The organism is Bacillus paralicheniformis, assembly GCF_001042485.2.
GTDB classification, from domain to species: domain Bacteria; phylum Bacillota; class Bacilli; order Bacillales; family Bacillaceae; genus Bacillus; species Bacillus paralicheniformis.
Genome location: NZ_LBMN02000008.1, coordinates 115344 through 170618, shown reverse-complemented (window position 1 = coordinate 170618; position 55275 = coordinate 115344). Strand labels below are relative to the sequence as shown.

Here is a 55275-nt window from a genome sequence, read left to right as displayed (position 1 = left end):
GGCTTTGTCGACAAGCTGAAGCTCCCTTTTGATAGGGAGCTTTTTATGTCCTTTTTTTCTTGCGGAAGTTCGCCGAGGCTTCGAGAAAAATGATAAACAAAAATAAAAGGATCATGATCCACTCGCCTACCTCTAAGATGGCAAACGTCAGGGAGTTTATTACGGCTCTTTGCAAGGTCATGCCTTGAAATACATCAAGCATGACAGCAAAAGTCTCTAAGGAAACAAATAATAAAAGCCCGATTCCGATCAGTTTCAACTTTTCACCACTCTCCGTTCCCCGTTATTTTTTCTCTTTTCATAAAGCACTATTCCCCCGGGAATAGTATAAATGTGCTTTTGCAAGGAAAAATATGAAAAACGAAAAGGGGATTCTGACAGCCATGCCATTCTTTTTTAAAGGTCGTCATCAAAAGGATAACAAACAAGAATCTCTTATGAGCGGAGATAAAAACCCGGAAACCGTAAATGTATCCGGGTTTGTGCGTCCCTTGCTTGCCGAAAACCTGAGCGTGATTAAAGAAATAACCGGAAACAGCGCAGATGTCGTCATCCGCAAATTAAAAACGGGCGCTGACGAGAAAATCGAATTGGCCGTCGTTTATGTCGGCGGCATTACAGATGAGAAAGCCATCCATGACTTTTTGCTGGAATCGATCATGAGCTCTGAAGAATTAGCGAAAAAGGAGTACGGACGGGATGTTCTTGAGACGATTGCAGGTGATGCCGTTGCGCTGGGCGGTGTCGAAAAAGAAAAGCGATTGAACAAGATGCTTGAATCGTTGATGGCAGGGGATACGATCATTTTGGCCGAGGGAACGGAAACAGCGGTTATTACGACCACGAAAGGCGGGGAAAAGCGTTCGATCAAGGAGCCTGAAAATCAGCAGGCATTCCGCGGTTCACGTGAGGGATTTATCGAATCTCTCGACACGAATATTTCTTTGGTGCGCCGAATCATTAAAAACCCAAATCTTTGGGTTGAAAAAATGACGATGGGAAGCGTCACAAAAACCGATGTGGCGATCATGTATATCAACGGGGTGTGCGACCCAAAAACGGTGAAAGAAGTCAAAAAAAGGATGGCTGGCATTGAGATCGACAGCATCCTTGAATCGGGGTATATTGAACAGTTTATTGAAGACGCTGTGTTTACGACCTTTCCAACGATATATCATACCGAAAGGCCGGACATGGTCGCAGGGAATCTGCTTGAAGGAAGAATCGCCATCTTTGTTGACGGTACACCGTTTGTCCTGCTTGTCCCTGCCGTTTTTATTCAATTTTTTCAATCTGTTGAGGATCACTATTCACGCTTTGACATTGCGACGTTCATCCGCTTTTTACGCGTGTTGATCTTTTTTATTTCGCTTATTGCACCTGCCGTCTACGTCGGTGCGACGACGTTTCACCAGGAAATGATCCCGACAGAGCTTTTGATCGTAATTGCCGCGCAGCGTGAAATCGTGCCGTTCCCGGCTGTGGTGGAAGCGCTGATCATGGAAATTTCGTTTGAAATTTTGCGAGAGGCGGGCATCCGGCTTCCGAAAGCGATAGGTTCTGCCGTTTCGATTGTGGGAGCCATTGTCATTGGACAGGCGGCTGTTCAGGCGGGGATTGTGTCGCCGGCGATGGTCATCGTCGTAGCGATCACAGCGATTTCAAGTTTTGCCACACCTTCCTTCGCCATGGCGATATCCGCCCGGCTGGTTCGGTTTTTCTTCATATTAGCCGCGGCGACGACGGGTTTTTACGGCATTATTCTTGGACTGATCATCATGTTTGTCCATTTATGCAGCCTCCGTTCGTTCGGTGTTCCATATATGACTCCTTTTGCGCCGTTTATTCTGAAAAACTGGGGCGACTCCATCGTTCGTTTGCCTTGGTGGACACATGAGAAGCGGCCTGAACTGATCGGTAATGACAATAAGGTGCGTCAAGGAGAATACCAGAAACCCAATCCGCCGGAATCAGGCGATATGAAGACAAAACAAGAAGATGGTGATCCAAATGAAACGAAGCCTTAAGATTGTGCTCCTGCTGGCCGCCATTGTTCTTCTTCAAGGATGCTGGGATAAAAGAGAGCTGACAGATTTGCTGCTGATCACCGCCATCGGTATTGATAAAGGTAAAAATACAGATTACGAATTAAGCTATCAGATCGTCAATCCGATCAATGTGACAGGAGGCCTTCAAGGCGGACAGGGAGGAGACAGGCCGCCGGTTTCAAGCTATTCTGTGACGGGCAATAATCTGACGGAAATGAGCAGGCACGCGTCGGCGAAAATGTCGAGGGAAATTTATTACTCCCACACGAACCTCGTGGTTGTTGATGAAAAACTCGCCAAGGAAGAAGGCTTGATTAAAATTCTTGATGTTCTTGACCGGGACACCGATTTTCGTTCAACGGCGACGATTATTATTTCCCGCGGCCAAAAAGCGAAAACATTCATCCGGACGCTGACGCCGATCGATAAGATCCCGTCAAATAAAGTAAACAAAACACTGCAATTTACTGAAGAGCATTTGGGAGAACATATGAAGACGAGCGTGCAGGATGTCATCAAGTGCTTGACATCGAAGGCAAAGCACCCGATTATTACTTCTTTTAAAGTATCCGGAAACAAGGAGAAGGGTGAAAAGATGGAAAACGTGCAGTCTACATCTCCTGAGGCAATAGTCGAAGCGGACGGGCTGGCAGTCATGAAAGAGGGCAAGCTCGTCAACTGGCTTGAAGGCAAAACCGCGCGGGGCGTTTTATGGCTGCGCAATAAAATCAGCAGAACGTATTTGACAACTACATTGAATCACGAAAAAGACGCCGTCACATTTGATGTCATCCGCCAAAAAACAAAAATCAGATCACATCTTAAAAACGGCAAACCGGCGATTTCGGTTGAAGTAGACATGGAAGGGGACATCGGCGAAACCACTGTGCCGATTCACCTGGATGATCCAAAAGTGCTGAGCGACATCGAAAGGAAGGTGGCAAAGGAGCTGAAAAATGAATTGCAGAATACCATTGACGTTGTTAAGCGAAACAAGACGGATGTTCTGCAATTCGGTGACGTTGTGTATCGCAACCACCCAAAAGTGTGGGAAAAGATGGAGGGCGAATGGAGCAACCGGTATTTTCCTGATACAGATGTCGACATTACGGTTAACGCATATGTACGGAGAACAGGTTTAAGGAACAACCCGAACATTTTGAATCATCACGAAGGGCGTTCTTGAATGAAAGAGAGAGGAGGGCTTTAAATGGAGAAAGCAAAAATCAGTGCTGCACAGCTGTTCGTGTTGATTGTTCTGTTTGAACTCAGCAGCTCTCTGCTGATTTTTCCAGGACAATCTGCCGAACAGGACGCCTGGATCGCGATCTTGTTCGGAACAGTCGGGGGACTGGCTTTGTTTATGATGCACCACTTTTTCTACCAAGTGAATCCTGATGCCTCTCCATATGAAACGCTGATGAATATTTTTGGAAAACCGGTTGGCTGGGGCCTGACTTTTATCTACATTGTTTATTATTGTTATATTGCGGCAAGGGTTCTGCGCGATTTTGGCGAAATGCTGCTGACATCGGCTTATCCGAACATGCCGATTATCTTCGCGAATGGTTTGTTGATTGCAGTTTGTATTTTTACCGTTAGGAAAGGAATCGAGGTCCTGGCCCGTTCAGGCGAGCTGCTGTTTGGCATTATGTTTTGGCTTGCTGTCACGGGCCTCATCTTAATTGTTTCGTCAGGCTTGATTAAACCGAAAGAGCTTTTGCCCATTCTCGGAAACGGCCCCGGTCCGATGCTTAATGCCGTGTTCACGCAAACGCTGTATTTTCCGTTTGGCGAAATTATCGTTTTTACATTGATCCTGCCGTATTTAAAGGAAAAGAAACAGGCGAAAAAAGCGGGGCTGTTGGGAATCGCCATCAGCGGCATCATCCTTGCCTTTAATGTGGCATTGAACATCAGCGTGCTTGGCGTCGACCTCAATATGAGGTCGCGCTTCCCATTGCTGAGTACGATCCAGACGATTCAAGTAGCCGAATTTCTGGACAGGCTTGATGTATTTTTCATGCTCGTGTTGGTAATTGGCGGTTTTTTTAAGATGAGCATTTTCATGTATGCCGTAACCGATGGTGTGACCGTCTTATTCAAGCTTAAAAACCCCTCCAAAATCGTTCATGTCATCGGCATTATCATTTTGATTTTATCTGTCTCCATTGCCAGCAATATTTCGGAGCATGTCAAAGAAGGAATCGAGTTTGTTCCTTTATATGTCCATTTGCCGATGCAGGTGATCCTTCCCGCTTTTATTTGCCTAGTCGCTTATGTGAAAATGAAAAAAAATAAAAAAAAGGCCGTGTAATGGATTGACCCCGCCCTTAGGGCACCCTTTAACATGACAGACGAGGTGAAGTTTGATGCTCTATACGGTAAAAGAAGTGGCCGGGTTGGCGAACATCACGATCAAAACGCTATACCACTACCATAAAATCGGCCTTCTATGCCCCGCGGAGGTGACGGATGCCGGCTACCGCTTTTACGGGGTAAAAGAGCTGGAACGGCTGCAGCATATCTTGTTTTATCGGGAGCTCGAATTTCCGCTCAAGGAAATTAAGCAAATACTGGACGGCGAAGCTGATCGACTGACGATTTTGTCTGAGCAGAAACGTCTTTTTACTGCCCGTTTAGACAGGATAAAACAGCTGATTTCTACGATCGATCTCTCGATTCAGCAGGCCGGGAAAGGAGAAGCAATGGATCAATCAAAAATGTTTAAAGGGTTTTCAAGCAGCAGGGAATGGGAGGATGCACTCGCTGAACAGAATCGCTATTTGAAGGAGACATATGATGTCGACTTGCTGAAAGGAGAACCGGTCATCGCGGAAGAAATGAATGAAAAAGCTGAAGAGGCAGCCCGTTTTATGAATGGAATGGCCGAAGCGCTCAGAGATGGAGTTAAACACGACCATGAACAAGTAAAGACCGCTATTAAACGGCACCTCAAGTTTTTAGGGATCACACCCGGTGATTTTCAGACGCAGACACGCTTCTTTATCGAAGATGATTTTCATCGCGGGATGCTTGAAAATCAGCAAACCGGCCTCTCGTATTATTTGGCGGCTGCTGCAGAAGCTTTTGCTTCATAATAAAAGAAGGGGAACGGCTCATGCCGTTCCTCTTATCCTGCGGATCTGCGGTTTTTGACGGTAAAGCCGCCCCTTGAAAGCCGGATGTTGACATCGGATACTTTTGCGATCTGTTCATCATGGGTGACCATGATGACACATTTGTTTTCTTGGTGGGCAAGGTTTTGGAAGAGCCGGACGATGTCCTTTGATGTATTTTCATCCAAGTTGCCTGTCGGTTCATCGGCGACGATTAAGTCCGTGTCACAGCAGAACGCTCTGATGATGGAGACACGCTGCTGCTGGCCGCCGCTTAATGTCAGTACTTTCTGTCTGGCCTGCTTTTCGCCGATGCCGACTTTTTCGAGCATCTCCAAAGCGTATTGTTCTTTGTTTTTGACCTGAGATCCGGTAATTTCCATGGCCGATGTGATATTTTGGAGAGCCGTCATATACGGCAGCAGGTTATACGATTGAAAAACGATCGATACATTTTGATTGCGGAAGCTGGTCAGCCCGATTTTTGAAATGTTTTCTCCTTTATACAGGATGTCTCCCTCTTTTGGTACATCAAGTCCGCCTGCCAGCGATAAAAAGGTCGTTTTGCCGGAGCCGGAAGTCCCGACAATCGTATATAAGAGCCCTTGGCTGAATTGAATGCTGATCTTTTCGAAAAGAGGCTGATTCTGATTTTTATACCAATAGCCGACATTCTGAAATTCTAAAATAGTACCCATGATCTTCACTTCTTTCTATTCTTGTTTTGATAAAATCGTTTTCGGATGGAGCCTTAAAACAGATATTGACGGAAGGAGCGTCGCGAACAGCGCGATTAAAAGGCCGATGCCGCCGAGTGCCATCAAGTCCCCGAAGGATACTTGGATGTCGAGCTGATCAATGGCTGAGACTTGAGCGGTACTTTGTCCGAATAAGCCTCCGCCGCCTGGACCCATCATTCCGCCTGCAGACTGGCTAGCTGACGTTTGTTCGATTTGCTGGCTCAAGAGCTGATTCCCGATTTGCCCGGCAATCAAGCTGCCGGTTAATGCTGAGATGCCGATGGCAAGCACTGCGATCATTAAGATTTCGGTCAAAAACTGTCCGACGAGTTTCCAGCGTTTTTCACCGATCGCCATCAGAACGCCCATTTCGTATTTTCTCTCCCTGATTGACATCATGACGATCAGTCCGAGGATCACCGCTCCGGCGATTGTGACGAGATAGACGACATTTTTCGAGAAGGACGCGACATTTTCAATCGGGCCGACCATCTGCTGGTACAATTGGTCATTGGCGTCCAATGTAAATGTATCCAAATCAATGCCTGTTTTCTTGGCAGCCGCAATGAAAGTGTCGATGTTGGAGGCGTCGTCCATATTGTAGACCGCTTCATCAATCGCGTTTTTATAATCGTCACCTTTTAAGGCCGATGCCGCCGTATATGGTGTGTAGATTTTGTTATAAGGGTTTAAAAAGGCGAAGTTTTGCGCTTGATTGTCTCCGGATGAAGTCGTTTGATAGATTCCGACGATTTTCAAATTGATTGTTGTAGCTTCATCGCTGCTCGTTTTGACTTTGATCGTATCGCCGACTTTCAGAGCGTTTTCTTCGGCAAGCGTTTCTTCAATCACGGCGACTTTTTTATTCACATCATCCTTTGTTAAAGCACGGCCTTCCGTGATCTTGGACGTCCCGTTGGAAAATTCGTCGACAAGGGCTGTGCTTGTCACACCTTCGATTGATACGTCAGCCTGCATCATTTGCCGGCCGCCCTGTTCATTGCCGCCCGGTCCGGCCGGCTGTTCGCTGTTTGAGGCCGAAGAATCCTCGTCACCGCTTTCGATCGGATCGAAATTGTCCGCTAAAGCAGACGTAGAGGAGATGTAGTTATAGCTTTTGACATGGTCAAGGCCCGCAAGCTTCTCGGCTGATTTAACAGAAACGGGGGTCGATTCAAACCTTTTCCGTTCTCCTGATTCCTGCTGTTCTTTCATCATTTTTTCCCTGTCAACTTTGAGCGTGACGCTGCCTCCAAGCTGCTCCCTTGCCAGTTCGCTCGATTTCACGGCCGCCGACTGGATCGTAATTCCTGTCAGCACGAGCACGCAAATCATCGTGAAAACAAACAATTGTAAAAGTGTTTTTCCTTTTTTCGCTTTCATGCTCCAAAAGGCTCGTTTGAAAAAATTCATAACGCGTGATTCCTCCGTATCTATTTCATTTATTATGGCTGCGAAGTCAAACGGCAGCAGGACTTTTGCCTTATGCTTGATTTCATCTTAGCCGCTACTTATGAATAAATTATGACCAAACTGTTGCCAGTCCTTTAAATGTTCATAATGGAATTGAGAAATGGCTGAGCCCTGTGTAAAATGAATCTAACGTTTGTCTAGCGGAGGCATATTGACGATGAAAATATTAATGATTGAGGATAATTTAAGCGTATGTACAATGACAGAAATGTTTTTTGCAAAAGAAGGATTTGAAACAGAGTTCGTCCATGACGGACTTGAAGGATATAACCGTTTTAAATCGGATGATTGGGATTTGTTGATCATCGATATCATGCTGCCGTCCATGGACGGGGTCACGATCTGCAAAAAGGTCAGGGAAGAGAGCACGGTTCCGATTATTATGCTGACGGCAAAAGATACGGAATCAGACCAGGTGCTCGGTTTTGAGCTCGGAGCTGATGATTATGTGACAAAGCCGTTCAGCCCTTTGGCGCTTGTGGCGAGAATCAAAGCGGTGAGCCGGAGGTATCAAAGCGCCGGCCGGCAGGATTCCGCTGACAGCGACTCGCTTGAAACGGAACATTTTAAAATCAATAAAAAAACGAGAGAAGTGTTTTTGGACGGCGTTCAAATTCAAAATTTGACGCCTAAGGAGTTCGATTTATTGTATTACCTGGTGCAAAGTCCAAAACAGGTTTTCTCAAGGGAGCAGCTGCTTGAGCAGGTTTGGGGATATCAATTCTACGGAGACGAGCGGACGGTTGATGTTCATATTAAAAGGCTGAGAAAAAAGCTTGGCAGCGACTCGCGGCCGTTTCTTTATACCGTATGGGGAGTAGGGTACAAGTTCGATGAAGATTAAGTATCTCTATCAGCTGCTGGCCAGTCACATCACTATATTAATCATGGCTTTTCTCATTACCGGGGCGCTGTTTTCCCACTTTGTCAAAGACTTTGCATACGAGAGCAAAGTCGATGAGCTGTCTTCATACGGCTATCGCATCATGGGCGAAATGGAGATGCGGCCAAAAGGCGCACCGGCCATTATGAAGCCGTTTGAGGAAATTTTGCGAAGCAGGAAGATCAGCTTCTTTCTTTTTAATGAAAAGAAAGAGGTCTTGATGACGCCGGCCGATTTGCGGCCGCGAAAGCTGCTGCTCAGTGATGAAGAATGGAAAGAGCTTAAAGATGGAAAGGCCGTGGTCGTCAAAACCGATTTTAACCGTTTTAATGAGGAAGTATCGGTTGTGGCGCTGCCCAACATCGTCAACAATGAATTTCAGGGAGGCATTCTGCTGACCGCTCCGATCAGCGGGACCGAGGAAATGATCAGCGACATGAACCGCTTTATGCTCTTTACGGCGGCGGGTGTTATCTTAGTCGCTATTCTTCTAAGCTGGCTGACGTCCAAATTCCATGTCGCCCGCATTCAGAAGCTCCGCGATGCAACGAAAAAAGTCGCCGCCGGAGATTATGACATCCATATCGAAAACCGCAATAAGGATGAGATCGGTGATTTGGGCGACGATTTTAACATTATGGCCCGCAAGTTAAAAAGCTCAAGCGAAGAAATCGACCGGCTTGAAAAGCGAAGAAGGCAGTTTATCACTGACGTCTCACATGAGCTGAAGACGCCGCTGACGACGATCAGCGGTTTAGTGGAAGGGATGAACAGCCAGACGATACCCGAAGATCAGCAGGATAAATGTATGAAGCTGATTACGGAGGAGACAAAAAGGCTGATTCGCCTCGTCAACGAAAACCTTGATTATGAAAAAATCCGTTCCAATCAGATTACACTGCAAAAACTGCATTATCCGCTGATCGAAGTGTTTGAAATCATTAAAGAGCAGCTGGCGCTTCAGGCTGAGGAGAAACAGAATCAGCTGATCCTCGATGTGGAGGATCATGTGATGGTCAATGCCGATTACGACCGGCTCATCCAGATACTCGTCAATATTACGAAAAACAGTATTCAATTCACAACGAACGGAACCGTTTGGCTGAGAGGCCGGGAAGACTATAAGGAGACGGTGATCGAAATAGAGGATACCGGAATCGGCATTGATGAAAAGGATATTGAAAACATTTGGGATCGTTTTTATAAAGCAGATTTATCACGGACGAACACCCCTTACGGAGAATACGGGCTGGGGCTGTCGATCGTCAGACAGCTCGTCGCCCTGCACAACGGTACGGTAGAGATTGAAAGTGAGAAAAACAAAGGAACAAAATTTATCATCCGTCTGCCGCTGACAGCGAGAGATGATGATGAATAGAAACCCGCCAGACAGCGTCTGGCGGGTTTTGTTAATCTTTAATTTTGAATTTCTGGATCAGGTGCTGCAGCTCTTCGGCGTTTTGCGCGAGGATCTGTGATGCGGCGGCGATTTCTTCCATTGAAGCAAGCTGCTCCTGAGTTGCCGCACTAACCGTTTGCGTGCCTCCCGCTGCTGTTTCGGCTACTTCTTTGACGCCGGAAATGGCGGTTTCGATTTCGCTTGCGCCGGCTGTCAGGTTTTTCACCAAGTTTGTCACGTCATTGATCTGTGTGACGACCTCCGTAATCGAGTTTTCGATTTTTTGGAACGCGCCTCCCGCTTCATGAACGACGACAAGTCCTTCTTTGACTTCGCCGGTTGCCGAAATGACCGAGTTCATTGTCTGCTTCGTATCGTTTTGAATGATCGTAATCAATCTTGTAATCTGTTCTGCTGAGCGGGCCGATTGCTCGGCTAATTTCCTGACTTCATCCGCGACGACGGCAAAGCCTTTTCCTTGTTCTCCCGCCCGGGCTGCTTCAATGGCCGCGTTTAAAGCAAGCAGGTTTGTTTGTTCGGCGATGCTCGTAATCACTTCGGTAATATTTCCGATCTCATTGGAACGCTCTGTTAAATGTTTAAATGCTTCTGAGAGAGAGACGACCGTTTCATTAATAGACTTCATTTGAGTGCTCACTTTATCAATGGCTTTCGTGCCTTCAAGCGACATCTTCGCCGTCTGGTCAGCGGTGGCGGCCGCTTTTTCGGCATTTGAAGAAATTCTTCCGGCAAACTCGGTCATTCCCATAATAACGGTTCTGCTGTTTTCAACGCTTTCCACCTGCTGATCGGAGCCTACTGCAAGCTCCTGGATCGTTGTTGAGATGTATTCGCTCGCCTTTGTGCTTTCATCCGCACTGGCGCTCAGCTCTTGTGATGAAGAAGCAACTTGGTGCGACGTTTCGCCGACCGTTTCAATGATCGAACGGACGCCTCCTACCATTTTGTTAAATGATGATGTCAGCAATCCCAATTCATCTTTCGATTGATATGTTCCTTTGACAGTAAAATCGCCTTGCTCGGTTTCTGCGAACAGCGCCTGAATGTCTTTGATCGGCTTTGTGATCAGCCTTGTCATTAAGAGGCCGATCGAGATGGATAAAACAAGCGCTGCAGCAATGACAATGATGAGAAGCGTGATGATTGAACCGGCTTCTTTAGAATCCTGCTGATAGATTGTTTTGGCGTTATCAGCATTTAAGGTTTGAATGTCTTCAATGAGCTGGTTGACCGTTTCTCTTTGAGGCTCCATCTTTTTTAGATAGACATCATATGCTTTATCATTTTCGTTCTTCACCGCCAAGCTGAGCATCTCGCTGCTGATATCTTGCAATTTCTTGTATTCGGTTTTGAAATTTTCGTATTTTTTAGAGACGTTGTCCATTAATTTCAGCTGATCGATTTTTTCCATTAAGGTGCTGTTTTCTTCGTTTTTTTCCTTAATGTGTTTTTGCAATGTTTCATTTCGATCGTTGTCTTTCGTCACCATCAGCTCGAATTTGTACGTATCAATATCAAGGTTGTTCGCTTTTAATTTTGCAAACAACTGGTTGGGAACCAATTGATCTTGATAGATGATCTCTGAACCTTTGGAAAGCTTGTTCAGCCCGCCTATCCCCTGGATGCCGACAATCGACAAAGCCAGCGCTGAAATGATAATGATGACAAATAGTTTGCTTCTGATTTTTATATTTTTCAACAGATTCATAAGTGTTCTCCCATCAGTTTATTTACTTTACATATCGGCTTTCAAAACGGTTTTGTGAATGAATTTAAGGCAGGCAATTTTAGGGAAGGGTATATTTTCTGACAGCAAAAAAACCCCATAAAAAAAGGGGTTTTTTTAAACGAGAACTTTTGCGAAAAATTCCTGGTATAACGCGCGGACCGCTTGTTTTTCCTGAGCTTCCTTAACGCCGAACATCATGCTGACTTCCGAGGAGCCCTGGTTGATCATTTCGATGTTGACGCGCGCATCGGACAATGCTTTTGACGCTCTTGCCGTCGTTCCGACGTTATGGCGCATGGCTTCGCCGACGACCATAATCAGGGCAATATTGTGTTCAATCGTCACTTCATCGGCATCCAGTTCTTCCTTGATCCGTTTGATTATCCGTTTTTCTGCTGCTTGATCCATTTGATCCTGCCTTAAAATGATCGTAATATCATCAATGCCGGATGGAATGTGTTCATACGTCAGTCCGTCATCTTCAAGGATTTGCAGAACGCGGCGTCCGAAGCCGATTTCGCGGTTCATTAAATATTTGCTGATGTAAATGCTGCAAAATCCGCTGTCGCTGGCGATCCCGACGACAGGTCCGTTCGTATTGTCGCGTGTGGTGACAACTCTTGTCCCCTCCGCGTCCGGATTGTTTGTATTTTTGATCTGAACCGGTATGCGCGCCCGGAAAGCAGGGATCAATGCTTCATCATGAAAGACGGAAAAGCCTGCATACGACAACTCCCTCATTTCCCGGTATGTCAGCTCGCGGATTTCTTTCGGGTTGGATACGATCGCCGGGTTGACAGAATAAACGGCGTCAACGTCAGTGAAGTTTTCATACAACTCGGCTTTCAATCCATTCGCTAAAATGGAACCTGTAATGTCAGAGCCGCTCCGCGAAAACGTCATGACTTCGCCTTCCCGGCTGAATCCGAAGAAGCCGGGAAAGATGATGATGCCCTTTTGCTGTCTCAGCTGAAACAGATTGTCATACGACTCGGGCAGGACTTGTGCGTTGCCTGGCTCGCTCGTCACAAACAGCCCGGCGTCTTTTGGACTGACATAGTGCGCTTCAACTCCCTGGTGCCTGAAGTAAGCCGCTACCAATTTGGCATTGTTATCTTCGCCGCTTGCTTTGACCGCATCGATAAACCGTTCCGGATTTGTTTTATCACCTTCGAGCAGCTGAAGCAGGTCGGCCCGGATCCGGTCGATCACGACATCGTCAAGTCCGAGCTCAAGCGCGATATCGGCATATCGTCCGACAATCGCCTCAACCAGATCGGGCGCTTTTTTTGATGATAAGTACTGTTCGGCGCATTCGATTAAAAGGTCCGTTACTTTCGTATCCTCGGGGTGCCGTTTTCCGGGTGCTGATACAACGACGGCCTTCCTTTCCGGATCAGAAGTGACAATTTGAAATACTTTCTCTAGCTGAGCCCCTGAAGCGAGCGAGCTGCCCCCAAATTTAACGACTTTCATTTGTTACATCTCCCAAAGTTTAAATTTTCGAAATAAATTTAATCTTAATTATTGCGCTTTTTACAAGAAGAATCAAGGTTTTTCTTTCAGGAATGAACAAATGTATTTTTGAGGAGGACTAAAGATGGGGAAATCGCATGGTTTCAACCTTTGTATCTATTAATCTTATTGACTATGTCAGAAAAAATGGTAAGATATATGAAGACTCTTATTGATAATGATAATCATTAACGTCGGCGGAGGGGTTTGCTTTGTTGTGCAAGGAGGCTACTGCAGCATGAAATTACGATACTTATTGCTAATGCTCATCATTCTTTCAATCAGCTCGATATTCATCGGCGTTAAGGAGCTTTCGCCTCTTGATCTTTTCCGCTTTAACGAGGACGAAATTCAAACGCTTTACATAAGCAGAATTCCGCGCTTGATTAGCATCGTGCTTGCGGGAATGAGCTTGAGCATTTGCGGGCTGATCATGCAGCAGCTAACGCGCAATAAATTTGTTTCACCGACCACCGCTGGAACGATGGATTGGGCGAGGCTCGGTGTGATCATTGCGATCGTGCTTTTTTCGTCTGCAGGAATTGTGGTTAAAATACTGTTTGCCTTTGTTTTTGCACTGTTTGGCAGTTTTTTGTTCGTCAAAATTTTGGACAGAATCAAGTTCAAAGATGCGATCTTCATCCCTCTCGTCGGTATGATGCTCGGAAGTGTTGTCAGCGCCATCTCCACTTTCATGGCTTATCAGTACAATATCATTCAAAACGTCAATGCATGGTTTGAAGGGAATTTTTCGCTGGTCATGAAGGGGAGGTATGAGCTCTTATTTCTGAGTATACCGCTCGTTATCATTGCCTATCTGTTCGCCAATAAATTTACGTTGGCCGGGATGGGGGAGTCTTTTTCCATCAATCTTGGATTGAATTATAAGCGGGTGGTCAATATCGGATTGATCATCGTATCTATTATTTCGTCCGTCGTCATCCTGACGGTCGGCACGCTTCCCTTTTTGGGATTGATCATCCCGAACATCGTGTCCATCTACAGGGGAGATCATTTGAAAAACAGCCTGCCTCATACGGCGGTTCTCGGAGCCGTTTTCGTCTTGTTTTGCGATATAGCGGGACGTCTCGTCATTTACCCGTACGAAATTTCGGTTGGTTTGATGGTCGGCATCATCGGGAGCGGCGTTTTTCTTTACTTGCTTTTAAGGAGAAAAGCCTATGCGTCATAAACAGAAAATGCTTATACTCATCGTGATAGCGGCAGCCTGCATCGGCTTGTTTCTGTTCTACGGATTGCCGTCTGTATGGGAATATGCGCTTCCGCGGAGGTTTGCCAAAGTTTTTGCGATCATCGTTGTCGGTACAGCCATTGCGTATTCGTCGATGATTTTCCAAACGATCACAAACAACAGAATTTTGACGCCGAGCATTCTCGGACTCGATTCTCTCTATGTTCTGCTGCAAACCGGGATTATTTACTTTTTCGGTGCAGCCAAACTTGCCGATCTTGGTAAAAACGGCAATTTTTTATTGTCAACCGGTTTGATGGTCTGTTTTTCATTTGTGTTGTTTTTCCTGATGTTTCGCCGCGGGGGAAGGCACATCTTCTTGCTGCTGTTAGTTGGAATCGTATGCGGCACATTGTTCAGAAGCCTGTCATCCTTTATGCAAATGCTGATCGATCCGAACGAGTTTCAAGTTGTTCAAAACAAGATGTTTGCCAGCTTCAACAATTTGAACACGGACATTTTAATGCTTGCTTCGCTCATCATTCTGGCGATTCTCGTTTACGCTTGGCGGTATAATCCGTACTTTGATGTCATTTCGCTCGGCAGGGATCAAGCCGTCAACCTCGGAATCGATTACGACCGGACGGTGAAGAAAATGCTGATCGTCGTCGCCGTTCTCGTCTCCGTGACTGCACTTGTAGGGCCGATCACATTTTTGGGGCTGCTCGTCGTCAATGTGGCGCGGGAAGTATTTAAAACGTATAAGCACAGCGTCCTGATTCCCGGAGCGGTTTTGTTCAGCATCATTGCGCTTGTCGGGGGCCAGTTCATTGTTGAAAAACTGTTTGGTTTAACGGTGACGCTTGTTGTGATCATTGATTTTATCGGCGGGATTTATTTTATTTACCTGTTGCTGAAGGAGCGTAAATGATGATAGAAGTACGAGATATCATGAAACAATTCGGAGAGCAGACCGTTGTTCATCCCACGACTTTAACGATAAAAAAAGGAATGATCACGTCCTTCATCGGACCGAACGGAGCGGGGAAAAGCACGCTTTTGTCCATCATCAGCAGGCTGATCGGAATGGACGCCGGAAAAGTGCTGATTGACGGCAAGGAAATTAGCGCTTACAAAAGCAATGATTTAGCCAAAAAAATCAGCATTTTAAAGCAGTCCAACCAGATCAACATCAGGCTGACTGTCAGGGAGCTCGTCAGTTTCGGCAGATTTCCTTATTCACAGGGAAGGCTCTCGAAAGAGGACTGGGCATATGTCGACGAAGCGATTGATTATATGAAGCTGAGAGAGATTGAGCATAAACACCTCGATCAGTTGAGCGGCGGCCAATGCCAGCGCGCTTTTATCGCAATGGTCATCGCTCAGGATACCGACTATATATTGCTTGATGAACCATTAAATAACCTCGATATGAAACATTCAGTAGAGATAATGAAGCTCTTGAAAGACCTTGTCGAAAATCGCGGTAAAACGATCGTCATTGTCATTCATGACATTAATTTTGCCTCGGTTTATTCAGACAGAATCGCAGCCCTGAAAAACGGGCGGATTGTAAAAGAGGGGCCGGCGGAAGACATTATCCAAACGCCGGTGCTGAAAGACATCTATGATATGGACATTCCGATCCAACAAATCGGAGATCAAAAAATCTGTGTATATTTTAAATGATGAGGTGACTTGAATTGAAAAAACTATCTTTATTGATTATGGCATTGATAACCGTTCTTGTCGTAGCCGCCTGCGGAAACAAAGCTGCTGATACAGATGCAAAATCTTCCTCTAAAAAAGAAACCGTCACAATTAAACATAACAGCGGTACAACAGATGTACCGAAAAACCCGAAAAAAGTCGTTGTCTTCAACTTTGGAATGCTTGATACGCTTGACGAGCTTGGCTTGAGCGATCGCGTTGTCGGCCTTCCGAAACAAACCCTCCCGTCTTACTTGAAAAAATACAAAGACAGTAAATACGAAAGCGTCGGCGGACTAAAAGAGCCTGATTTTGAAAAAATTGCAGAGCTTGACCCCGATTTGATCATCATCGAAGGCAGACAGTCTGAGCAGTATGACGAGTTTAAAAGGATCGCACCGACGATCGACATCGAGCTTGACCAGAAGAACTACATGGAAAGCTTTAAGGAGAACACTGAAAAGATCGGGAAAATCTTTGATAAAGAAGATGCCGTCAAAGAAGCTCTTGCGAAAATCGATGATAAAGTAGAGAAAGCCAACAAGCTTGCGAAAGAAAAAGGCGGCAAAGGATTGGTCGTCCTAACGAGCGATAAACAAATCAGCGCGTATGGAAGCGGCTCAAGATTCGGTTTGATCCACGATGTGCTCGGCGTTGAACCTGTCGACAAAAACATCGAGGCTTCCCTTCACGGTCAAAGCGTCTCTTCCGAATATATTTCTGAAAAGAACCCTGATTACCTGTTTGTCATCGACCGAAGCGCTGCCATCGGCGAAAAAGGAACAGCAAAAGAAGTTATTGAAAATGAAATTGTAAAATCAACAAAAGCTTATAAAAACAGCCATATCACATATCTTGATCCAGGTTACTGGTACCTGTCAGGCGGAGGCCTTGAGTCCGTATCTGAAATGGTGACAGAAGTCGAAAATGGATTAAAATAAAAGAGCGAGGCTGCCGGTGTATATCCGGCAGCCTTTTTGTCTGTTCAAGGAGAAGAAGTCGATTGAAATCGTTGTATTCAAATCATATGAAAGATGACGCAGCCGCAAGGGACCAAAACTTAGTTAGATATCAAACCATCAAAAAACACGCCAGTTCGATTTGAACTGGCGTGTCATGATCAGCGCGCCGGCTGCCCTTGTTTGTCGGCCTGCGGCTTCCTTTTTAATGTAAACGAAAGGATAAATCCGATCAGCGCCAAGACAGCGGCCACGATAAAGGCGGAATTCATGCCGTGAATGAGCGCATTTAACGGGTTAGATGCGGCAGCGTTTTTGGCTGAATTGCTCATGACGGAAATCAAAACGGCCGTGCCGATTGAACCGCCGATCTGGCGCATCGTATTGTTCATCGCTGTTCCGTGCGGGATGAGATGCATCGGAAGTGCATTGATGCCAGCGGTTGTGAGAGGCATCATAATCATGGAAGTGCCCATCATCCGCAGCGTATAAATGACGATAATAAATGTCAGCGAAGTATCCATTTGCAGATCCGCAAACGGGATCGACGTCAGCAGCAAGATGGCAAAACCGATAATCGCAAGACCTTTTCCACCGATCTTGTCAAAAATCCGGCCGATGATCGGCGACATGATACCCATTGCTATCGCGCCCGGCAGAAGCATCAGACCGGAATCGAAAGCTGTCACGTCTCTGACGTTTTGCGTATACAGCGGCAAAATGGTTTCAGTACCGATCATTAATGCAAAAACGATCATACCGAGGAGCGTTGTTATCGTAAAAGTCCACGATTGGAAAACGCGAAACTCGAGTATCGGCCTTTTGATTCTTAGTTGTCTAGAGATAAAGAAGAACAGAGCGACCGCACCGACTGCAAAGGAAATTAAAACGGTATTGCTTCCCCAGCCTTCTGATCCGGCGTTGCTGAAGCCGTACAATAAACCGCCGAAACCCAGGCTGGACAGGATAATAGATAAGATGTCGACTGATGTTTCTCTCAATTTCGTAACGTTTTTCATCAGTAAGATGACAAGCACAAGATCAATCAGGGCAATTGGCAGAATAATATAAAATAAGTATCTCCATGTAAAGCTGTCGACGATCCAGCCTGACAATGTCGGTCCGATGGCCGGTGCAAATGCGATGACCAAACCGACCATACCCATTGCAGCCCCGCGTTTTTCAACCGGGAAAATCGTTAAAAAGATCGTCTGCATGAGCGGCATCATAATTCCCGCACCCGCGGCCTGGATGATTCGCGCCGCAAGGAGAACCGGGAAGTTAGGCGCAACTGCGCCGACGACCGTTCCCGCCACAAAGATGCTCATCGCGGCGATGACGAGCGCGCGGCTCGAAAATTTTTCGATTAAAAAGGCGGTAATCGGAATGAGAATCCCGTTTGTCAGCATGAACGCCGTTGTCAGCCATTGAGCTTTTGTAGCGTCTATGTTTAAGTCTGCCATAATATGCGGCAGTGCCGTAACCAGAAGCGTTTGGTTCAAGATCGCGATAAACGCCCCTGCAATGAGCAAACCTACGATGATATTTCTGTTGTATGTCTGTTGTTCAGTTCCTGTGTTCATATCAATCCCTCTTATTCTTTGATACTAATTGTTTGTATTTGTGAAACATCGCATTGGAGCGCCTCGATTTTTCCAAGGTAATCAAGGAGAGCCTTAATTAAATACGTGCGGGGCTCATTGGCGAAAAGCTCCTCGCTCAGCAAATCTGCGGCAGACAGCAATTCTGTCACGGAAACGTCGTCTTGTGGCAGCGAGGAAATCTTGTTTTTCAGTTTTTGCAAAAGGTCTTCAAGCAATTCCTCTTTTTTGGGCGGTGCCCAGCATGATGAGAAATTCGTATAGGAGGCAATAATGTCTTCATTTAATGAACTTTTCTGATCTTCGTTCAGCTTTTTCTCTATGAAGAGATCCAGAACCGACATAATGAATGGCGGAATCGTTTTAACGTCGGGCTGTGCTTTTCCAGTGCCGACTAAAAACAGGAATTCTCTCATCAAACCGTGGAAAATGATGACAATATCCCATATAAACGGTTCCACCTCTTCGCCGTACGCTTGAATGATAGAGTCTTTATGCCAGCTGATGATCAGCGATTTTGTTTCTTTCAGATGCTTTTTAAATACCGCGGTATCCGGAGACGATCCCTCATTGGAGAGGAAATTGATAAATTGGCGGTTTTCCCTGAATTCCGTAATCTCCAAAGCGATTTTTTTAGCGAGTCTTTCTTTTGGCGTCAGCGAGGTTTCCGTATTGATGATGGCGCTTTTGTTCAGCATTTCATGCTTTCTGAACTTGATCAATGCCAGCAGAAGATCTTCTTTAGATTGAAACAGTTTATAAATAGATGCTTTTGACATTTTGCATTCTTCAGCGATCGCTTGCATTGCAACGTTATGATAGCCTTTTTGGGCAAACAGCTTTTTGGCGGCCCTTAAGACTGCTGCTCTTTTTTCGTTCATTCCGGCTCCTTCTTTCGCAATGATAAAACTCATGGGTTACGAAAAAACCCATGAGTTTTCATAAATGAAATATTAACAGACCGAACTGTTTAGGTCAACGATTTTGTTTTGGGTTACGATGAAGGCTGATCCAATCGGCAGCTTCGCCGTATGAAAGGACTCCGTCCGTCATATGACTGAAGGAGCCGCGGGTGATGATGTCTTCACCGATCTTTTTCACCAGCGACAGGGCGGCTCTGAACGGGGCGGATCCGCAGCTGATTCTTTCGATCCCCAGTTCGGAAAGAATTTGTAAAGAGGGAGTGTGTGAGCCGGCCAGTACGTTGAGTGGTCCGGGTATATCTTTTCTCAGCCCGGCAATGGTGCCTGTATCATTGGCTCCGGGGATAAATATGCAGTTCGCGCCTGCTTGTCTGTACCGATTTGCCCGCCGGACGGCTGTTTGAAGCCGGGAACCGGGAGCGTCTGCATTGAGCCAGTATACATCCGTGCGGGCATTGATTAAAACAGGAAGGTTCAGTTTTTTGACAGCCGCAATTTTTTCTTCCATTAATGTTGCATCACAAAGCGGCCGGCAGGGGTCTTTCGTTCCGTCTTCAATATTCATACCGACAACGCCGGCCGCTGCGGCTTTTTTTGCGTTTTCAGCAACTGCTTCCGGTGATTGGCCGTAACCCGCTTCAAGATCTGCGCTGACGGGAATATCGACGGCATCCGTGATGGTTTTCAGGACGGAAAGCAATGTTTCAAAAGGGAGATGTTCGCCGTCGGGATAGCCGAGGGACATGGCAATTCCGGCGCTGGTTGTGCCGACTGCTTTAAAACCGCAGTTTTGAAACGCTTTGGCGCTGGCCGCATCCCAGGCATTCGGCAGAACGAACGGGCCTGACTGATGATGGAGGTCTAGAAATGCTTTATATTTTGCAAATGGTTTCATGTGTTCCACTCCTTTTTTACATAGTGTAAAGGTAAAGACCTTCGATGCTCATCGAAATGTGGAATGGAACGCATGAAAAAAGGCTATCGATCACCGATAGCCTAAAGTATCTATTTGAGTTTAAATCCTTGTTTCTCAAGCATCTCACGGATGTGAGGATAATACACTTTATTGTAATAAGCGGATATGCCCTGAGACCAGTTTCTTGTTTCCTGTCCGTTTGTCCGTTTTGTCATGTATTCGGATATTTCTTCATCGTACGCGTCGATCAGCGGTTTTAAGTCAGGTTGATAGGTTTCGCTGTGCCTTACCGCTTGTTCAGGAAGTCGCGGCTTTTTCGCGGAGCGGTCCGCCGGATGGCCGACGACAAGCCCTGCGACAGGGAAGACGTATTCGGGAATATTGAGCAGCTCGATCAGCTCTTCTGCACGGCCGCGGACAGCGCCGATCGGCACAGTGCCAAGCCCCATCGATTCAGCGGCCGCTGTGGCCGTACCGAGAGCGATGCCTGCGTCGACAGCTCCGACAAGCACGGATTCCATTCCGTCTGTGATCGCAAGCGTTTCGCCGTTTTTCTCAAGGGCGATTTTCGCACGGTTGAAGTCCGCGCAGAACAAAAGGAAAACGGGGGCCTGCTCGATCCAGACCTGTCCGCCGGCCAATTCGGCGATTTTCTTTTTCCGTTCTTCATCTTGAACCGTAATCACGGTGACCTGCTGGCCGTTGATTGAAGTCGGTGCGGCTTGAACGGCTTGAATGATCTTGTCCAGCTGTTCAGGGTTCACGGACTCATCTGTATAGCTGCGAATCGATCTATGGTCTGTCAATGATTTCAATACTTCATTCATTTAAACGTCATCCTTTCTTTAATCCGGTGTGTGCGTTTTAACCACATTCAGCGGTTCTGATAAAAGGTCGCCCGCGGCTTGAACGAAAGCTTGAAAATGCTCTGTCTGATTATGGGCGTCAATTGCGTTTTGATCTTTCCATTGCTCAAGCATGACAAATGTATTGGCATGTTCGGTATCTTCAAACAGCTGGTATTGGGCATTGCCGGCTTCAGCTCTTGAATGTTTAAGCAGCGGTTGTACGCTTTCGAGAAAGGCGTTGCGTTTTTCTGGTTTTACTTTCATATAGGCTTGCAATACGATCATCGGTTCAAACCTCCGTCATGTCATTTAGAATTCCTTTGCGTGTACGTTGTATACACATTGAATTGATTGTTCGAAAATCATCGAACAATTGCATCGTAACATGTCTTTGCTTTGGCGGCAACCTATTTGCCTTCTTGACGAATTGTCTTGAAGTTAGGATTATGATACATTTAACCCATGAAAACAAATGAAATGAAGTTAATATCTGTTCTCCATGCCTTGAGTGATCCATACAGGCTTGAGATTGTCAAAGCCCTGGCTGACACAGCCGAGAAAACGTGCGGTACATGCACAAATCTCAATATCGCAAAGTCTACGCTGTCCCACCATTTCAAGGTGCTGAGAGAAGCGGGACTGCTCAAAGTCCGCATTGAAGGGAAGCATCATTATTACTCCCTCTGCAAACGGGAATTGGAGGAGCAGTTTCCGGGACTGATTGAGGCGGTTCTCCAGGTAGAAAAGGAACGGTGGTAAACGGGCAGACGTTGGCTTTCTAAAGCCAAGCTGATACCGGCAGGAGCGAACCTGCCGGTATTTTTTAAAACTTCTCATCACCGCATACCGCTTCATAAAGCTTGGCAGTCCCTTTGTCGATCTGATCGGCAGCGATTTTAGCAAATCCAAGCACGAGCGATACTGTTCCTTCATGTTTTGTCTGCTCTTTCTTTAACGTAAACCGGTTCATGCCGTAAACCTCGACCCGTCTATCCTTTGCTCTTGATAAAACCTCTTCTTCACTTCTATCTGTTTCAAAATCGGCCACAAAGTGAAGGCCTGCGCTTTCGCCTTTAATTTTCACCCGGCCGTTAAAGGTTTTGACAAGGCTTCCGATCAGCCTTGTCCGCTTTTCTTCGTAAATCTGGTTCATTTTCTTGATGTGCTTTTGGTATTCCCCCGATTCGATCAATTCCTGCAAGGCGAGCTGTGTTAAAACGCTGCTCGATTGAATCGAGAAATGGTGCCTTTTTCTGTATCGCTTCAGCAGCTTTTGCGGCAGTACCATATAGCTGATTCTCAGACCCGGAAGAAGCGATTTTGAAAACGTGCCGATATAGATGACTTTCTCAGAGCGGTCAAGGCTTTGCAGGGCGGGGATCGTATCGCTCCCGTACTTGAATTCGCTGTCATAATCGTCTTCCACAATATAGCGGTTTTCCCCGTCGGAAACCCAATTTAAAAGCTGAATCCTTCTCGATACCGGCATAATGATTCCTGTTGGAAACTGGTGTGAAGGCGTGACAAATAAAACATCCGGATTCAGACGGTGAATCTCGCTGATCCGCATTCCTTTATGATCGAGCTGAATCGTGGCCACTTCTTTCCCTTCATTTTTCAGCAGTTGATAAATCCGGCTGTATCCCGGCTCCTCCATCGCATAGACGGCTGAGGCGGGGAGAAGATCCTGAAGCGTGTGAATTAAGGACTGCGTGCCGGCGCTGATCACGATTTGTTCGGGGTGACACTTGACGCCTCTCGTTAAAGCGATAAAGCGTGCGATCGTCTGGCGCACTTCGTAGACACCTTGCGGATGCGTCATTTCTCCGAGTTCGTTTATATGAGAAGAAACCGCTTTCTGTTCACAGCGAAGCCATGTTTTAAACGGAAAATGCACCGTATCGACGCTCATATGGGAAAACGATATCCAGCCGTCTTTGCTTTCCGGCTTTTCAACCAGTTCTTTTTCCAATTGAAGGGGGCCGGGATGGCGGCTGGCGTGGAACGTTTCGATCTGCTCTACAAAAAAGCCTTTTCTTTCACGTGAATAAAGATAACCTTCTGCAAGAAGCTGCTGGTAGGCAGCGTTGACCGAATTGATGCTGACGTTCAATGCTTCGGCGAGCTCGCGCTTGGAAGGGAGTTTTTTTCCCGGTAACAGGTTGCGGCTGAAAATTTCTTCTTTAATCCGCTGATAGATTTGGTGATAAATATAATCCGCATCCTTGGAGCGGTCAATCGGTATCGTAATCATAGCGCCTCCCTCTGGTACCATCGAAAATTAATGATTGGTACTTTTCATCATACCAAAAAATATTCAGAATTATAAGAAATAAGAGTGGGGGAGAGATTTTTTATGAGTCTGAACACAAAAGCATTCACAACGGAAGATTGGCAAGCCAAACGGGATCAATTCGTGGCAAGGGGTGTCTCCAACGGAAACCGTCATCTGGCCGCTAAAGGGGAAGGTGCCGTTTTATATGATATTGACGGGCGCCGTTTTATCGATTTTGCCGGGGCGATCGGCACATTAAATGTCGGGCATTCACATCCGAAAGTTGTAGAAGCTGTCAAGCAGCAGGCCGAACAGCTCATTCATCCCGGTTTTAACGTCATGATGTATCAGGCCTATATCGAATTGGCGGAAAAGCTATGCCGGCTTGCGCCGGGCGCCCATGAGAAAAAAGCGATTTTCCTGAACTCGGGGGCGGAAGCCGTCGAAAACGCCGTAAAAATATCCAGAAAATATACGAAGCGTCAAGCCGTCGTTTCTTTTACCCGCGGATTCCACGGGCGCACAAACATGACGATGAGCATGACGAGCAAGGTGAAACCATACAAATTCGGATTCGGTCCTTTTGCACCTGAAGTATATCAGGCGCCGTTTCCTTACTACTATAGAAAGCCTGAAGGGATGACTGATGAAAGCTACGATGACATGGTGATTCAGGCGTTTGACGAATTCTTCGTCTCGTCTGTTGCTCCGGAGACGGTCGCGTGCGTTGTCATGGAGCCGGTGCAGGGAGAAGGAGGATTTATTATTCCTTCCAAACGGTTTGTGCAGCATGTCGCAGCCTTCTGTCAAAAACACGGCATCGTTTTTGTCGCCGATGAGATCCAAACAGGCTTTTCCAGAACGGGCAAATATTTTGCGATTGAGCATTTTGATGTCGTTCCTGACCTTGTGACGGTGTCAAAATCACTGGCTGCCGGCGTTCCGCTCAGCGGTGTCATCGGCCGGGCGGAAATGCTTGATGCGGCGGACCCGGGGGAACTCGGGGGCACATATGCCGGAAGTCCGCTTGGGTGCGCAGCCGCTTTGGCAGTGCTCGATATTATCGAATCGGAACAGCTCAACAAGCGCTCTGAAGAAATCGGTAAAGCCATCGAAGAGCGGGCGCTTGAATGGAAGATGAAATTTCCGCAGATTGGGGAAGTCCGCAGACTTGGCGCGATGGCGGCGATTGAAATTGTCCGGGACGAAAAGACGCGGGAGCCGGACAAAGCAGCTGCGGCCAAGATTGCTAAGTACGCCAATGAACACGGCCTGCTCTTGTTGACGGCAGGAATCAATGGCAACATTATCCGTTTTCTGTCTCCGCTCGTCATTACTGATCAATTGCTTGAGGAAGGACTCGGCATCATCGAAGAAGCGCTGGAACAGCTCTAGTTTGACATCTTCTAAAAGAAGGGGCGGATTTTGATGGGAAAACAGCAAATGAAAAAAACGATGTCGCAGACGGATGTGCTATTTTTAGCGATCGGGGCGATGCTCGGCTGGGGCTGGGTCGTCCTTTCCGGCGACTGGATTTCGACAGCCGGCTTTATGGGCAGCACCGTCGCGTTTATCATCGGCGGCATTCTCGTCATCTTAATCGGGTTAACGTACGCGGAGCTGTCTTCCGCCATCCCTGAAACGGGAGGCGGCTTGATATTCGTCTACAGGGCGTTCGGCCGAAAAACGGCTTTTGTCGCGGCTTGGGGTGTGCTTTTCGGCTATGTTTCGGTAATTACATTTGAGGCGGTCGCATTGCCGACCGTCATTGATTACGTCCTGCCTGTCGAACATCAGGGCTTTCTCTGGTCGCTAAGCGGCTGGGACGTGTATGTCACTTGGGTGTTGATCGGTTCAGGGGGTGCGGTCGTCCTGACCGCGCTCAATTACTTCGGCGTCAAGCCGGCCGCGATTTTTCAGTCAGTTTTTACGATCGCGATTATCGCCACAGGCTTTCTCCTTTTGGGCGGCGCCTTGGTCAACGGTAATGTTGAACATATGCAGCCCCTTTTTAAAGACGGATTTTCCGGGATGATGTCCGTCCTCGTCATGATTCCGTTTCTGTTTGTCGGATTTGACGTCATCCCTCAGGTTGCGGCTGAAATTAATGCTCCGAAAAAAATTATCGGCAAAATTTTGATTATTTCGATCGTCAGTGCGGTCTTGTTTTATTTGCTGATTGTATTCGGGGTGACGATGGGGCTGTCAGAAAGCGAGCTTGCAACGACTTCTTTGGCGACCGCGGATGCCATGGTCAATCTGCTCGGGAACCAGCTGTTCGGCACGGTGCTTGTCCTTGGCGGAGTCGCCGGCATCATTACGAGCTGGAACGCATTTATCATCGGCGCGAGCCGCATTCTGTTTGCGATGTCGGAAAAAGGCATGGTGCCGAAATGGTTCGGTTTCATCCATCCGAAGTATAAAACACCGACGAACGCGATTTTGTTTCTGGGAGCGCTGGCGTTTTTTGCGCCGCTGCTCGGGCGCCCTGCCCTTGTTTGGATCGTCAATGCAGGGGGAACAGGTATTATAGTCGGATATTTGATCGTCTCGATTGCATTCATGAAGCTGAGAAAGACAGAGCCGGATTTAAACAGACCGTATAAAATCAATAAGTGGAAAACGACGGGTATATCTGCTATTCTCTTAAGTGTTATCTTTCTCGCCTTTTATTTGCCAGGTATGCCGGCCGCGCTCACATGGCCGTATGAATGGCTGATCTTGGCGGGATGGACATTGATCGGTTTTCTTTTATTCAACAGCAGTTCAAAACGTAAAGGGGAGGAGATTCAACATGACCAGCATGCTAGAAGTATATAATCCTGCGACTGGAGAAAAAATCAAATCGGTTCCCCAGCAATCCGCAAAAGAAGTCGAAGAGGCAGTCGTACGCTCGCATGAAGCATTTCAAAAATGGTCGAAAACATCGGCTTCAGAACGAGCGGGCTTACTGAAAAAATGGTTCGATTTGATTGTGGAGCAGAAGGACGAGCTGGCAAAATTGATTACGCTTGAAAACGGCAAGCCGTATGCCGAGGCACAAGGCGAAGTCATATATAGCGCCGGCTATATCGAATGGTATGCGGAGGAAGCGAAACGCATTTACGGAAGAACGGTTCCCGCATCTGTGACGAACAAGCGCATCATCGTCACGCGCCAGGGGGTCGGTCCTGTTGCGGCGATTACCCCGTGGAACTTTCCGGCGGCGATGATCACGAGAAAAGCGGCGCCGGCCTTGGCGGCGGGCTGTACCTTTATCATCAAGCCGGCGCCTGACACGCCTTTAACGGCGCTTGAGCTCGTTCGCCTCGGCCACGAAGCGGGTATTCCGAAAGACGTCCTTCAGTGTGTGATCGGCGATGGAAAAGAGATCGGTTCTATTTTTACAAGCCATCCGCTGATCCGCAAAATTACGTTCACCGGATCTACGCCTGTCGGCAAACATTTAATGAAAAACAGCGCCGAGACGGTGAAGCATGTGTCAATGGAGCTTGGCGGCCATGCCCCGCTGATCGTTGATGAAGATGCCAACATTGACCTCGCCGTTCAACAGACGATGCTGTCGAAATACAGGAATGCCGGACAAACGTGCGTCTGTGCAAACCGTCTGATCGTTCATGAATCGGTTAAGGATGAATTTGCAGAAAAACTCCGCGCCGAAGTTGCCAAGCTGAAAGTCGGGAACGGACTTGAAGAAGGTGTATCAATCGGCCCGGTCATCAATAAAAACGGCTTCCAAAAAATCGTCGACCAAATCAATGACGCGGTGAATAAAGGGGCAAAAGTTCTCATCGGCGCTGAATACGAAAGCGATGATGAGAAATCATGCTACTTTGTCCACCCGACAGTGCTGACAGATGTTGATCCTTCAATGACGATCATGCATGAGGAAACATTCGGTCCCGTTGCGCCGATTACGACTTTTAAGACGCTGGACGAAGCGGTCAAGCTCGCCAATGATACGCCTTACGGTTTAGCGGCATACTTCTTTACGGAAAACTACCGCCGCGGCATCTATTTATCCGAAAATCTAGATTACGGCATTCTCGGCTGGAATGACGGCGGACCGTCAACCGTTCAAGCGCCTTTCGGCGGCATGAAGGAAAGCGGCATCGGACGCGAAGGCGGACAGGAAGGCATCGAGCCGTATTTGGAAACGAAATATTTGTCCATCGGTTTGGATGAATAACAAGACAGCATGAAAACCCGCCCGCATACCCACGGGCGGGTTTTTTTACGCTTTCACCTGTTCAGCGTTTATTTTATTCTTTTTGGGCTGATAGGAAATATAAAAAATGCCCAGCAGAAGCAGTGCGATCCCGGCCCAGGAAACAAGAGGCAGCGATTCTCTGACAAGCACGGTTCCCAAAAGCGACGCTGTGAGCGGTTCAGCCAGCGACAGCGTCACCGCCGTTGAGGCTGGCACTTTTGCCAATCCTGTCGTAAATAACAGGTACGCGGCCCCGGTTGCAATGACGCCGATATAGAGGCTGACAGCCATTCCCGGAACCGATAAGATCCAGCTCATATCGTACAGAAACAACAACGGGGCAAGCAATACAGCGCTTAAAAAGAACACGGTGCCTGTGACAGCCTCCGGCTTTTGCTTTTGCAGGAGCTTTTTGCTTGTCAGCGTGTAGACGGCAAAGGAAAGACCGGCGCCGAGTGCGAGCAGTATGCCGAGAAAGCTCCCGCCCGATGAGGCGGAGGGGATGAATAATAAGGATACGCCTGCTATCGCTGCAGCCGTTGCGATCCACCATTTCGTCTGCGGAACTTTTTTGAACACGAGCCATTCAAGGCAGCCGGCGATAATCGGAGCGCTGCCGATGGCGACGACCGTTCCGACAGCGATCCCTGACAGGCTGACGGCTGAAAAAAAGAAAGGCTGGTAAAATGCCATGCTCAATGCTGCGATGATCAGTGTTTTAACGGGCCAGCCGCTGTGTTTCAATTGACCGCGCAAAGCCGCAAACAAGAGCAGGGTGATGCCGCCGACCGCCATTCTGACAGCGCCGAACACAAGAGGCGCCGCCTCTTCAGGCGCGAACGCCTGGGTTGTTCCCGTCGTTCCCCATAAAATGGCCGCAAGCAAGACAAACAGAACCGATACTTTCATACTCCGATCTCTCCCCACTCAATCATTCAGAACTTTTTCTATTGTAAGATAAATTGGCTGATTTTTGAATCGCTGCTTCGGAACTTTCAGAGGAAATATTCAACGCTGGCCGAATACATATAAGGGCCTAAAACAATTAAAGTCGGAGGAAGCGGATGAAAAAACGAACAGTTTTATTTTTCTTGGTGATCTGGCTCGCCGGATGTGCGAGCGCTCAAGAAGCTGAGAAACAAACCAAAAGGGTGAACAGCGAACAGGAAGCGATTGAGGACGGTATTCGTTACGAGAACATCACAAAAGACGATATTATAGACAAAATCGATTTAAACGGCGAACAAGTCGTCGTCTTTCGATTCGGCGATTCGGAGGGAGAGGGAATTTGCCTCGCTCACATCAAACGGGAAAACGGCAAATATCAATGGTACCGCGACTTGAATTATGTCATTGTAAAATCGGATCACCCGGAAACGGAGAATGCGGAAGCTTCTTCACCGTTCACAACGCCAAAGGGAAGAAAGTACACGTTATATACAGGGGATGCCGCTCGCCTGAATGGAACATTTGAGACTGATGACGGGCTTTATTTAGAGCCGGTGGTCGATCAAAAAACGGGCATGTATTATCAGATTGTGCAGGATTCGGACTGAAATGGGTACAAAAAGGCAGTCGGGATATTTCCGACTGCCTTTCATTTTTACGATTTCTTTTTGCGCACTGTCAAGAGCAGTGCAGCACCCCCAAGAAGCACGGCGAGGATCGACAGGATGAGGGAAGCGGTTTGAATCCCTTGTCCTCCTTGACCGTCTTCATTTTCTGCGGCAGTGTTTTGTTTCGTTGAAGCGCCGTGTGCGTTAACCGTTTCGTGTCCGAGCTTTGCAGCGTCGACAATGCTTGTGATCGCATGCGGGGTATCGGCGTTTTCATCACCGGTCCACTCGACAATCGTGCCGTCTTTATAATATTGGTAAGCGTTCCAGGCGGCCTTTTGTTCTTTGTCAGGGTTTTTGGCGGTGAAGGTAAACTGCTGGAATTCACCAGGCTGAATGCCGCCGTTTTTTGCTTCCCACGTCACCCTTGTCACTTTTTCGTTTTTGCCGGTTTTAGTGCTCGTTTTCCAGCCCGGCACCGGTTCATACTGCTGAAATTCAACACCGTCCGGCATGCTGAGAACGACCTTGGTTGTGGCGTTGTCTTTTTCAACCGGTACTTTGACGGTGTATGTTTCCCATGAGCCTGCTGCTGATTCGGCCGGTTTTACCGTGACATGTGCGCTGACAGGCACGGAGAAAAGCAAAAATGATGCTAGGATTGCACCCAGCGATAAAGTTTTTTTAAACATAATCAAAACTCCTTTTTATTAATTTTCGCATTGAAAACCGTTCTGATTTCCTCAAATGACGCCGTTAATCCGTGAACGCGGATCTTCCAGATGCCGTCTTCGTTTAAATTTAAATTTTTCGTTTGGAAAACGCCGACTTTATTTTTGCTGAGGCTGAACGTACTCTCCTTGTCATCCCCGAAAAGCCCGGTTTTCTCAACGGTTAATTCGATTTTTTGAATATCTTTGACGACGTCCCCTTTTCTGTTTCTGACGGTGACCTCAAACGCATTTGAGCCCGGCATGTTCGGGCTGATTCGGAGCGACAGCGTGTTTCCTTCCGTCAGCTGCTTCGTCTCACTGAAAGGCTGCGGCAGCGGCGCGGGCGGACTTGGAAGATTGGTGAAAACCGCCGTGGTCAGCAGAATGAGAAGCCCGACCGCCCATTCAGCTTTCAGCGAACGGCCGCCCTGCTGTTTCGGCACTTTTCTAAAACGGAAATAGTGAAATGCTCCGAGTCCGATCATGAGAAGAACGAGCGCCACTTTCACAAGGAGCGCTTTTCCGTAAGCCGTCCCGAGCAGGTTATCCAGTGTGTGAACAATGAAGAAGCTGTTGAAAAGGCCCGAAAATATGAGAAGCCCTGCAGAAGCGAGCGCCCATGGCGAGAAGCGCCGAATGGTTTCCCATATCAAACTTTTGTCAGGCTTCAGCCAGTCTTTTCCGAAAAACAGCACAATCATCGCGAGTCCGCCCGTCCAAATGGAAGCGGCATTCAGATGGATGAAGTTCATCGCGATCGTCATATAGCCGGCGCTCGTCGAAGCAGCATGGCCGTCGAGCGATTTGACGAACAAAAGTCCGGCAAAAAGGAACAGGCTCAAGATCGCGCTCTTCAGATCTTTTCTGTTCGAACAAAAAACAAGCACGGCGATGATGGCGATGTTGATCAGCCACAGCATTCCGCCTGTCGTATTCAGAAGCGTTTCATGCAAAAGCGAAGGCTGGAAAGCCCCGCTCCAGGAAACGCCCGCGTTTGCTTTTGTTTGCAGGGGCAGCTGAATGATGATGGCGGCCCCTGTCAATATGAGCGCCGCATTCTTGATCCGCTTCAGCCGGCGCCGTTTGTCACCCGGCCAGCCGTTTTCAGGGCGATGCCATACGAGTTGCAAAAGAGCGGCCCCCATGAACAGGGAGAAACCGGTATACAAAAGGACGCGTTCCATGACGGTATCGGCTGCCGGCAGTCCTGATGCTTGATTTTGCTGATCTTTCGGCAGCCCGCCTTGAATGTTTCCGATGCTGAAAGGGATCGTGCCTGATACGGGATGCCCATCTGCGGATACGGCTCTCCATTCGGCCGAGTAGATATCATCCTTTAACTTCGGTTTCAGTTTGACGGTCATAATCTTGGCGTTTTGCGGGTCGATTTCCGTTTTGCCGGAATCGACGCGCTCACCTGACGAATTTCTGACCGTTATCGAATGAAACCCGTTCTGAATCGCTTCATTGAATTCAATCTTGATTTCTGCAGGCGCTTTTTTCAGCTCCTGATTTTCAGCTGGAGTTGATTTTACGATATATGCGTGAGCAAAAGCGGCTTTTGGCAGCAGAATGATACATAGAACAGCGAGAACTGTCCAGAGTGTTGCTCTTTTCATCACATTCATCCAATCTTTTAACAAAATTTCACGTCTTCAGGCTGCAGCAGCTGTTCTTCATCGTTTTCTGGATGAGAAGCGCGGCATCGTCAAACGATAACAGCTGTCCGCCAAAGCCTTTTTTAAATTTCCGCGCATCCGCTTCAGAAGCGAAAGGGATCGCCTGCGGCTCGCAGCAGTTCAAATGAAGATCCGTATCCAGCAAAAAGACGGCGGCTTTGGCACTGATCGTCGTATCCAGCAAAAAATCTCTGCAGATGATCTGTGACACGTCATCTTTCACTTTCTCATAGCGGAGCATTGCGCAATGGGAACAGCAAAATTGTTCAATTTGACTGTCGTTTTTTACAATCTGCACGGAAAGCCTCGAGCCTGTCCCTTTTCCGCAAACGACGCAAAGCTGCCCAAGCTGCTGCTTCGGCTTGTTTAGCGTAATTCCGCCTGCCGTCTTGATGACCTGTCCGTTTTCAACAAGCGGTTTAATGTCGCGGTAAACGGTCATTTCAGAGACGTTCAGCCTTTTCGAAATGTCCGAAATGCGCAGAGATTCTTCTTCTTTGACCCACGCCAATATCTGCTGTCTTCTTTTAATCGGTAGCATTCTCCTCCTCCATTTCTTATGTTCTTTATTTTAAGCCTAGTAGATTGCAGGAAAAGAAACAAGCAGAACGTGATAAAAAATGTGATAAAATGTTGAACTTTAACATCGCGGCCAAAGCCGTTGAATCGTCATCAATGGGTGCTGGTCAAACCGTCCTGTTTCTAAAATTTTTTGTAAGGAAATGTAACAGGTTTAAACGCTTTAGCGATGCAATGTGAAATAATAATCCAGAGCAAAGCTGCAGAGGGAGGGGAGAAAATGGGGAAACAAAGGCTGGTTTTGATAGGAAACGGCATGGCCGGGGTTCGCACGGCGGAAGAAATTTTACAACACGGCGGGAGCCGGTTTGAGATCGTCATCATCGGCAGCGAACCACACCTCAGCTATAATCGGATTCTGCTGTCTTCTGTCCTTCAGGGGGAAACGGATTGGAACGATGTGATGACAAAAAGCCGGAGTTGGTATGAAGAAAACGGGATTACACTTTATACAGGGGAAACAGCTGTCGCAATCAATACGGTGAAACAGACGGTGGCGACAGATCAAAACCGCGAAATCGCTTATGACAAACTGATCATTGCGACGGGCTCTTCCCCGTTTATCCTCCCGGTTCATGGTGCGGACAAAGAAGGGGTATATGGTTTTAGAACAATAGACGATTGCCGGGCATTGATAAAGGCATCAAAGCGGTTTGAAAAAGCGGCCGTCATCGGCGCGGGAATTTTGGGTCTTGAGGCGGCGCGAGGGTTGGCAAACCTCGGGATGAAGGTTGATGTGATTCACCACTCTTCCTGCATCATGCAGAATCAGCTTGATCCGCCGGCATCTGCCATGCTCCAGAAAGAGCTGGAGCATCAAGGGATCCATTTTCTTTTGGATAAAGATACAGAGGCGATTTTAGGAAGATCCCGCGCCGAGGGTGTGCGGTTTAAAGACGGGACGGAGATCAGCGCCGATCTCATCGTCATGGCTGCCGGTGTCAGACCGAATATCGAACTGGCCAAGGTGAGCGGTATTGCAACAAACCGGGCGATCATCGTCAGCGACTATATGGAGACAAATATTCCAAATGTCTACGCCGTCGGTGAATGCGCGGAGCATAACGGAACGGTCTATGGTCTAGTCAAGCCTTTGTTTGAACAGGGGAAAGTGCTGGCCAGACATATTTGCGGGCTCGCATGTGCCGGTTATCAGGGCTCCATCCAGTCTGCAGCTCTAAAAATGTCCGGCATCGACGTCTTTTCGGCAGGGAAAATCACAGAGGACGACTCGACAACGGCTATTAAACTTTTAGACGAAGCGTCAGGAGTCTATAAAAAAGCCGTCTTTCAAGGGGATAAAATGGCCGGCGTGATTTTATACGGAGACACCAGCGGCAGCCAACGGCTGTTGGAAAGCATTATCAAGCAAAGAGATATTACCGTTGTCAAAAAAGAGCTGTTTCAATCGGAAGAAAACAGTTCAGTCGCTGCTATGGCGCTTAGTGAAACGATCTGCCAATGCAACGCGGTTTCCAAAGGCGCGATCATGGAAGCCATACAGACGCACGGTTTAAAGACGGCCGAGGAGGTCAAAGGCTGTACAAATGCTTCCGGATCATGCGGCGGCTGCAGGCCGTTGCTTGAAGAACTGCTGCTCCATACCGCTGAACAGGATGATTACGTATCTGCGGCGGAACAGCCGATGTGCACCTGCACTTCATTCACGGAAGATGAAGTCGTGAACGAAATACAGATAAGAAATCTTTCTTCCGTTCACGAAGTCATCTCGGCGCTCGGCTGGAAAAACAGCAGCGGCTGCCGAATTTGCGTGCCCGCCATTCACTACTATTTAAAAATGATCCGTCCGGACATCATCTATGAGGAGCACGAAGAGGAGATGGGTACCATCATTCCGCAAATGTACGGAGGCCGAACGAATGCCGAAGAGCTGAAGCGCATTGCAGAAGTGATTGAAAAATATCAAATTCAAGAGGTGTACATGACACACCATCAGAGATTAAAGCTTGCTGGTATCAAGCCGGAGTATATAGAGCGCGTGAAAGAAGAACTCGGCATGCCGCATTGCCCGCCGCCTCAGCATAGGATCGCCGCGGTTAAAACGTGCACGTGCGGATCACCGCAGATTCAAACATTGGCAGCAGACTTGGAAAAAGCGGCAGAATCCCTCCTCATTCCGGCCAAGGTCTCGATCGGGGTGTCGGGCTGTTTGGACGATTGCGTGTACGCTTCAGTTCATGACATTGGACTTCTCAAAGTAAACGGGGGCTGGGAGATTTATGCGGGCGGCCAAGGAGGACAGCATGCTGCTCCGGGAGAGCTGCTTTCAGTAGCCGACTCGGCGGAGGAAGCGGGGGAATTCATGAAAGGCCTGCTTCAATATTACCGCGAAACAGCAAATTATCTCGAGAAGGTCGGGCATTGGATTGAACGCGCCGGTATCATTCATATCCGGGAAGTTTTATTTGACAACGGACTTCGCGGCCAGCTGATCGAACGGCTTGAAAAAGAGAAGCGGCTGGCTCAGCAAGAAACGATAAAAGGGCTGATGTGAATTGACAGAACGATTGCTAAAGTACTTTCGCACAAAGCAAAAAGAAGTGCAATCCGAAAAAACGTATGACACCCAATGTCCATTTTGCAGCATGCAGTGCAAAATGCAGCTCATTGAACAGACGATTGTGACAAGAAAAAAATACACGGCGGTCGGAAAAGACAATCCGACGACAAAAGGACGGCTGTGCATGAAAGGGATGAACGCCCACCAGCACGCGTTTCATTCAGAGAGGATCACCCATCCGCTGATCAAAAAAAACGGCGAATTCGTCCGTGTGACATGGGAAGAAGCGCTTCAGTACATCAAAGAGCAAGTAACAGCGATCCAGCATGAAGATGGCTGTGATGCTTTGAGCGTATATGGCAGCGCGTCTATTACAAACGAAGAAGCGTATTTGCTCGGGAAGTTCGCCCGCGTCGCCTTGAAGACGAAGCATATTGACTACAACGGCAGGCTTTGCATGTCGGCGGCCGCCACAGCTGCAAATCAAACCTTTGGAATGGACCGGGGGCTGACAAATGCCCTTTCCGAGATCCCCCATGCAAGGGTCATCATCCTCGCAGGTACGAATATCGCAGAGTGCCAGCCGACGATCATGCCGTATTTTGAAGAAGCGAAGCAAAACGGGGCCTACATCATTGTCATCGATCCCCGCGAAACGGCAACGGCCAAGATCGCCGATCTGCATTTGAAAATCAAGCCGGGGACAGACGCAGCGCTCGCAAACGGTATGCTGAAAGTCATCATTGAAGAACAGCTGACAGACGGAGCTTTTCTCAGAGAGAGAGCGGAAGGTTTTGAAGAGGTCAAGCGCCATGTGGCGTCTTTATCACTTGAAGACATTGCGGCCAAAACCGGAATACAAATCGAGCAGATCAAAAAAGCTGCAGTAAAATTTGCCCGCGAGGAGACGGGAATGCTGTTCACGGCGAGAGGGGTTGAACAGCAAACAGACGGAACGGCTGCTGTCAGAAATTTACTGAATATTCTAATATCAACTGGAAAAATCGGCAAATTTGCCTGCGGCTACGGCGCCGTCACCGGACAAGGAAACGGACAGGGCGCGCGGGAGCACGGCCAGAAAGCAGATCAGCTGCCGGGGTACCGGTCGATTGAAAACGAAGCCGACCGCGCCTATATTGCGGATGTTTGGGGCATAAAAGCTGAAGACCTTCCGGGAAAAGGTGTATCCGCTTATGAAATGATGGAGAAAGTTCATGAAGGGGAAATTACCGGGATGTTTTTAATGTGTTCAAACCCTGTTGTATCCAGCCCGAATGCCGGCTTTGTCAAATCCGCTTTGGGAAAATTAAAGTTTTTTGCAGCCGTTGATTTGTTTCTTTCTGAAACGGCAAGACTCGCGGACGTCATTCTCCCCGCATCATCCTATCTCGAGGACGAAGGAACGATGACCAATCTGGAAGGCAGAGTGACATTAAGGGAAGCCTCAAAGCCGTGCCCCGGTGAAGCGAGGCATGACTGGCAAATGATTTGCGATATCGCCGCAGCTCTTGGAAAAGGCCGTTATTTCTCATATCGATCGGCAGAGGATGTTTTTAATGAATTAAGAAAAGCGAGCCGCGGCGGAATTGCCGACTATTCGGGCATCACTTATGAACGTCTGAGAAAGGAAAGCGGCATTTTATGGCCTTGTCCCGAACAGGGGCACCCCGGGACACAGCGCCTGTTTGAATCATCCTTTGCCCACCCGGACAAAAAAGCGAAAATGTGCGTCGTCCCGAACGAACCAAAGATCAAAAAAGATGAACCGACTGAGGAGTATCCCCTTTTTCTGACGACCGGAAGGGTAATGTCTCACTATTTAACCGGCGTACAGACGAGAAGGAGCGCTGCACTCAAGGCCAGGCACTTTGAATCATTTATGGAAATCCATCCGAAAACGGCGGAAAAGTACAACATTGGCGACAGGATGCTGGTCAGGGTGGAGTCAAAAAGAGGCAGCATCATTGTCAGGAGCAAATGGTCGGAAGCCATCAGGCCGGATACCGTATTTGTACCGATGCATTGGGGGGATTCGCAAAATGTGAACGATTTGATAGCGGAAACGCTAGATCCGTCTTGCAGAATGCCGGGATTTAAGGTTTGCTCCGTGAAAATTCGTCCGTCAGTTGACAATTATGTGAATGAATTGTCATAAAAAGTCATAAAAAGTTTACAAAATTAACTATAATTTGTGATAGTTTTAAAGATGTAAACAGAATACTTGTTTAGGGCGTATAGTGAATTGTTTTGAAAAAGGGGAGGATCATAGTGAAAAAAAAGCAGCTAGTCCTTGTAGGGAACGGTATGGCCGGGGTCAGGGCCGTTGAAGAAATTCTTAAAATTTCAAACGAAGAGTTTCAGATCACGATTTTCGGAAACGAACCGCACCCAAACTATAACCGGATTCTTCTTTCCAAAGTGCTTCAAGGAGATACGGATGTTAAGGACATTACACTGAATGATTGGGATTGGTATGAAGAAAACGGGATTCAGCTGTATACAGGTGAAGAAGTCGTTAAAGTTGATCCGGAGTCCAAAACCGTCATCACGGATACGGGAAGAGTCCAGCCGTATGATGAACTGATTTTGGCGACAGGTTCTCTCCCTTTTATTCTGCCATTGCCCGGAGCGGATAAAGAAGGTGTAACAGCATTCCGTGATATCAAGGATACGGATATTATGCTCGAAGCTTCCAAAACGTACAAAAAAGCAGCCGTTATCGGCGGCGGATTGCTGGGACTGGAAGCAGCGCGCGGACTTCTTAACCTTGGCATGGATGTTACCGTTATCCACCTCGCGCCATATTTGATGGAGCGTCAGCTTGATGCAACCGCAGGACGGCTTTTGCAAAAAGAGCTGGAAAAGCAGGGCATGAAATTTTTGCTGGAAAAGCAGACAGAAGAAATTTACGGAGAAACACGTGTCGAAGGCTTAACATTCAAAGACGGCTCAACGCTTGAAGCCGATTTGGTCGTCATGGCGGTCGGAATCAAACCGAACGTTCAGCTCGGCAAAGACTGCGGCCTTCCGGTAAACAGAGGAATCGTCGTCAATGATTACATGGAAACCGAAGTTCCCAACATTTACGCTGTCGGAGAATGTGCGGAACATAGAGGCATTGCCTACGGACTTGTCGCGCCTCTTTATGAACAGGCAAAAGTGCTTGCCAAAAAAATCTGCGGCGTTGAAACGGCTCCGTATGAAGGATCTGTTTTATCAACCCAGCTGAAGGTTTCCGGTGTTGAGGTCTTTTCCGCCGGTGACTTTAATGAGGATGAAGGAGAAGACAAAAAAGCGCTCAAAGTGTTTGACGAACAGGACGGAATCTACAAGAAAATCGTTCTGCGCGGCAATCAGGTGATCGGCGCCGTACTGTTCGGAGACAGCAGCGAAGGCAACAGGCTGTTTTCCATGATTCAAAAAGGAGCAGATATTTCAGATACTTCTAAAATTTCAATCTTGCAGCCTTTGAATCAGGAGGAAGGCATGAGCTTAACCGCTGCGATGAGCGACGATGAGATCGTATGCGGCTGCAACGGCGTTTCGAAAGGGATGATCATTCAGGCGATCAAAGAGCAGGGCTGCACGTCGACCGATGAAATTAAAGCCTGCACAGGCGCATCACGCTCTTGCGGAGGATGTAAGCCGCTTGTCGCTGAGATTCTGCAGCATACGCTCGGCTCAGAGTTTGATGCTTCAGCACAAAAAGAAGCGATTTGCGGATGTACGGACCTTTCAAGAGACGAAATCGTGGCTGAAATCAGAGAAAAAGGGCTGACCCATACGAAAGAAGTCATGAACGTGCTCGGCTGGAAAACGGCGGAAGGCTGTTCCAAATGCCGCCCTGCGCTTAACTACTACCTCGGCATGATCAATCCGAAGGAATATGAAGATGAAAGAGAGTCCCGCTTCGTCAATGAACGGATGCACGCCAACATTCAAAAAGACGGCACATATTCAGTCGTACCGCGGATGTACGGCGGGGTTACCAATTCGAATGATTTGCGGCGCATCGCTGATGTCGTCGACAAATATGAAATTCCGCTAGTGAAAATGACCGGAGGCCAGCGGATCGACCTGATCGGCGTCAAAAAAGAAGATCTTCCGAAAGTATGGGCTGATCTTGATATGCCTTCAGGATTTGCTTACGGAAAAACGCTCAGAACCGTAAAAACGTGTGTAGGCGAACAGTTCTGCCGCTTCGGCACGCAAGACTCAATGGCCCTCGGAATTGACCTTGAGAAAAAATTTGAAGGGCTCTACACGCCTCACAAAATTAAAATGGCGGTTTCCGCTTGTCCGAGAAACTGCGCCGAATCCGGCATTAAAGATATCGGCGTCGTCGGCATCGACGGCGGCTGGGAAATTTACGTCGGCGGAAACGGAGGCACGCATTTGCGCGCAGGCGATCTGTTAATGAAAGTCAAAACGGCTGAAGAAGTCATCGAAATTACAGGCGCATATCTCCAATACTATCGTGAAACAGCCAACTATTTAGAGCGGACATCTGCATGGGTTGAACGTGTCGGCTTGTCCCACGTCCAATCCATATTGAATGATAAAGAAAAACGCAAAGAACTGAATGACCGCATCAATCAAGCGCTGTCTGTCCATAAAGACCCGTGGAAAGACTTTTTGGAAGACGAAAAGACAACAAAACAGCTATTCGAAAATGTTGTCACTTCTTAAAATGAGAAATCAACTTGAGGAGGAATTCACATGGTGAACAAGAACTTAACAAAGGTGTTTGTTTCGAAGATCGGGGATTTGCCGAATCAGCTTGGGAAGACAGTGCTTATCGAGGACAAGGAAATCGCGGTATTCAAGCTTTCTAACGGCAATGTCCGTGCGATTGAAAACCGCTGCCCCCACAAAGGGGGCGTGCTTGCCGAAGGAATGGTAAGCGGCAAATTCGTCTTCTGTCCGATGCACGACTGGAAGATCAGCCTTGAAGACGGCAAAGTCCAAGAGCCTGACACAGGGTGTGTTCAGACATACGAAACGGTCGTTGAAGGTGAAGATTTATATATCGTTTATTAAACGGCTGAACAAGCGATATCGAACGTGTCGCGATTTTTGTCAACAGCCACAAGGGTCGCTCAATGTGATCCCTCTTTATTTAAAAAAACAAACGCGTTCACAGAATCGGCAGATGGAAGGATGACAGTTGATGGGGAATGGGAAAGTATATTTTGTCGGGGCCGGACCGGGCGATTCAGGATTGATCACATTAAAAGGAAGAACACTGATCGAGACGGCGGATGTCATATTGTATGACAGGCTCGTCAATTCCCGGCTGCTTGAGCATGCAAAAGCATCATGTGAATTTGTCTACTGCGGCAAGCTCCCGGACCGCCATTATATGAAACAAAGTGAAATCAATGCACTGCTCATTGAAAAGGGGCTGAAAGGCCTCAAAGTGGTCCGGCTGAAAGGAGGAGACCCGAGCGTGTTCGGCAGAGTCGGAGAAGAAGCGGCAGCCGTCAGCGAACACGGCATCCCGTACGAAATGGTGCCCGGCATTACATCGGGAATCGCCGCGCCTCTTTATGCCGGACTGCCTGTGACCCACCGCGATTTCGCTTCATCCTTTGCCGTTGTCACCGCCCATGATAAATCGGGCAAACCGGAGATGAATTGGGAAGGGCTGGCCAAAGGCGTCCAAACCCTCGTCTTTTACATGGGGATCAAAAACCTTGGTTATATATGCGAGCAGCTGATGAAACACGGCAAGTCTCCCCTTGTTCCCGCGATGGTCATCCAATGGGGCACATGGGGCAGGCAGCGGAGCGTGAAAGGGACATTGCAGAATATCAGGGAAAAAATAACCGAGCATCAAATCAAAAATCCCGCGATCATCGTCATCGGCGACATCGTATCATTCAGGCAGAACAGCTGGTTTGAAGAAAAGCCTTTGATCGGGCTGAACATCATGGCGGTCAAAAGCTGTGAAGAAGAACGAGTCCCGGTGGAGACGCTTCGTGAACAAGGCGCTGAAGTTGTTGAATGGCCGAAATGGAAATCAGCCGAAACGGTGCCTGACGATACGGTTTTAGATCGAATTGCTTCTTTTGACAGCCTGCTGTTCACGTCAAGTGCGTCACTGCGCAGATTTTTCAGCCGGCTTGCCGCTTTGAAGATCGATGTCAGGGAAGTGCGCGGCCGGCTCTACGCTTCAGATCTGCATGTAAAAGCAGCTCTTGAAGAACGGGGATTTTCCGCTTTTCTGCAGGCGGAAATGCCGGTTTCGGGCAGCTGTTTGCTGATCGGCAGCCGGGAAACCGTGCAACATCAACCGCACTCCGGGTGTGAGATATTGATTACACATGACAGGATGATCGACAGCCGCTTTACATCGATCGTTAAACGGGAGATCGAGGAGTTTCCTGTTGATATCGTGATGTTTGCGAATCGCACATGCGTCGAGCTGTTCATAAACGAGGCGGAGACAATCGGCCTCCATCCGGAAAAAACGGCTGCCCGCCTGCAGGCGGTCTGCCTCACGGAAGAAGCGGGGAAGAAGGCTGCAGCCGCAGGGTTTCAGCGCGTTCATGTTGCGAATGAATGCGACCGCCTTCCGGATGTCATCAAAGGGATCAACCGCACAGCCGAATTTGTCTGCCAGAGCTGAAAAAAGCAGGGGTAACCCTGCTTTTTTAGCGTGCGGAACTGCTTCCGAACAACACCTCTTTTAAATAGCAAAGGTCTGCCTCTATATGCTTCCACATTGATTCGGCAGCCTTGGCGTCATTTCTGTCCTGCATGTGACGCAGAATCTCCTCGTGCTGATTGATGATGTCAAGGGTGCGTTCCGGTTTTTCAAGGTTTTTGCTCCGGTAAAAAAAGGTCAGCGACCGCAAATCAAGCAGCTGTTTTTGCAGGCGTTCGTTTTCGCTCGTTTCGATGATGAGATCATGAAATCGCGTATTTAGGAGAAGCAGCGCATTGGCAGACTCCGGACTCTGGCTTTCTTGGTGTTTACGCGCTTCAGAGAGCGTTTCGGAAATATGCTCCAGTGTTGCATTTGAAGCAAGGCGGGTAGCCAATGAAACGGCCAGGGATTCGAGCGCCTGGCGGCATTGGTATATTTCTTCAAGGTCTTTGATTGTCGGTTCATAAACTGTAATTTTTGATTTATCATCTATCAATAACAGACCTTCTTGTTCAAGTGTCCGAATCGCCTCCCTGACAGGGCTGCGGCTCACTTGCAGCTCCTTGGCAATTTTGGATTCGTAGATCCGTTCGCCGGGCCGATACCCTCCTTTAATAATCATATCTTTTAAATAATGATGGACTTGATCATGATAAGAGACTGCACGTTGGATCGAAAACTTCACGCTGTTCACCTCGTTTATTTTTCACTGCGGAAATCACTAATAGTCTAGCAAAAAGAGAAAAATACCACCAACCTAAAATTACCATAATATTGAGTATTTTGTGACAAAAAAGTGTTGACTGCCATTAGCTGTCCGTTATAATGAAGTTATAACTGTCGACAGTCGGCAGCTTACTTTTTAGTTACTATTGTAAGCGCTTTATCGATAGAGGGGAAGGGGGATTTTTGATGAAATCAAGCGTTGTGTCAGCATGGGATATGCTTTGGAGATCACACCGGGAAGCAAAGAGGCTGCTTTTATTCGCCATGCCTGTCAGGGCGGGAAAAGATGCCGATTTAAAGATCAAGTCTGAGCAAACCATGAAGGGAGAAAAACCGCCGAGCTATAAAACGCCTCAGAAAATCGGGCTGCTGCTTGGTCCTGCATTGTTTTTCGCCGTCCTTTTGTTCTTTTTTCCCGAGGGACTGAGCTATGAAGGAAGAATGGTATTGGCGACCACGTTGTGGGTTGCGGTTTGGTGGATTACAGAAGCTGTTCCGATTCCGGCTGCATCATTGCTGCCGATCGTGCTGCTTCCGCTGACCGGGGCGCTGGAAGGGGCAGCTGTCACGTCAAGCTATGGTGATCCGATCGTCTTTTTATTTTTAGGAGGCTTCTTAATTGCACTTGCGATGGAGCGCTGGAATCTTCATAAACGGATCGCGCTCAATATCATTTCTGTAGTGGGTACGAGCACGTCAAGGATCGTCCTCGGTTTTATGGCGGCCACAGGGTTTTTGTCGATGTGGGTCTCAAATACGGCCGCGGTGATGATGATGCTTCCGATTGGGACCGCTATCATTCATCAGGTATCAGCCGTCATGAAATCTGAAAGAAAAGATTTAGCCGGAGAAGAAGCGAAATTTTCAAAAGCGCTGATCTTCAGCATCGGGTATGCGGGAACGATCGGCGGACTCGGTACGCTGATCGGCACACCGCCGAACATTATTTTGGCGGCCAATATTAAGAAGCTGTACGGAGTTGAAGTGTCTTTCGGTGGATGGATGGCTTTTGCCGTTCCGGTCGTTGTCATTTTGCTTGTAGCGGTATGGCTGTACTTGACGAAAGTGGCGCATCCGATCAAGATGAAGGAGCTTCCGGGCGGAAAAGAATTGATTCTCGAAGAAAAAAGAAAGCTCGGAAAGATGAGCTTTGAAGAAACAATGGTTCTGCTCGTCTTCGGGTTTGCCGCGTTTATGTGGGTGACGAGGACGTTTTTATGGGATGACAAAATACCGGGTATTGACGATACAATGATTGCGATATTCGCAGCTTCATTGCTCTTCTTGATCCCTTCGCTCAATAAAGGGGGCAGGGTATTGGACTGGTCGGTATCGAAGGACTTGCCGTGGGGGATTCTCCTTTTATTCGGAGGAGGCCTGGCGCTCGCGACCGGTTTTAAAGAAACGGGTCTGGCCGAGTGGATCGGCGGAAGGCTTACGGTATTAGATGGATTTAATTTTGTGGTCATTGTTGTCATCTCAGCGGCATTGGTGCTGTTTTTGACGGAGATTACGTCGAATACGGCTACAGCGACTATGATTCTGCCTGTACTGGCCTCGCTCGCGTTAGCGCTGAATGTCCACCCGTACGCATTGATGGTGCCTGCTGCAATGGCGGCAAACTGCGCCTTCATGCTGCCGGTCGGCACGCCGCCGAATGCAATTATTTTCGCATCGGGCAAATTGAAGATCAGCGAGATGGTTCGAACCGGCTTTGTCATTAATATTTTCACACTGATTTTAATCGTCGGAGCTGTGTTCTACATTTTGCCGAATTTATGGGGAGTGGATCTGACCATCTTCCCGGACAATCTGAAATCGAATGGATGAAGCAAAGCCGGGGGCTTAGGCCCCGGTCTTTTTGTCTTGGTGGAATTTTTGGGCGCTCAGCAGCTTCATTCTGTGTCATCGCGCTAATTAAAAGAGTACGGTATAATCATGTAAAAAAGGATGATCAGCGTGAACAATTCTGTACTGCCGCATCAATACCCGTTTCTATTCATTGACCGCGTAGTAGAAAGCGAGCCGGGAAAATGGGTGAAAGGATATAAATTCATAACGGAAAACGACTGGTTTATGACGGAAAACCAAAAGGAAATGCCGTTTTCCATCATCATTGAAGCGCTGGCTCAGACCGCTGCATTTACTGCGCTCAAAGACTCAGCTGAGATCGGCTTTCTGTCTTCGGTGAAAAAAGCTGAATACACCGGCAAGGTCTTTGTGGGAGACAAACTTGATCTTTATTTTGAAGTTTCCCGCTTTAAAAGGGGGTTTTTATTCGGCAACGGAACCGCCTCAGTAAACGGAAAACCGGCAGCGAAAGCGGAGATCGGGATTTTTATGGAAGCGAAGTGAAAGCGGGGGATAAAATTGATAGAAATAAAGCCTGTCGCGTTTGTGAAAAACTTGCGGACTGTGCCGAAGGATGATCATTGGGGCGATGTGATTTCTGAAATTAATTTGGCTGAAGATATCCATCCGGACGCTTTAAAAGGGATCGAAGCATTTTCTCATCTGGACATTATCTTTTACTTTCATCAAGTAAAAGAAGATCAAATACAATATCAGGCGAGGCGCCCGAGAAACAATCAAAACTATCCTGAGACAGGCATTTTTGCCCAACGGGGAAAAAACAGGCCAAACAGGCTCGGCGCAACCGTTGTGACACTCCTTGAAAAATCCGGGAGCAAGCTTGTAGTGAAAGGGTTGGATGCGATTGACGGAACACCTGTAATCGATATCAAACCTGTGATGAAAGAGTTTCTTCCGAAAGGGCAAATCATACAGCCGAAGTGGTCGGAAGATTTGATGAAAGTATATTGGCATGACAGCTGATTGATAGAAAAAAACCTCTCAACATCCTCTGAGAGGTTTTTTTCATGCTTGTACGATAAAAAAGAAGGATATCAGACCAATCTTGAAGATCGGAAGTCCCATGAATTGGACCCAATCGGCAAACAAAATGAAAACGCTTTATTATATGATGACAATAAGGGGGGCGCAAAAATGATCAACGAGAAACGTCCGGCTCAATTGCTTCAATATTTGCTGCGTGTCAGAGAAGCGACAATGCATCAGCTGCTTGATCATTTTCAATTATCAAAACGGCAAATCTGCTATGACCTGGACAAAATCAATCATTGGCTGACTGGCAAGCAGCTGCCTGAAATCGAGTATAAAAGAAAGAACCGGCTGGCCGTTCCGGAAAAATTGCTTGAATTGCGGTTCTCCGAAGCCTGTTCAGACATCGGCCGCTCGTTTATTTTTACGCAGGAAGAGCGGATCAAAGCCTTGTACATGTTTCTGTTTGTCCGCAGGGAGCCGATTTCATCCGCTCATCTCACACAGTTATTGCAGGTCAGCAAAAATACGGTCATGAATGATGTGAAAAAAGCGAATGAGGCGCTGGCTCCGTTTTTGGTGGCGATCAGATATACAAGACAGCGCGGCTATCATTTAATAGGAAGCGAGTTTGATAAAAGAGTTCCGGTCATGCACCACCTTTCTTCTTTCCTGCAAAAGCCTTACGGCAAAGAAATCCTTCATTATATTTTAAAAGTTTCCGGCTCATGCGGTCACACACAACAAGAAACGAAAAGAGCGGTTGAACTTGTCTACAAAGAATACAGGATTCAACTCGTTGAAGAAAGGCTCAATGAATTTGTTTACTTTCTGATGATGTATTCGATCAGAGTGGCCGAAGGAAAAATTGTCCGTTTTCACCAGGAGGAGGGGGAGCTTTTAAAGCAAAGTCCGCTGAAAAACGCAGCCGTAAGGCTTGTGAATGAACTTCGGATTCCCGTCCATGAAACCGAACTTTGTTATATTTTGATCCAGCTGCTCGGGCTTTCATTCGGACAACAGCCGGCGCATGATCCGCTTTATCAGCTGTGTGAAAAGCTTGTGTTTGAATTTGAATCAAGAGCATGCATCACATTTCCAAGGAGGCGCGAGGTGGCGGAATCTCTTTATCGGCACTTGAAGCCGGCATATTTCAGAATGAAATACCGCATCCCGATTCACAATCCCCTGCTCAGCAAAATTAAGAAAGAGCACAAAGAATTGTTTACCATCGTTCAAAAGCTGATGCGGCACCTTGAAGCGCTGCTGAACAAACCGGTTCCAGAAGAAGAAATCGGCTTTATCACGATTCACTTTGGTGCATTGCTTGAACAGCCCGTACAGTCCGGATCATCGAAAAAGACGGCTGTCGTCATTTGCCCGAGCGGCGTCAGCTCATCCTTGATGGTCAGGCGCCAGCTTGAATCGCTATTTTCAGAGATTGTCGTTGAGAAGGCGATGTCTTTGCAGGAATTCACACCTGACGTCTTTGACCGTTATGATGCCGTGTTTTCCACCGTTGAGCTTAAAACCAAAAAGCGATACTACATGGTCGGGCCGCTGATGACACCCGCTGAAAAAAGCAGGCTTGTCAATGAAGTGTATCGGGAACTGTTCGGCGTGAAGCAAAAGGAGCTTTTGACAGACGAATTTCTTCACATCCTCAAGAAGCATGCCAATATCATAGACGAAAAAGGCCTGAGAGAAGCATTAGAAAATATTGTATTTATTCAAAAAGTGACGGAAACAAGGGGGAAACGACCAGTGCTGAAAGATCTGCTGACAGATGAAACCATTCAAATGGCTGACCAAATCAAAAGCTGGGAAGAAGCGATTCAAACAGCGGCAAAGCCTTTGCTTGATAAGGAGGTGATCTTGAAGGAATACACAGATGCCATGATCGACAATGTCAAAAAGATGGGACCTTATATGATCATCGGCCCCGAGATTGCCGTTCCTCATGCAAGACCTGAAAAGGGCGTCCGAAAGGTGGGAATGAGTCTCCTGAAACTGAAGGAGCCAGTCTATTTTTTGGATGATGAACAGTATCCGGTAAGGCTTTTGTTTTGCATTGCGGCGGTTGACCATACGACACATCTGAAAGCACTTTCCCAACTGACCCGGCTTCTCAGCAATAAAGAAAATCAGGACTCCTTAAAGGAAACCGAGTCGTTGGATCATATCAAACGTTTAATCGAAGCCTATTCATCCAATTAAAAACAGGAGGGATAACATGAAGATATTGGCAGTTTGCGGATCAGGACTCGGAAGCAGTTTTATGCTGGAAATGAATATTAAAGATATTTTGCAGGAAATGGGGTTAATGGAGATCGAGGTGGATCATTCGGATTTGAGCTCAGCGTCTCCTGATCAAGCGGATTTGTTTGTCGTTGCCAAAGATATCGCGGAAGGAGCAGCCCACCTGCGGGATATCGTCGTGCTTGAAAGCATTATAGACATGGATGAACTGAAAACAAAACTGGTTAAAACATTGCAGGAAAAAGGAGTGCTTTAATCACAGAAAAGGAGGAACTGCAAATGGGTGAAAGAGCGCTAAAGCTGATGATGGATGTGTTAAGCCAGCCAGCTGTATTAATTGCAGCTATTTCTCTTATCGGTCTTCTGCTTCAAAAAAAGCCGGCCAATGAAATCGTGAAAGGGACGACGAAATCGTTTTTAGGTTTTATCGTGATTTCAGCCGGGGCAGGTATTCTTGTTGGTTCGCTTGAGCCGTTCGGAAAGATGTTTCAAGCGGCCTTTCATGTGAACGGCGTCGTTCCGAACAATGAAGCGATTGTCGCGATGGCGCTCAACGAATACGGGACGGCGACAGCGCTGATTATGTTTTTCGGGATGCTGTCCAACATCTTAATCGCCCGTTTTACCAGATTAAAGTACATTTTTTTGACGGGCCATCACACATTGTATATGGCTTGTTTAATCGCCGTCATACTGGCGGTGGCGGGTTTAAAGGGTCCGTTTTTGATCGGCGTCGGAGCGGTTTCGCTCGGTTTGACAATGAGTGTGTTTCCGGCGATGGTTCAGCCTTTTATGAAAAAGATAACCGGTAATGATAAGGTCGCGTTCGGCCACTTTTCTTCAATCGGTTATGCTGTGTCCGGGTTAATCGGCAAAGCAGCAGGCAAGGGCTCGCGCTCGACTGAAAAAATCCGGTTTCCGAAGGGCCTCGGATTTTTAAGGGACAGTTCTGTCAGCATTGCGCTCACCATGACCATCTTGTACGTTTTGATAGCCTTATTTGCAGGGGCGGGCTATGTGGAGCGCGAGTTGAGCGGCGGTACACATTACCTTGTCTTCTCCGTTATTCAAGCGGTCACATTTGCGGCAGGGGTGTTTATTATTCTTTCGGGAGTCAGACTCGTGCTCGCAGAGATCGTTCCGGCTTTTAAAGGCATATCTGACAAACTTGTGCCGGATTCCAAGCCGGCACTGGATTGTCCGATCATTTTTCCGTACGCGCCAAACGCCGTATTAATCGGCTTTTTTTGCAGCTTCATTGGCGGCATCACCGGCATGTTGATTCTCGGAGCAGCCGGAGCCGTCATCGTTCTTCCCGGAGTGGTTCCCCACTTTTTCACAGGAGCCTCGGCCGGCGTCTTCGGAAACGCTGCAGGGGGGATACGGGGAGCGGTCTTGGGGTCTTTTGTCAACGGTCTGATCATTACGTTTTTCCCTGTGTTTCTGCTGCCGGTCATGGGTGATTTAGGCTTTGCCAATACGACATTTTCCGATACCGACTTTGCCGCGACAGGAATCGTGCTTGGGCATGCGTTGAAACTGCTGGGGTCTGGAGGAGTTGTAATTGGAATCGCAGCAGTAGTGGCTGGAGCGGTCTTACTGGGCTTTAAACGCGGAAAGGCGGAGAAGTCCGATCATAAAGCTGAAGCGTAAAGGAGTGGGCAATGATGTCAGTGAGGGAAATCAATATGGAACGTTTTCGTGATCAAATCAGGCTGCTGACACTGAAACAGCTTCATCACCTCGGTTTTGGGCATTATGGAGGCAGCTTGTCAATCGCCGATGTGTTGGCCGTTTTGTATGGAAAGGTGATGAAAATAGATCCCGCCAATCCGTCGTGGGAAGATCGGGACTTCTTGATCCTTTCAAAAGGGCACGGCGGCCCCGCCTTGTATGCAGCGCTTCATCTTACCGGCTATTTTGAAGAAGGTGTGCTATATACGCTAAACCGAAACGGCACGGCTCTTCCGTCGCATCCTGACCGGAATTTAACACCGGGAGTCGATATGACGACCGGGTCGCTTGGCCAGGGGATCTCGGCTGCGGCAGGAGTCGCGCTGTCGCACAAGCTTTCAGGACGCACTAACCGGACCTTTGTCATTGTCGGCGACGGTGAGCTGAATGAAGGTCAATGCTGGGAAGCGATCCAATTCGCGGCACACCATAAGCTCCACAATCTTTATGTGTTTGTGGATGATAATAAACAACAGCTGGACGGTCCGACTAAAGACATTATCGATCCGCTGGATTTTGTCAGCAAATTTTCAGCCTTCGGGTTTTATTCCGAAAGGGTAAACGGACATGAACCGGATGCGATTTATCAAGCGGTCAAAAGAGGAGAAGCCCAGCGGGAAAGGCCGGTTGCCGTCATCCTTGATACGGTGAAGGGAAAGGGCATCCCTTATTTTGAAAATATGGAGAACAGCCACCACATTAGAGCGAATGATGAACAAAATCGCATAATCGAAAAGATCATCATGACGCTTGAAGAAAAGGAAGTGAGGGCATGAATGAGGCGGCAGCAAATGTAAGGCTGGATGCTGTCGAAATGAGGCAGGCATACAGCTCGGCCGTTTATGAACTGGCTCAGGAAAACGCGGACATCGTGGCGTTGGAAGCGGATTTGATGAGCTCGATTTCCATGGACAAAATTAAACGGCGCATTCCCGAGCAAGTGATCAATTGCGGGATCATGGAAGCCAATATGATAGGGATTGCGGCCGGTCTTTCGTTAACCGGAAGAATCCCGTTTGTTCACACGTTCGCCCAGTTTGCGACAAGACGCTGCTTTGACCAGCTGTTTGTTTCAGGTGCATATGCCAAAACAAACATCAAGATCCTTGGTTCAGATTCGGGAATTACGGCTGAACATAACGGCGGAACCCACATGGCCTTTGAAGATTTGGGACTCGCCCGGCTCATCCCGAATGCCTTTGTTTATGAAGCAAGCGATGCGGCAATGCTCCAATTTTTGATCAAAAAGGCTGCGGCAGAGTACGGCATTCACTATATCAGGACGATCAGAAAAAAGGCGGTCAGGCTTTATGATGAACATGAAACATTTGCAGACGGAAAAGCAAAAGTTCTCAAAGACGGCAGCGATGCGGCGCTGTTTGCCAGCGGCATCATGGTCGCAGAAGCTTTGCAGGCGGCTGAACTGCTAAAAGAAAAAGGGATCGATGCAGCGGTCATCGATATGTATTGCATCAAGCCGATCGATCAAGAAACCGTGATTCATTACGCACAAAAAACGAATGCGATTGTCACTGCAGAAAACCATAATGTCATAGGCGGATTGGGAAGCGCAGTCGCGGAAGTGCTGAGTGAACATCATCCCGCTCCGCTCAAGAGAATCGGGGTCCATGAAGCCTTCGGACAGGTCGGGACGATCGATTATTTGAAAAAATATTACCGTTTGACCGCAGAACATATCGCACAGGCGGCTGAACAGCTCGTTTAAGATTTCTTTGTCCTGGCCGATTTTTATATTAGAATAGATAAAAGCCTAAAAAAAGTGAGGTATCTTAAATATCGTGTCAGTCAGTCAAAGAGATCGAATCGATGTGAAGCTAGTAGCTCTGGATATGGATGGAACACTTTTAAATGATGAACAGACCATTTCTGATGAAAACAGAAATGCGATTAAAGAAGCTGAGGAAAAAGGGATTTATGTCGTGCTCAGCACCGGCCGGACGCTGATGACGTGCCGGGAGTTGGCGGAGTCGCTCGAACTGTCTTCTTTTTTGATCACGGCAAACGGCAGTGAAATCTGGGATTCGTCTTTTAACCTGGTCGAGCGTCAGCTGCTACATCCCGATCATGTCCAAATGATGTGGGATTTGCGCAATCTGCACAACACCGATTTCTGGGCCGCCAGCGTCGATAAAGTGTGGAGAGGCGAGTTTCCTGAGGATATTCAGGCGTATGAATGGCTGAAATTCGGCTTTGATATTCCGGATGACGCCGTCAGAAACCGGGTCCTGGAAGAGCTGAAAAAGAACAAAGAATTGGAAGTCAGCAATTCAAGCCCGACCAATATTGAAGTCAACGCCATCGGGATCAATAAAGCGGCCGCTTTGGAAAAAGTATGCGAGCGCCTCGGCTTTACGATGGAACATGTGATGGCGGTAGGAGACAGTTTAAATGATATCGCCATGATCAAAGAAGCGGGTTTAGGCGTTGCCATGGGGAACGCCCAGGAAATCGTCAAAGAAACCGCTGACTGGATCACGGATTCCAATATCGAACACGGAGTCGCAAAAGCGATCAGGCATTGGGTGTTATCCTAGCCGAAAAAAGAGCCGATTTGCGGCTCTTTTTTTTGTACAAAATAAAAAATATTCATGAGCTGAAAAACCCTTATGAATTAGGTATTTCAGCTAAAAGTTTTTAGGTAAAACGATTTATTTTATGTGAGGTTTTCTAACAATATGATGCCAAGCGGGCAAATCCTTGATATAATCTATTCAAGTTTGATTATTCGGAATTAAGGTTCCAAAAATCGGAACAAAATGAGGGATATACTAAAATTCGACCGAATGTGCATCAATATATAGGGGGGATTTGATGAATCAAGTTGATTTAAACTGCGATCTTGGAGAAAGCTTCGGCGCTTATAAAATCGGGCTCGATGAGGAGATTCTCGAATTTGTTACATCAGCCAACATCGCTTGCGGATTTCATGCCGGAGACCCTGGCGTCATGCGCAAAACCGTCAAAATGGCGGCGGAAAAAGGCGTGAAAATCGGCGCGCATCCGGGACTTCCCGATTTAGCGGGATTCGGGCGCCGCAATATGGCGATTTCGCCTGAAGAAGCATACGATCTTGTCGTGTATCAAATCGGTGCGCTTTCAGGATTTTTAAAAGCCGAAGGTGTGACCATGCAGCATGTGAAACCCCATGGCGCACTGTATAATATGGCGGCGCAAAGCCGGGAACTGTCGGATGCGATCGCGCGTGCAGTTTATCAAACAGACCCGGAACTGATTTTATTCGGTTTGGCGGGAAGCGAACTTGTGCTTGCCGGTGAAAGAGCCGGTTTGAAAACGGCTCACGAAGTGTTCGCCGACCGTACATATCAGGAAGACGGAACGCTGACTTCCCGCCGCCAGAATGATGCGCTGATTCATGATGATGATGAAGCCGTCGGTCAGGTGATCCGCATGGTCAAAGAAGGCAAAGTCCGCAGCCTGCAAGGAACGGATGTCAGCCTTAAAGCAGATACGGTGTGCATTCACGGAGATGGTGCACACGCGCTTCAGTTTGCGAAAAAAATCCGCCGTGAACTCAGAGCAGCAGATATTAAAATACAAGCTTTTTCTACATGATGTTGACAAAAGGAGGAATACCATTTGAAACAAAATAAAAAAACAAAAGCGTCATCAAGCAACTGGACGTTGCTTTTGGGCGCCGCTTTTTTAATGGCCACATCCTCAATCGGGCCGGGATTTTTAACGCAAACCACAGTCTTTACACAGAGCTTGGCTGCAAGCTTCGGCTTTGTCATCCTCGTTTCCATCATTTTAGATATCTTCGTTCAAACCAATGTATGGAGAATCATTGCGGTTTCTGAAAAAAGAGGGCAGGAAATCGCCAACCTCGTCTTTCCTGGACTCGGCTATGTCATCGCATTTCTCGTCGTTCTGGGCGGGCTTGCTTTCAACATCGGCAATATCGGAGGCGCCGGTCTCGGCCTCCAGGTTTTATTCGGCATTACACCGCAGACGGGTGCGATCATCAGCGCCGCGATCGCGGTTTTGATCTTTGTCATTAAAGAAGCGGGAAAAGCGATGGACCGGTTTACGCTGATCGCGGGCTTTGTCATGATTTTATTAGTGGTGTACGTTGCGATTACGACCGGTCCTCCGGTTGGAGAAGCAGTAACAAAAACGATCATGCCTGATAATATCGACATTCTTGCGATTGTGACGCTTGTCGGCGGTACGGTCGGCGGATACATTACATTTGCCGGCGGACACCGTTTGCTTGATGCGGGTGTTAAAGGGAGGGCTGCGATTCCTGAAGTAACGAAAAGCTCTGTTTCCGGCATTTTGATCACATCTGTCATGAGAATTGCGCTTTTCCTTGCTGTACTTGGAGTCGTCTCAAAAGGCCTGCACATTAATCCGGATAACCCGCCGGCTTCTGTCTTCCAGCTTGCTGCGGGAAATATCGGCTACAAAATTTTCGGCCTCGTCATGTGGGGAGCTGCCGTTACATCTGTAATCGGCGCTGCTTATACGTCGGTATCATTCTTTAAAACGTTTTCTCCGAAAATCGAAAAGAATTCGCGCGGCATTATAATTGTCTTTATTATTGTATCAACGCTTTGTTTTGTAACAATTGGAAAGCCGGTCAACCTTCTCGTTCTTGCCGGCGCATTAAACGGCTTAATTTTGCCTATCGCACTCGGATCCCTTCTGATCGGCGCGCATAAGAAGAATATTGTCGGCGACTACAGGCATCCGATCTGGCTTACAATTCCGGGTGTTCTGGTCGTTATTGTTATGGCCATCATGGGAGGCTATACGTTAATCAATGAAATTCCTAAGTTATGGGGATGATATCGTTGCGTCATGTAAATGAAATGCGCCCTGACGAAGTCAGGGCCCTGATTCGAAAAGGCGAAATAACGGGTCCGACAGCCGGGATGGCCGGGGGTTTTACCCAGGCAAACCTGGTGATTTTGAAAAAAGAGCTCGCTTTTGAGTTTTTGCTGTTTTGCCAGCGCAATCAAAAGCCGTGTCCGATTCTCGATGTCACAGATCCCGGATCTCCGGTTCCGTCCATCACGGCGCCGGATGCCGATATCCGCACCGATTTTCCGAAATACCGCGTATACAGGCGCGGCGAATTGGCGGATGAAGTGACCGATATCCATTCTTTATGGGAAAACGACATGGTCGGTTTTTTAATCGGCTGCAGCTTTACGTTTGAACAAGCGTTAATCAATAACGGAATCCCTGTCAGACACATTGAAGAAAAGCGAAATGTTCCGATGTATCAAACGAATATTCCTTGTGTCCCGGCAGGCCGTTTTCAAGGGCCGATGGTTGTCAGTATGAGGCCGGTTCCGGAAGAGCAGGCGGTGCGTGCCGTTCAGGTTACATCAAGGTTTCCCGCTGTTCACGGAGGACCTGTCCATATCGGCAGTCCTGAAGCCATCGGTATAACAGACATCGCAAAACCCGATTTCGGCGATGCGGTCACGATAAAAAAAGGAGAAGTTCCGGTATTTTGGGCATGCGGCGTCACCCCTCAGGCCGTCGCCATGCACGTAAAGCCGGAGCTGATGATCACGCATTCGCCCGGCCATATGCTTGTTACCGATGTTCGGGACGAACAATTTGGCGTGTTATAGGATCTCAAAATCAATACAGAGTGGTTTATCTGTATTGATTTTTGATTTAAGGGGATGAAAGGCAAGGTGAAACAGAATGAAAAATCTATCGAATGTGACAATGTCTCCGCTCGGCGACTCCGCGGTTATCATTCAGCTCGGAGAGGGGATAAGCGAACAGACGCATCGTGTCGTCAGTGCACTGACAAAGCGGATTGAAAACGATCCGTTTCCCGGTTTTATTGAGTGTGTGCCGGCTTTCACGAGTGTGACCGTTTTCTATCAGCCGTTTGAAGTATACCGCAAGATGGAGAGCGGCAAGGCTGTTGATTCTCCGTATGAAAAGGTAAAAGCCCTCATCGAACATCATCTCCAAGAGCTCACAATGGAAGAAGAAACAAATCAGCGTACGGTGGAAATTCCGGTTTGTTACGGCGGCCGTTTCGGCCCTGATTTGGAGGAAGTGGCCGACATCAACGGACTGACTGCACAGGAAGTCATCGATATTCACACCTCGGGTGAGTACCTCGTTTATATGATCGGCTTTGCGCCGGGCTTCCCTTACTTAGGCGGAATGTCTGAAAAGATAGCCGCGCCGCGGCGGTCCTCTCCGCGGACTACGATTCCCGCCGGCTCAGTAGGAATCGCCGGCATGCAAACAGGCGTCTATCCCCTTTCAACGCCGGGCGGCTGGCAGCTGATCGGCAATACGCCGCTTGAATTATTCAAGCCTTATGAACAGCCTCCGAGCCTTCTGAGAGCAGGGGATATCGTGAAATTTGTCAGCGTGACAGAAGAGGAGTATCACGCGCTGAAGGAGGGAAAATCTTGAGCATAGAAGTGTTAAA

At 47.7% G+C, this 55275-nt stretch carries 50 protein-coding genes and 1 pseudogene (1 of these 51 cut by a window edge); 34 read left to right on the top strand and 17 right to left on the bottom strand.

Features of this window, described 5'->3' with window-relative positions:
* Positions 1–43: 43 nt before the first annotated feature.
* Positions 44–259, bottom strand: coding sequence for a YczF family membrane protein (locus ACH97_RS07570; RefSeq protein WP_020450159.1), 216 nt, complete (start codon positions 257–259; stop codon positions 44–46).
* A gap of 124 nt (positions 260–383) precedes the next feature.
* On the opposite strand from ACH97_RS07570, the gene ACH97_RS07565 reads away from it, so the two are divergent.
* The 4 genes from ACH97_RS07565 to ACH97_RS07550 are packed head-to-tail and all read left to right on the top strand — an operon-like array spanning position 384 to position 5149.
* Positions 384–2027: a spore germination protein gene (locus tag ACH97_RS07565; protein WP_173636674.1), complete on the top strand. Its 1644-nt coding sequence runs from the start codon at positions 384–386 to the stop codon at positions 2025–2027.
* A complete protein-coding gene (locus ACH97_RS07560; protein ID WP_020450161.1) occupies positions 2011–3234 on the top strand; it encodes a Ger(x)C family spore germination protein in 1224 nt (407 codons plus the stop codon). The genes ACH97_RS07565 and ACH97_RS07560 overlap by 17 nt, the downstream gene beginning before the upstream one ends.
* A gap of 24 nt (positions 3235–3258) precedes the next feature.
* Positions 3259–4365 (top strand): GerAB/ArcD/ProY family transporter, encoded by a 1107-nt coding sequence (locus ACH97_RS07555; protein WP_020450162.1) that lies wholly within the window; start codon positions 3259–3261, stop codon positions 4363–4365.
* A 55-nt stretch (positions 4366–4420) separates the two neighbouring features.
* Positions 4421–5149 carry a MerR family transcriptional regulator gene (locus tag ACH97_RS07550; RefSeq protein WP_048350561.1) on the top strand — a complete coding sequence of 243 codons (729 nt, stop codon included), beginning with the start codon at positions 4421–4423 and terminating at the stop codon, positions 5147–5149.
* 32 nt (positions 5150–5181) lie between these two features.
* Here ACH97_RS07550 and ACH97_RS07545 read toward each other — a convergent pair whose 3' ends face one another.
* Positions 5182–5865, bottom strand: coding sequence for an ABC transporter ATP-binding protein (locus tag ACH97_RS07545; RefSeq protein WP_035337215.1), 684 nt, complete (start codon positions 5863–5865; stop codon positions 5182–5184).
* Positions 5866–5880: 15 nt separating this feature from the next.
* Complete coding sequence (locus ACH97_RS07540) at positions 5881–7320, bottom strand: ABC transporter permease (protein ID WP_048350562.1); 1440 nt, start codon at positions 7318–7320, stop codon at positions 5881–5883.
* Between the two features lie 217 nt (positions 7321–7537).
* Here ACH97_RS07540 and ACH97_RS07535 point away from each other — a divergent pair, with 217 nt between their 5' ends.
* Together ACH97_RS07535 and ACH97_RS07530 are read left to right on the top strand one after the other, a co-directional pair.
* The gene (locus ACH97_RS07535; RefSeq protein ID WP_026580542.1) at positions 7538–8224 is read left to right on the top strand and encodes a response regulator transcription factor; all 687 of its coding nucleotides are present in this window, start codon (positions 7538–7540) and stop codon (positions 8222–8224) included.
* Positions 8214–9641, top strand: coding sequence for a sensor histidine kinase (locus ACH97_RS07530; protein WP_039073204.1), 1428 nt, complete (start codon positions 8214–8216; stop codon positions 9639–9641). Before ACH97_RS07535 ends, ACH97_RS07530 begins: the two co-directional genes overlap by 11 nt.
* Before the next feature lie 31 nt (positions 9642–9672).
* Here the strand turns inward: ACH97_RS07530 and ACH97_RS24425 are convergent, their stop codons facing one another.
* The 3 genes and pseudogenes from ACH97_RS24425 to ACH97_RS07520 form a co-directional block, all read right to left on the bottom strand.
* The gene (locus tag ACH97_RS24425) at positions 9673–10626 is read right to left on the bottom strand and encodes a methyl-accepting chemotaxis protein (RefSeq protein ID WP_373367326.1); all 954 of its coding nucleotides are present in this window, start codon (positions 10624–10626) and stop codon (positions 9673–9675) included.
* Positions 10627–11391 (bottom strand): annotated as a pseudogene (locus tag ACH97_RS24420) (MCP four helix bundle domain-containing protein); the annotation flags it as partial.
* Between the two features lie 135 nt (positions 11392–11526).
* A complete protein-coding gene (locus tag ACH97_RS07520; RefSeq protein WP_026580545.1) occupies positions 11527–12888 on the bottom strand; it encodes an aspartate kinase in 1362 nt (453 codons plus the stop codon).
* A gap of 277 nt (positions 12889–13165) precedes the next feature.
* Here ACH97_RS07520 and ACH97_RS07515 point away from each other — a divergent pair, with 277 nt between their 5' ends.
* The 4 genes from ACH97_RS07515 to ACH97_RS07500 are packed head-to-tail and all read left to right on the top strand — an operon-like array spanning position 13166 to position 16770.
* Positions 13166–14119, top strand: coding sequence for an ABC transporter permease (locus tag ACH97_RS07515; protein ID WP_026580546.1), 954 nt, complete (start codon positions 13166–13168; stop codon positions 14117–14119).
* Complete coding sequence (locus ACH97_RS07510) at positions 14109–15050, top strand: iron chelate uptake ABC transporter family permease subunit (protein ID WP_048350564.1); 942 nt, start codon at positions 14109–14111, stop codon at positions 15048–15050. The genes ACH97_RS07515 and ACH97_RS07510 overlap by 11 nt, the downstream gene beginning before the upstream one ends.
* Positions 15050–15808, top strand: a complete 759-nt coding sequence (locus tag ACH97_RS07505) for an iron ABC transporter ATP-binding protein (RefSeq protein ID WP_020450172.1) — start codon at positions 15050–15052, stop codon at positions 15806–15808. The genes ACH97_RS07510 and ACH97_RS07505 overlap by 1 nt, the downstream gene beginning before the upstream one ends.
* A 14-nt stretch (positions 15809–15822) precedes the next feature.
* Entirely contained in the window at positions 15823–16770 is a 948-nt protein-coding gene (locus ACH97_RS07500) for a siderophore ABC transporter substrate-binding protein (protein ID WP_020450173.1), read from the top strand.
* 179 nt (positions 16771–16949) lie between these two features.
* Here the strand turns inward: ACH97_RS07500 and ACH97_RS07495 are convergent, their stop codons facing one another.
* From ACH97_RS07495 to ACH97_RS07475, 5 genes are all read right to left on the bottom strand, one after another.
* A complete protein-coding gene (locus tag ACH97_RS07495; RefSeq protein WP_020450174.1) occupies positions 16950–18371 on the bottom strand; it encodes an MDR family MFS transporter in 1422 nt (473 codons plus the stop codon).
* 11 nt (positions 18372–18382) lie between these two features.
* A complete protein-coding gene (locus ACH97_RS07490) occupies positions 18383–19270 on the bottom strand; it encodes a TetR/AcrR family transcriptional regulator (RefSeq protein WP_020450175.1) in 888 nt (295 codons plus the stop codon).
* A gap of 94 nt (positions 19271–19364) precedes the next feature.
* Positions 19365–20207: an isocitrate lyase/PEP mutase family protein gene (locus ACH97_RS07485; RefSeq protein WP_020450176.1), complete on the bottom strand. Its 843-nt coding sequence runs from the start codon at positions 20205–20207 to the stop codon at positions 19365–19367.
* A 110-nt stretch (positions 20208–20317) separates the two neighbouring features.
* A complete protein-coding gene (locus tag ACH97_RS07480) occupies positions 20318–21055 on the bottom strand; it encodes an NADPH-dependent oxidoreductase (RefSeq protein ID WP_020450177.1) in 738 nt (245 codons plus the stop codon).
* 18 nt (positions 21056–21073) lie between these two features.
* Positions 21074–21361: a putative quinol monooxygenase gene (locus ACH97_RS07475; RefSeq protein ID WP_020450178.1), complete on the bottom strand. Its 288-nt coding sequence runs from the start codon at positions 21359–21361 to the stop codon at positions 21074–21076.
* Between the two features lie 177 nt (positions 21362–21538).
* Here ACH97_RS07475 and ACH97_RS07470 point away from each other — a divergent pair, with 177 nt between their 5' ends.
* Positions 21539–21835 (top strand): ArsR/SmtB family transcription factor, encoded by a 297-nt coding sequence (locus ACH97_RS07470; RefSeq protein WP_020450179.1) that lies wholly within the window; start codon positions 21539–21541, stop codon positions 21833–21835.
* Positions 21836–21899: 64 nt separating this feature from the next.
* On the opposite strand, the gene gabR is transcribed toward ACH97_RS07470, so the two are convergent.
* Positions 21900–23330, bottom strand: coding sequence for a MocR-like transcriptional regulator GabR (gene gabR, locus ACH97_RS07465; protein ID WP_020450180.1), 1431 nt, complete (start codon positions 23328–23330; stop codon positions 21900–21902).
* Positions 23331–23432: 102 nt separating this feature from the next.
* Between gabR and gabT the strand changes: the two genes are divergently transcribed.
* The 3 genes from gabT to gabD are packed head-to-tail and all read left to right on the top strand — an operon-like array spanning position 23433 to position 27540.
* Complete coding sequence (gene gabT, locus ACH97_RS07460; RefSeq protein ID WP_020450181.1) at positions 23433–24746, top strand: 4-aminobutyrate--2-oxoglutarate transaminase; 1314 nt, start codon at positions 23433–23435, stop codon at positions 24744–24746.
* Between the two features lie 33 nt (positions 24747–24779).
* Positions 24780–26171 carry an APC family permease gene (locus ACH97_RS07455; RefSeq protein ID WP_020450182.1) on the top strand — a complete coding sequence of 464 codons (1392 nt, stop codon included), beginning with the start codon at positions 24780–24782 and terminating at the stop codon, positions 26169–26171.
* On the top strand, positions 26146–27540 hold the full coding sequence (gabD, locus tag ACH97_RS07450) for a succinate-semialdehyde dehydrogenase (RefSeq protein WP_020450183.1): 1395 nt from the start codon (positions 26146–26148) through the stop codon (positions 27538–27540). Before ACH97_RS07455 ends, gabD begins: the two co-directional genes overlap by 26 nt.
* A gap of 45 nt (positions 27541–27585) precedes the next feature.
* On the opposite strand, the gene ACH97_RS07445 is transcribed toward gabD, so the two are convergent.
* Positions 27586–28470 carry a DMT family transporter gene (locus ACH97_RS07445; RefSeq protein WP_020450184.1) on the bottom strand — a complete coding sequence of 295 codons (885 nt, stop codon included), beginning with the start codon at positions 28468–28470 and terminating at the stop codon, positions 27586–27588.
* 155 nt (positions 28471–28625) lie between these two features.
* Here ACH97_RS07445 and ACH97_RS07440 point away from each other — a divergent pair, with 155 nt between their 5' ends.
* The gene (locus ACH97_RS07440) at positions 28626–29117 is read left to right on the top strand and encodes a hypothetical protein (RefSeq protein ID WP_020450185.1); all 492 of its coding nucleotides are present in this window, start codon (positions 28626–28628) and stop codon (positions 29115–29117) included.
* Positions 29118–29164: 47 nt separating this feature from the next.
* Here ACH97_RS07440 and ACH97_RS07435 read toward each other — a convergent pair whose 3' ends face one another.
* The 3 genes from ACH97_RS07435 to ACH97_RS07425 are packed head-to-tail and all read right to left on the bottom strand — an operon-like array spanning position 29165 to position 32050.
* A complete protein-coding gene (locus ACH97_RS07435; RefSeq protein ID WP_020450186.1) occupies positions 29165–29809 on the bottom strand; it encodes a YcnI family copper-binding membrane protein in 645 nt (214 codons plus the stop codon).
* 2 nt (positions 29810–29811) lie between these two features.
* Positions 29812–31458, bottom strand: coding sequence for a copper resistance CopC/CopD family protein (locus ACH97_RS07430; RefSeq protein ID WP_020450187.1), 1647 nt, complete (start codon positions 31456–31458; stop codon positions 29812–29814).
* A gap of 19 nt (positions 31459–31477) precedes the next feature.
* On the bottom strand, positions 31478–32050 hold the full coding sequence (locus tag ACH97_RS07425; protein ID WP_020450188.1) for a DeoR family transcriptional regulator: 573 nt from the start codon (positions 32048–32050) through the stop codon (positions 31478–31480).
* A 258-nt stretch (positions 32051–32308) separates the two neighbouring features.
* On the opposite strand from ACH97_RS07425, the gene nirB (ACH97_RS07420) reads away from it, so the two are divergent.
* From nirB (ACH97_RS07420) to cobA, 5 genes are all read left to right on the top strand, one after another.
* Positions 32309–34603: a nitrite reductase large subunit NirB gene (nirB, locus tag ACH97_RS07420; protein WP_020450189.1), complete on the top strand. Its 2295-nt coding sequence runs from the start codon at positions 32309–32311 to the stop codon at positions 34601–34603.
* 1 nt (position 34604) lies between these two features.
* Complete coding sequence (gene nasC / locus ACH97_RS07415; RefSeq protein WP_025810124.1) at positions 34605–36764, top strand: assimilatory nitrate reductase catalytic subunit NasC; 2160 nt, start codon at positions 34605–34607, stop codon at positions 36762–36764.
* Positions 36765–36877: 113 nt separating this feature from the next.
* A complete protein-coding gene (gene nirB, locus ACH97_RS07410) occupies positions 36878–39298 on the top strand; it encodes a nitrite reductase large subunit NirB (RefSeq protein WP_020450191.1) in 2421 nt (806 codons plus the stop codon).
* Positions 39299–39328: 30 nt separating this feature from the next.
* Positions 39329–39649 carry a nitrite reductase small subunit NirD gene (gene nirD / locus ACH97_RS07405; RefSeq protein WP_020450192.1) on the top strand — a complete coding sequence of 107 codons (321 nt, stop codon included), beginning with the start codon at positions 39329–39331 and terminating at the stop codon, positions 39647–39649.
* Positions 39650–39779: 130 nt separating this feature from the next.
* On the top strand, positions 39780–41240 hold the full coding sequence (gene cobA / locus ACH97_RS07400; RefSeq protein ID WP_020450193.1) for a uroporphyrinogen-III C-methyltransferase: 1461 nt from the start codon (positions 39780–39782) through the stop codon (positions 41238–41240).
* A gap of 25 nt (positions 41241–41265) precedes the next feature.
* Here cobA and ACH97_RS07395 read toward each other — a convergent pair whose 3' ends face one another.
* Entirely contained in the window at positions 41266–41946 is a 681-nt protein-coding gene (locus ACH97_RS07395; protein WP_020450194.1) for a GntR family transcriptional regulator, read from the bottom strand.
* Positions 41947–42173: 227 nt separating this feature from the next.
* On the opposite strand from ACH97_RS07395, the gene ACH97_RS07390 reads away from it, so the two are divergent.
* The 14 genes from ACH97_RS07390 to ACH97_RS07325 all read left to right on the top strand — a co-directional run.
* Positions 42174–43817, top strand: coding sequence for an SLC13 family permease (locus tag ACH97_RS07390; protein WP_020450195.1), 1644 nt, complete (start codon positions 42174–42176; stop codon positions 43815–43817).
* A 129-nt stretch (positions 43818–43946) separates the two neighbouring features.
* Complete coding sequence (locus ACH97_RS07385; protein ID WP_020450196.1) at positions 43947–44342, top strand: 3-hydroxyacyl-ACP dehydratase FabZ family protein; 396 nt, start codon at positions 43947–43949, stop codon at positions 44340–44342.
* A gap of 15 nt (positions 44343–44357) precedes the next feature.
* Entirely contained in the window at positions 44358–44822 is a 465-nt protein-coding gene (tsaA, locus tag ACH97_RS07380; RefSeq protein ID WP_020450197.1) for a tRNA (N6-threonylcarbamoyladenosine(37)-N6)-methyltransferase TrmO, read from the top strand.
* A gap of 171 nt (positions 44823–44993) precedes the next feature.
* Entirely contained in the window at positions 44994–47045 is a 2052-nt protein-coding gene (locus tag ACH97_RS07375) for a BglG family transcription antiterminator (RefSeq protein WP_041817418.1), read from the top strand.
* 16 nt (positions 47046–47061) lie between these two features.
* Positions 47062–47343 carry a PTS sugar transporter subunit IIB gene (locus ACH97_RS07370; protein WP_003179002.1) on the top strand — a complete coding sequence of 94 codons (282 nt, stop codon included), beginning with the start codon at positions 47062–47064 and terminating at the stop codon, positions 47341–47343.
* Positions 47344–47366: 23 nt separating this feature from the next.
* Complete coding sequence (locus ACH97_RS07365; protein WP_048350565.1) at positions 47367–48740, top strand: PTS ascorbate transporter subunit IIC; 1374 nt, start codon at positions 47367–47369, stop codon at positions 48738–48740.
* 14 nt (positions 48741–48754) lie between these two features.
* Positions 48755–49597 carry a transketolase gene (locus ACH97_RS07360; protein ID WP_048350566.1) on the top strand — a complete coding sequence of 281 codons (843 nt, stop codon included), beginning with the start codon at positions 48755–48757 and terminating at the stop codon, positions 49595–49597.
* Positions 49594–50547: a transketolase family protein gene (locus tag ACH97_RS07355; RefSeq protein ID WP_048350567.1), complete on the top strand. Its 954-nt coding sequence runs from the start codon at positions 49594–49596 to the stop codon at positions 50545–50547. Before ACH97_RS07360 ends, ACH97_RS07355 begins: the two co-directional genes overlap by 4 nt.
* Positions 50548–50620: 73 nt before the next feature.
* Positions 50621–51376 (top strand): Cof-type HAD-IIB family hydrolase, encoded by a 756-nt coding sequence (locus ACH97_RS07350; protein WP_048350568.1) that lies wholly within the window; start codon positions 50621–50623, stop codon positions 51374–51376.
* A 277-nt stretch (positions 51377–51653) separates the two neighbouring features.
* The gene (gene pxpA / locus ACH97_RS07345) at positions 51654–52415 is read left to right on the top strand and encodes a 5-oxoprolinase subunit PxpA (protein ID WP_048350569.1); all 762 of its coding nucleotides are present in this window, start codon (positions 51654–51656) and stop codon (positions 52413–52415) included.
* Positions 52416–52439: 24 nt separating this feature from the next.
* Entirely contained in the window at positions 52440–53651 is a 1212-nt protein-coding gene (locus tag ACH97_RS07340) for an NRAMP family divalent metal transporter (protein ID WP_025810105.1), read from the top strand.
* Positions 53648–54448, top strand: a complete 801-nt coding sequence (locus ACH97_RS07335) for a putative hydro-lyase (RefSeq protein WP_257419528.1) — start codon at positions 53648–53650, stop codon at positions 54446–54448. Before ACH97_RS07340 ends, ACH97_RS07335 begins: the two co-directional genes overlap by 4 nt.
* A gap of 76 nt (positions 54449–54524) precedes the next feature.
* A complete protein-coding gene (pxpB, locus tag ACH97_RS07330; RefSeq protein WP_025810103.1) occupies positions 54525–55259 on the top strand; it encodes a 5-oxoprolinase subunit PxpB in 735 nt (244 codons plus the stop codon).
* On the top strand, positions 55256–55275 hold the 5' end (the start) of the coding sequence (locus ACH97_RS07325) for a 5-oxoprolinase subunit C family protein (RefSeq protein WP_025810102.1). Its footprint extends 994 nt past the window's final position; 20 of the gene's 1014 nt are visible here — the first part of the coding sequence; its start codon is at positions 55256–55258; its stop codon lies beyond the right edge, outside the window. Before pxpB ends, ACH97_RS07325 begins: the two co-directional genes overlap by 4 nt.

Excerpts from the sequence above, each read along its gene's own strand:
- ACH97_RS07360 (WP_048350566.1), top strand. The coding sequence starts at position 48,755 with ATGTCAGTGAGGGAAATCAATATGGAACGTTTTCGTGATCAAATCAGG.
- ACH97_RS07335 (WP_257419528.1), top strand. The coding sequence starts at position 53,648 with ATGATATCGTTGCGTCATGTAAATGAAATGCGCCCTGACGAAGTCAGG.
- ACH97_RS07490 (WP_020450175.1), bottom strand. The coding sequence starts at position 19,270 with ATGAACGAAAAAAGAGCAGCAGTCTTAAGGGCCGCCAAAAAGCTGTTT.
- ACH97_RS07355 (WP_048350567.1), top strand. The coding sequence starts at position 49,594 with ATGAATGAGGCGGCAGCAAATGTAAGGCTGGATGCTGTCGAAATGAGG.
- ACH97_RS07390 (WP_020450195.1), top strand. The coding sequence starts at position 42,174 with ATGAAATCAAGCGTTGTGTCAGCATGGGATATGCTTTGGAGATCACAC.
- ACH97_RS07365 (WP_048350565.1), top strand. The coding sequence starts at position 47,367 with ATGGGTGAAAGAGCGCTAAAGCTGATGATGGATGTGTTAAGCCAGCCA.
- ACH97_RS07370 (WP_003179002.1), top strand. The coding sequence starts at position 47,062 with ATGAAGATATTGGCAGTTTGCGGATCAGGACTCGGAAGCAGTTTTATG.
- nirD (WP_020450192.1), top strand. The coding sequence starts at position 39,329 with ATGGTGAACAAGAACTTAACAAAGGTGTTTGTTTCGAAGATCGGGGAT.
- ACH97_RS24425 (WP_373367326.1), bottom strand. The coding sequence starts at position 10,626 with ATGGTAGGAGGCGTCCGTTCGATCATTGAAACGGTCGGCGAAACGTCG.
- gabT (WP_020450181.1), top strand. The coding sequence starts at position 23,433 with ATGAGTCTGAACACAAAAGCATTCACAACGGAAGATTGGCAAGCCAAA.
- gabD (WP_020450183.1), top strand. The coding sequence starts at position 26,146 with ATGACCAGCATGCTAGAAGTATATAATCCTGCGACTGGAGAAAAAATC.
- gabR (WP_020450180.1), bottom strand. The coding sequence starts at position 23,330 with ATGATTACGATACCGATTGACCGCTCCAAGGATGCGGATTATATTTAT.
- ACH97_RS07425 (WP_020450188.1), bottom strand. The coding sequence starts at position 32,050 with ATGCTACCGATTAAAAGAAGACAGCAGATATTGGCGTGGGTCAAAGAA.
- ACH97_RS07565 (WP_173636674.1), top strand. The coding sequence starts at position 384 with ATGCCATTCTTTTTTAAAGGTCGTCATCAAAAGGATAACAAACAAGAA.
- ACH97_RS07545 (WP_035337215.1), bottom strand. The coding sequence starts at position 5,865 with ATGGGTACTATTTTAGAATTTCAGAATGTCGGCTATTGGTATAAAAAT.
- pxpB (WP_025810103.1), top strand. The coding sequence starts at position 54,525 with ATGAAAAATCTATCGAATGTGACAATGTCTCCGCTCGGCGACTCCGCG.
- ACH97_RS07445 (WP_020450184.1), bottom strand. The coding sequence starts at position 28,470 with ATGAAAGTATCGGTTCTGTTTGTCTTGCTTGCGGCCATTTTATGGGGA.
- ACH97_RS07530 (WP_039073204.1), top strand. The coding sequence starts at position 8,214 with ATGAAGATTAAGTATCTCTATCAGCTGCTGGCCAGTCACATCACTATA.
- ACH97_RS07520 (WP_026580545.1), bottom strand. The coding sequence starts at position 12,888 with ATGAAAGTCGTTAAATTTGGGGGCAGCTCGCTCGCTTCAGGGGCTCAG.
- ACH97_RS07495 (WP_020450174.1), bottom strand. The coding sequence starts at position 18,371 with ATGAACACAGGAACTGAACAACAGACATACAACAGAAATATCATCGTA.
- ACH97_RS07560 (WP_020450161.1), top strand. The coding sequence starts at position 2,011 with ATGAAACGAAGCCTTAAGATTGTGCTCCTGCTGGCCGCCATTGTTCTT.
- ACH97_RS07515 (WP_026580546.1), top strand. The coding sequence starts at position 13,166 with ATGAAATTACGATACTTATTGCTAATGCTCATCATTCTTTCAATCAGC.
- ACH97_RS07430 (WP_020450187.1), bottom strand. The coding sequence starts at position 31,458 with ATGAATGTGATGAAAAGAGCAACACTCTGGACAGTTCTCGCTGTTCTA.
- ACH97_RS07535 (WP_026580542.1), top strand. The coding sequence starts at position 7,538 with ATGAAAATATTAATGATTGAGGATAATTTAAGCGTATGTACAATGACA.
- ACH97_RS07475 (WP_020450178.1), bottom strand. The coding sequence starts at position 21,361 with ATGATCGTATTGCAAGCCTATATGAAAGTAAAACCAGAAAAACGCAAC.
- ACH97_RS07470 (WP_020450179.1), top strand. The coding sequence starts at position 21,539 with ATGAAAACAAATGAAATGAAGTTAATATCTGTTCTCCATGCCTTGAGT.
- pxpA (WP_048350569.1), top strand. The coding sequence starts at position 51,654 with ATGAATCAAGTTGATTTAAACTGCGATCTTGGAGAAAGCTTCGGCGCT.
- ACH97_RS07440 (WP_020450185.1), top strand. The coding sequence starts at position 28,626 with ATGAAAAAACGAACAGTTTTATTTTTCTTGGTGATCTGGCTCGCCGGA.
- ACH97_RS07505 (WP_020450172.1), top strand. The coding sequence starts at position 15,050 with ATGATAGAAGTACGAGATATCATGAAACAATTCGGAGAGCAGACCGTT.
- cobA (WP_020450193.1), top strand. The coding sequence starts at position 39,780 with ATGGGGAATGGGAAAGTATATTTTGTCGGGGCCGGACCGGGCGATTCA.
- nirB (WP_020450189.1), top strand. The coding sequence starts at position 32,309 with ATGGGGAAACAAAGGCTGGTTTTGATAGGAAACGGCATGGCCGGGGTT.
- ACH97_RS07455 (WP_020450182.1), top strand. The coding sequence starts at position 24,780 with ATGGGAAAACAGCAAATGAAAAAAACGATGTCGCAGACGGATGTGCTA.
- ACH97_RS07540 (WP_048350562.1), bottom strand. The coding sequence starts at position 7,320 with ATGAATTTTTTCAAACGAGCCTTTTGGAGCATGAAAGCGAAAAAAGGA.
- ACH97_RS07510 (WP_048350564.1), top strand. The coding sequence starts at position 14,109 with ATGCGTCATAAACAGAAAATGCTTATACTCATCGTGATAGCGGCAGCC.
- ACH97_RS07480 (WP_020450177.1), bottom strand. The coding sequence starts at position 21,055 with ATGAATGAAGTATTGAAATCATTGACAGACCATAGATCGATTCGCAGC.
- ACH97_RS07435 (WP_020450186.1), bottom strand. The coding sequence starts at position 29,809 with ATGTTTAAAAAAACTTTATCGCTGGGTGCAATCCTAGCATCATTTTTG.
- ACH97_RS07375 (WP_041817418.1), top strand. The coding sequence starts at position 44,994 with ATGATCAACGAGAAACGTCCGGCTCAATTGCTTCAATATTTGCTGCGT.
- ACH97_RS07555 (WP_020450162.1), top strand. The coding sequence starts at position 3,259 with ATGGAGAAAGCAAAAATCAGTGCTGCACAGCTGTTCGTGTTGATTGTT.
- ACH97_RS07485 (WP_020450176.1), bottom strand. The coding sequence starts at position 20,207 with ATGAAACCATTTGCAAAATATAAAGCATTTCTAGACCTCCATCATCAG.
- ACH97_RS07550 (WP_048350561.1), top strand. The coding sequence starts at position 4,421 with ATGCTCTATACGGTAAAAGAAGTGGCCGGGTTGGCGAACATCACGATC.